We start from the raw sequence: 53912 nt of genomic DNA, 5'->3' as shown, positions 1-53912 counted from the left end.
CCGGCCTCCGCGGGTGGTGCGGCTTCGGTGGCGGAACTGCTCACCGGCGACCACACTGCCCGGGTGTACATGGACGGCAGGACCAAGGTCCGCATCCAGATACTGGACCGGCTGGCCGAGCGCGACCTCGTCCGCAGGGACAACGACCTCTGGTTCTACTCCTCGCGGGATAACTCGACGGTCCATGCAACCCTGCCGTCGTTCGCAAGCGACCTGCCGCTTCCCGTGCCCGCCGCGCCGGACGACGCGGCCGCGCCGGCCCCCGTGGACATCGCCGGGCGCCTGCTTGCCAAAATTGATCCCACCACCGCAGTATCCGTTGGGGACGACGTCACAGTAGCCGGCCGCCCCGCCTACAACCTGCTGCTGGAGCCCCGCACCGATGCCACCCTGGTCGGCGCCGCAGCCATCGCCGTTGACGGCGAAACCGGCATGCCGCTGTCCGTCCAGGTCACTGCCCGCGGCGGTGGCTCGCCATCCCTGTATGCCGCGTTCACCAGCCTGTCGCTCGAGGCGCCGGATGACGCGCTCTTCACGTTCGAGCCGCCGCCGGGCAGCGCCGTCGACGAACTGCAGGTGCCGCCCGCGACCCGATGGCCGCACAGCTTCCGCGAGCCGGGCATGGCGATCACCCCCGAGCACCTGTCCGCCATCCGCACGCATCCGGCCCTCCCGACGGTGACAGGGAAGGGGTGGGAAGCCGTCGTCGAGATCCCTGCCGCGGCAGCGGGCGGAACCCTGCCTGACGCCCTGCTGCGGGATCCGCTGCTGTCCCAGGCCGCCGTCGTCGTACCCGGCGGGCGGCTGCTGTCCACCACGCTCTTCAACGTCCTCATCACCGACGACGGGCGCCTCTTCGCCGGGATGGTTCCAGTGGAGGCCCTGCAGGCCGCCGCGTCGGCGGCACGGTGAATCCGGCGGCCCAGTGAATCCGGCGCTGCAGTGAACCCGGGCGGCGGGACCGGCCCGGACACGTCCGGGCTGACCATCGAAACCAGCGGCCTGACGAAACGGTTCGGCCACCAGGTGGCCGTGAATGCGGTGGACCTCGCCGTTCCGCCCGGGTCCGTGTTCGGCTTCCTCGGCCCCAACGGGTCAGGCAAAACGACCACCATCCGCATGCTGCTCGGCCTCGCGGCGGCGTCGGCCGGGACGGTCAACCTGCTGGGGATGGAAATGCCGGGCAGGTTCAGGGACGTCCTGCCCAGGGTCGGGGCACTCGTGGAAGGACCGGCTTTCTACCCTTTTCTGTCCGGGGCGGCCAACCTGCACCGCCTGGATGCCGCCGGTCCCGGCACCATACCGGCCACACGCAAAGCAAGGGTGGAACGGGCCCTTGACCGGGTTGGCCTCTCCCACGCCGCGGGCAAGAAGGTCCACGCCTATTCGCTCGGCATGAAACAGCGGCTGGGCATAGCCAACGCCCTGCTGTCGCGGCGGGACCTGCTGGTCCTCGACGAACCGACCAACGGCCTGGACCCGCAGGGCACCCGGGAAGTGCGCAACCTGGTCCGTTCGCTCGCCCGCGACGGTGCCACCGTCTTTGTCTCCAGCCACCTCCTGGCCGAGGTGGAGCAGATGTGCACCCATGCCGCCGTCATGAGCCAGGGCAGGCTCGTGGCACAGGGCCCGCTGGCTGACCTGCGGCGGGCCGGCAGCGCCCGGATCCGGCTGCTGACGCCCGATGCCCGAGCAGCACGAACCGTGCTCGCGGGGCTCGGACTGGCCGCGGAGGCCGGCGGAGCCCAGCCTGACGGCGAGGTGCTCCTCGCAGCCCTTCCGCCCGCCGCCGGCGACGCCACGGCCCGGGAACGGGAATCAGCCGGTGGGGACAGCCGCCGCCCGGAGGACATCGTGGGGCACCTGGTGGCCGGGGGTGTGCGCGTCCGCGGCTTCGCTGTCGAGCGGGAAAGCCTGGAGGACCGCTTTGTGGCATTGACGGGGGAGGGGTTCGACGTTGCCCAGTAGCGTGCCGGCGGAGTACTCCGGAGCAGCCGCGCAGCCCGCGGGCGTGCGTACTTCCGGGTCGTCCCTGATGCTGTCCGAACTGCGGGTGCTGTTCGGGCGGCGCCGCACCTGGGCGCTGCTGCTTGCCCTGGCAGCCATCCCGGTGCTCGTCGCCGTCGCGGTGCGCCTTTCCTCCTCCGTGCCACCCGGCCGCGGCCCGGCCTTCCTGGACCGCATCAGCCAGAACGGCCTGTTCGTCGCCTTCACCGCCATGCTGGTGTCCGTGCCCCTGTTCCTGCCGCTCACCGTCGGGGTGGTGGCCGGGGACACCATCGCAGGCGAGGCGAACCTCGGGACCCTGCGGTACCTGCTCGTTGCGCCTGCCGGGAGGGTGCGGCTGTTGCTGGTCAAGTACGCGGGAGCGCTCGCGTTCTGCGTGGTGGCACCACTGGTGGTGGGACTTGCCGGTGCGGCTGTGGGCGCCGCGCTGTTTCCCGTCGGCCCGGTGACGCTGCTGTCCGGGGACGTCATCCAGCCGCCGGAGGCTGCCGTCCGCATCCTGCTCATTGCCGCGTACCTGGCCGTTTCGCTGGCCGGGCTTTCCGCCGTCGGACTGTTCCTGTCCACCCTGACGGTGGTTCCCGTGGGCGCGATGGCCGCCACCGTGGTGGTGTCCGTGGTGTCCCAGGTCCTGGACCAGTTGCCGCAGCTGGAATGGCTGCATCCATGGCTGTTCAGCCACTACTGGCTCGGTTTCGCGGACATGCTGCGACAGCCCGTCCTGTGGGACTCGTTCACGTCCAACGCCCTGCTCCAGGCCGGCTACGTCGCGGTGTTCGGGGCCCTGGCCTACGGGCGGTTCGTCACCAAGGACGTCCTCAGCTGAGCCTCCCCGTCCAGGCATCCGCGGCCAAGTGTGCGGCGCCAGGCGTGCTCGTCAGGCGTGCTGGTGGGCCTCGTGCTCGGAGTGGCTCGCCGGCTCCAGCTGGAACGTGCAATGGTCCGTGTCGAAGTGCGAGCCCAGGCAGGTTATGAGCTTGTCCAGCAGCTGGTCGGCGCCGCGGGCGTTGAGCACTCCGTCTTCCACCACCACGTGGGCGGAGAAGACCGGGACGCCGGAGGTGATGGTCCAGATATGGATGTCATGGACGTCCGTGACCCCGTCCACGGACAGGATGTGTTCGCGGATCATCTGCACTTCCACGCCCTTGGGGCTGGCTTCCAGCAGCACGTCCACGACGTCGCGCAGCAGGCTCCACGCCCGGGGCAGGATCAGGAGGGCGATCAGCACGGAGGCGATAGTGTCCGCGGCGTTGAACCCGGTCAGCATGATTACCACCGCAGCGGCGATGACCGCGAAGGAACCCAGGAGGTCGCCGAGGACCTCGAGGTAGGCGCCGCGAACGTTGAGGCTGTCGCGGTGGGCGCCGTGCAGGATCATCAGGGACACCACGTTCGCCACGGCGCCGAGGATCGCGGCGAAGAGCATGATGTCCGTCTGCACCTCCGGTGCGGCACCGATCCTGCGGATGGCTTCGGTGAAGATCACCACGGAGATGACCACGAGGATCAGCGCATTGGCCAGGGCGGCGAGCACCTCAGCCCGCTGGTATCCGTAGGTCCGCTGGTCGCTGGCGGGCCGCGCAGCGATCCAGGCCGCCAGCAGCGCGATGGTTACGCCCGCGGCGTCCGAAAGCATGTGTCCGGCGTCTGCCAGCAGGGACAGTGAACCGGACAAGATGGCACCCACCACCTGGACCAGCACCACGGAAAGGGTGATTCCCAGGACAGCCAGCAACCGTTTCCGGTGCCGGCCGGTCGCGGTGATGCCGTGCGTGTGGCTGTGGTCGTGTCCCATGCCTACAAGGCTAGCCCCAGCCCAGCTCGTGCAACCGGTCGTCCGAAATGCCGAAGTGGTGCGCGACCTCGTGCACCACCGTCACGGCCACCTCGTGGATGACGTCCTCCCGGGAGGAACAGATTTCCAGGATCGGTTCCCGGAAGATGGTGATCCGGTCCGGCAGCGATCCCGCGTCCCACCACGAGCCGCGTTCGGTGAGCGGGATGCCTTCGTAAACGCCCAGCAGGACGGTGTCCGGGTCCTCCCCGGGACCGGGCACGTAGTCGTCCTCGATGAAGACAGCCACGTTGTCCATCGCGCGGGCCAGCTTTTCCGGAATGCTGTCCAGTGCATCGGTCACGGCGGCTTCAAATTCGTCGGCCGACATCCGGAAGCCGGGCGGTTCATGCGGACCTTCGGGAATGATCGGCAGGCCGGGGGGCAGGCTGCTGGGCATACCTCGACTTTAGCGCCGGACGCGGGCCACGCGCCCGCCGGCCCCGCCCCCGACGACACCGGCCCCGTCCCTGCCCGCCACCCGGCCCCGGCGGCGGGTCAGTGCCACCCCGACCAGGCAGACCAGGCCACCCAGCAGGCCCAAGGCGGTGGGTATCTCACCCAGGAGGAGCCAGGAAATCAGCACCGTCGTGCCGGGAACAAGGTAAGTGGTGGCGGCCAGCTTGCCCGCGTCCACGAGCGACAGCGCGTAGGCCCAGGTGGTGAAGGCGATGGCCGTGGGGAAGACGCCCAGATAAACCAGCCCGGCGGTGGCCTGCGGCGGAGCCGCCTGCAGTTCGGAGACCAGTTGCCCCGCAAATGGGAGGCAGCAGGCAGCACCCACCAGAATCCCGAACCATGTGGCCTGCGCCGCAGGGAGCTTCCGCAGGACGGGTTTTTGGATGATCACGCTGACCGCGGCGAGCACCGCGGCAAGGAGGCAAAGCGCCACACCGGCGACGTCCGCCGTCGTGCTTCCACCCGTTGGAGGCTGCGCGCCGGACGGCCGCCCGGCACCAAAGGCGATCAGCGCCACCCCGGCGAACGCCACCGTGCTGCCGATCAGCAGCCAGCGCGGAAAACCCTCCTTCAGGACGATGCCCGCCAGGACCGCCACCAGGATGGGGTTGACGTTGATGAGCAGGGCGCTGGTGCCGGCGTCCAGGATGTGCTCGGCGGCGTTCAGGGCCACGTTGTATCCGCCGAACCACATTACGCCGTACGCCAGGATGGGCCACCACTCACGCCCCCGGGGCAGGAGCCGGCTCTTTAGCAGTTGCGGCAGGACCAGCAGGGAAAGCACGACGGCGGCAATCACCAGCCTGCCAAGCGTCAGGGAGCCGGGGGAGAAGCGCGGGCCGATCGCCCGGATGCCCACGAAGGCCGACGCCCACAGGACCACCGTGACAACCATCGCCGCCACCCCCAGCACCCTGGCAGGCGCGGCTGGCGGAACAGGCGTTGAGCCCGTGGTGTTTGCGGTGCTTGGTGAGGACATGGAGCCAATGTATCCGGCTGCGGCCCCACGTGGCTGGCGGAAATCGGTCAGGTCTGGCCAACTTCCTGCCAAAGTTTGGCAGCCCTTGAGCCCCGCCGGCGGCAGGCCCGGCTAGGATGCCGGTTATGGTCTCAAGCCCCGCTCCACCCCGTGATACCGCACGCCTGGTCAGGATCGTCATCTGGATTGTGCTGGCGGTGACCGTCATCGGCGGGGCGGCCTGGTTTGCCCTCTTCACGGCCGGCCAGAAGGAGGCCGTGCCCCCGGTCGCAGGGTCTGAACAGTTGGTCCGGGCGGACAGCCACAGGCTGACGTCACCTTCCGTGGAGAAGGCACAGCTGGTGGAATTCCTGGACTTCGAGTGCCCCTCCTGCGGCTCCATCCATCCCGTGGTGGAGGAGCTGAAAGCGGAATTCGGGGACAGGATCACGTTCGTGCACAGGCATTTTCCGTTGTCCATGCACCCGAACTCGGGGCAGGCAGCGCTGGCTGCAGAAGCGGCCGGGCAGCAAGGCCAGTACCAGGAGATGGCAAACAGGCTGTTCGAGACCCAGTCCCAGTGGGCGGGCAGCCAGCAGTCGCAGGCGCCGTTGTTCCGCTCCTACGCCGGGGACATGGGCCTGGACCTGGCCCTCTTCGACGCCGCCGTGGCCGACCCGCAGACCGAGGAACGGGTCCTGGCGGACATCGCCGACGGCAAAGCCCTGGGCGTCAGCGGCACGCCAACATTCTTCCTGGACGGGGAGAAGCTGACCTTGACCACCAAGGCCGATTTCCGGCAGAAGCTGGCGGACGCCGCGGACTGACGCCCCGCCGCGTTTACCGTGCCGGCCGGCGGTGGAGACGATTATTTCGCCGCTGCCCACTCCAGGAGCCGGTCCACGGGCCAGGTGGTGATGATGCGGTGCGCGGGCACGTCGTTGCGCGCCGCCCGCTCGGCGCCGTACTGGAGGAAGTCCAGCTGGCCCGGTGCATGCGCGTCGCTGTCGATCGAGAACAGGCACCCGGCTTCCAGGGCCAGCTGGATCAAAGGATCCGGCGGGTCCTGCCGCTCCGGCCGGGAGTTGATCTCGACAGCCACGTTGTGCTCGGCGCAGGCGGCAAAAACCTCCTTGGCGTCGAATTCCGACGGCGGACGCGTCCCGCGGGAGCCTTCCACCAGCCTGCCCGTGCAGTGGCCAAGGACGTTGGTGTGCCGGGCCTGGATGCCGCCAAGCATGCGCCGGGTCATGGTCTTCCGGTCAGCACGCAGTTTTGAGTGGACGCTGGAGACCACGATGTCGAGACGGTCCAGCAATTCGGGTTCCTGGTCCAGCTCGCCGGACTCCAGGATGTCCACCTCGATGCCTGTCAGCAGCCGCACCTTGCCGCCCGGCCGTCCGTTTCCGGCCGTGCCGTCGGCGTTGATGCCGGCCACCACGTCCAGCTGTTGGGTAAGACGCTCCGCAGATAGTCCGTTGGCGATCGTGAGGTTGGGGGAGTGGTCCGTAAGCGCCAGGTACTCCCGCCCGAGCACCCCGGCGGCCGCCACCATCAGCTCGATGGGGGAACCGCCGTCGGACCAGTCACTGTGGCTGTGCAGGTCGCCACGGAGCGCATTGCGCAATTCCCCGCCGCCCGGGGCGAGCGGCTGGGCGCCCTTGTCCCGGAGGTCCGCCAGATAGCCGGGGACGTCGCCTGCCACCGCCTGCTGGATGACCTGGAAGGTCCGGTCGCCGATGCCCTTCATGGATTTCAACCGCCCGGTCCTGGTCCGCTCGGCCACTTCGTCCGGCGGCAGGGCGCTGATGGCCGCGGCCGCCTTGCGGAACGCCTGGACCTTGAAGGTGGCGGCGCGTCCGCGCTCCAGCCAGAAGGCAATCTCATTGAGCGCAGCAACGGCATCCATCAGTCCATCTTCACCTGATCTTCCTGTTCAGGCACGGGGTTTTTAGCCGATTTTGGATAATCCATGACTAGGCCCTATAGTTGTGGAGTCCGGTTCGGAGAACGCAAAGGACAAAGACGGAAAGCCTCGCTTTACGCCTTTTATTTTGCTCCGAACGGGTTCTGGCCCCCATCGTCTAGCGGCCTAGGACACCGCCCTTTCACGGCGGCGGCACGGGTTCGAATCCCGTTGGGGGTACGCAAGGAAGCTGGTCAAACAGACTAAAAAAGTCTGGTAGGCTGGAGGCCTTGAAAAAAGCAGTAGCGATACTGTGAAGCAAGAAAAGCAAGGCCCTGTAGCGCAGTTGGTTAGCGCGCCGCCCTGTCACGGCGGAGGTCGCGGGTTCAAGTCCCGTCAGGGTCGCTCTGATTGTTGGAAGAAATTCCGGCTCTCAAGGTGACTAGTCACCTAGGCTCTGTAGCTCAGTTGGTAGAGCGTTCGACTGAAAATCGAAAGGTCACCGGATCGACGCCGGTCGGAGCCACCACTGGGAAGCATCAGTTCTTCGGAACTGGTGCTTTTCTGCTTTAACCACCGCCCTCTTCCTGGTTTGGCCCGTTAGCGGCCCCTGCTGCCAGGCCCTCCCGGGCCTGCCGGCCAGCCCTTGGGGCGCTCCTGCCGGATCGCGTCGAGCTTCCCGATTAAACCTCCATCTTGCTGATCCACGTCCCACCGCATCGCCGCGCAAATTGGACATCCCCGTGCAAGTTGGACTCCGACAAGTGCCGGCAGGAACCGGCTCGGGGCTTGCCCGCGGGCCTTCCGCTGGCCAATACGGCTGGGCCGCGATGAATCGTTCCCGTTGTCAGCGGGCGTGGTGAACACAACATAACCCGCTTTATTGCGAAAAAATTTGTCTGACATCTGAAACATTTGACTCGGCCAAACCCTTGTGGCACGCGCGCGCAATGCAGATGCGTAAGCGCTTGCACATCTGAGTTGGACTCGGCTTTTACGGCCCGAAACACGGTTTGAAAAGCCGGCAAGTGCCTGCCTAGCGTGGAGACCGGCCCGGATATCCCCGGTATCCGAAAGGGCCCGCATCGGGACACCACCCATGTCCCGCCCCTCGACACGAAGGCGTCCTCGATGACGCCTGCCGCGTTGCCGGGGCCGCCGGAGTGCGTAGGGAACAGGGCATCCGCCCGTCTTCCACGAACAGTTTCAACTCCGCGAGAAGAGCAAAAATGCACAAGCACCCTCAATCCCCCCGGAGCCTGCGCTGGCGGTCCGCCGCCGCAGCGCTGGCGGCCTCCGTTGCCGCTTCGGCCTTCCTGGCAGTGCCTTCGGCCCAGGCCAACGAACCTGCCGACCCGCCGGCCGCCGAGCAGCTGCCCGCGCCGACCCCCGGCTTCCCGCTCCCCACGGAACACTCCCAGCAGGCCTTCGACCCGGCGTCGGACTTCACTTCCAAGTGGACCCGCGCCGACGCCAGCCAGATCATGGCGCAGAGCGACCCCAGCGTGGCTCCGGGCCAGAACTCCATGAGCCCCGACGTCACCATGCCGGAAATCCCCGAAGACTTCCCCACCATGAACGAGGACGTCTGGGTTTGGGACACCTGGTCCCTGACGGATGAGAACGCCAACCAGATCAGCTACAAGGGCTACGACGTGATCTTCTCGCTCGTCGCCGACCGCCACGCCGGGTACAACTTCGACCAGCGCCACTGGAACGCGCGCATCGGCTTCTTCTTCCGCAAGACCAACGCGGACCCCGCCAAGGACAAGTGGAACTACGGCGGACACCTCTTCGTGGACGGCTCCTCCATCGGCAACACCGAATGGTCCGGCTCCACCCGCCTGATGGAGGGCAACCACGTCAACGTCTTCTACACGGCCACCACGTTCCACGACGTGGCCGAGCGCAACGCCGGCGGTGGAGGAATCGCCCCTGACGCCGCGATCGCCAAGGCACTCGGCAACATCCACGCCGACAACGAGCGCGTCTGGTTCGACGGCTTCGAGCACACCAAGCTGCTGGAGCCGGACGGAAAGATGTACCAGACCAAGGAGCAGAACCCGGGCTTCGCCTTCCGCGACCCGTTCACCTTTGCCGACCCCGCCCACCCCGGCAAGACGTTCATGGTCTTCGAAGGCAACACCGCCGGCAACCGCGGCGAATACCAGTGCACCGAAGAGGACCTCGGCTACCGGGAGGGCGACGCCAACGCTGAGTCCCTCGACGAGGTGAACAGCAGCGGCGCCTTCTACCAGACCGGCAACGTTGGTCTGGCCGTCGCGGACAACAAGGACCTGACCAAGTGGTCCTTCCTGCCGCCGATCCTTTCCGCGAACTGCGTCAACGACCAGACTGAGCGGCCGCAGATCTTCATCCAGAACGAAGACGGCAAGAACAAGTACTACCTGTACACGATCAGCCACCAGTTCACCTACGCTGCAGGCATGCGCGGCCCCGACGGCGTTTACGGCTTCGTTGGCGACGGCGTCCGCTCCGACTACCAGCCGGTGAACAACTCCGGCCTGGCGCTTGGCTCACCCACGGACCTGAACCTGCCGGCCAACAACCCGAGCGGCACCATCTCCAACCAGCAGAACGGACGCCAGTTCCAGGCCTACTCGCACTACGTGCAGCCCAACGGCCTGGTGCAGTCCTTCATCGACAACGTCAACGGCGTCCGCGGTGGCTCCCTGTCCCCGACAGTGAAGATCAACTTCAAGAACGGTGTGACCCAGGTTGACCGCAGCTTCGGCCAGAACGGCCTCGGCCCGTTCGGCTACCTGCCCACCAACGTCAAGGTTGGCGGCGAAGGCCTGTACAAGTAAGGCCTATATAAGTAAGGCCGCCTACAACCCGTAGGGCCTGTACAACAAGCCGCGGCACCCGCCCGGGCGGGGATGTCCTTGGGGGCGTCCCCGCCCGGGTCCTTTTAATGCGCGCCTTAATGAGCGGCCGTGGACCGCCTGCTGCCGGCTTGACCACACATCGGCGCAGGCTGGGGATAGGGTTGGAACAACAGAAGGGGGAGTGCCTGATGGAATACCAGAACCCGCAACCCGGCCAGGACGTCCACGGGGGGACAGTACCGGTTCCTGTCCCCGTGTCCGGCCTGGGCCGCACCGTGATCTCCGAAACCGCTGTGGCCAAAGTGGCAGGCATTGCCGCCCGCGCGGTCCCCGGCGTCTACTCCCTGGGCTCGGGTCCTTCCCGTGCGCTGGGGGCAATCCGTGACGCCGTGGGGAGCAGTACCGACCATGCGGCCGGCGTCCACGCCGAGGTGGGCGAAACCCAGGTTGCTGTTGATATCAACCTCGTGGCGAGCTACGGTACGCCGCTGCATGCCCTGGCCAACCAGGTGCGGGCCGCCGTCTACCGCGCGGTCGAGGAACTGGTGGGGCTGCAGGTGATCGAAGTCAACGTGGAGATTACCGACGTCTATGTCCCGCCACCCGTGAAACCCGGTACCGCTGCCGTGACAGAGCGGGAGGCACTCCTGTGAACCTGACCGTGGCAGGCGCCGCGATGGGCGCCTTCGTTGCCTTTATGTCGCTGCAATTCGGCCTGTGGGGATTCCTGGTCGCACTGCTTTTTATGGCCGTCGGTGCACTCTTGGGCCGCGCCGCTGAGGGGAAACTGGACCTCCGTGGCGTCTTCGACGCCATCATCGGCCGGCGTTCGTCCTCATGAGCACGCCCGCCCCGGCCGTGCGGGGCCAGGCGCTCAGCGGCCACAACCGCATCAGCACGCAGGCCCTGACCAGCCTCGCCAAGGCCGCGGCCGCCGCGGCCCTGGGCGTCGACGCGCAGGACGTGCGGGCGGACTGGACGGACGACGACGGCCTGCTTGCACTGTCGCTCGTCTCGCCAATCAGCATCCCGCCACTGAAGGATGTTGTCCTGGACCCAGGGCGGGTGCAGACCGTGGGCGGTTCCATCTGGGACCGGACGGTGCAGGCCAAGGCCCGCATCCTCGAAACTGTGACAGATCTCAGCGGCGCGCAGTTGAGCCGGGTGGATATCAGGATCAGCGGGGCACGCATCAGTGAAGGAGGCCGCGTCAGGTGAGCAGCAGGGTTGACGCCCAGACCGGAAGGCCGGGGGCAGCGGAAGACCGCCGCGTGCGCGGCAAGCCCGACATGCGCCGTGTGGTGTACCGCGAAACGCATTCAACCCGCGCCGCGGTTGCCATCGCGGCGGCTGTCCTGGTGATGGTCCTCGCGGGCTACGGACTGCTGGAAGCAGCCGTACATGCGATCGGCCAGCCTGCGTGGCTCATAGAACCCCAGGTCGCTGCGCAGCGCATAGTCGCGTTGCCGGCGGGGATTTCCCCGCTGCTGCTCGGTGCCATCGGCGCGGTCCTTGCAATGGTGGGCCTTGTCTTCCTCCTCAACGGCCTGCTGCCGGGCCGCCGGGCCCGCCACCTACTTGCTGGTGCAGGGCGTGCGGCCGGAAGTCCCGCCGTCGTGGTTGACGATGAAGTGATCGCGTCCTCCCTCGCCCGCCGCGCCCGGCTCGCCGCGAACGTAACGCCCGAGCAGGTCATGGTGGTTGTTTCGCAGCGGCAGGTCCTGGTGAATGTCCGGCCCACGTCCGGGGTGCCGGTGGATGAGGGGACTGTCCTCGCCGCCATCCAGGACGAGCTGGACCGGATGGCTCTCGAACCGTCACCTGCCGCCCGCATCAACGTAACGCACTCGGGGGTGATCGGAGCATGAACAGCACGCCAAGCGTCCTCAACCGGATCCTGCTCAGTGTCCTGGGCCTGGCACTCCTGGCAGTCGGAGTCCTGCTGGTGCTGCTCGCCCTCGTCCCCCCGGTGGCCGGATGGTGGCAGTCCTGGTCTCCCGGGTTGTGGAACGGAATTAACGAGGCCTTCAACGCCACGCGCTTCCCCGGCCGGCGCGAAAGCTGGTTATGGATTGTGGTGGCCCTGGTCCTGTTGCTGGTGGTCGGGCTTATGGTTGCGTGGGCGGCGCAGCAGGGCAAGGGGCGATCCAACGTGCTGGCGTCAGCGTACGACCCCGGCGGTGTTCCCGGGGACGTCCGCATCGGCGGGGGAGTGGCCGAGCAGGCGTTGAAGCAGGCGCTTGCCGGCCGGCCCGATCTGGCCGGCTCCACCGTCACCACCTACGACGTCAAGGGATCGCCGGCCCTGAAGGTCCGGCTCTTGCCGCGGCAGGGGGTCGCCCCGCACCTGCTGGCCGGGGAAGTCACCGGGTTGCTTGCCGCCCTTGAAGCCGTGGTGGGCAAGGACATCCCGGTCCTCATCCACATCGGGGCGGGAGCGCGGACACGCTTCGGCCGCGCCGAACGCGTCCGCTAGCAGGTTCCGCCGCTTGTCTCCGCTGCAGGTACCTATGCCCTCTGAAGGTACACCGTGCAATCCACGGGCACCTCATGGAGCCCCGGCCACTCTTCCGCCGGAACAGGCTCACTGATCAGCGCCACCGTGTAGCCCTCCGGAACCGGCGCCGAGGCGAATCCCATGTTTGCAAGCACCAGGACGTTCCCGTTGCGGAAAGCCAGCAGCCCGCTCTCCGGTGAATGCTCATCCGCCCATTCGAGTCCACCACCGCCCAAACGTTCTTTGGCGCGGAAGGCGAGGGCGGCCCGGTACAGCTCGAGCGTGGAGCCCTCCACGCCCTCCTGCCGGTCTGCGGCGAGGGGTCCGAAGCTCTCGGGCTGGGGGAGCCACGGAGCGGCTGCGTCGCTATGGCGCGGCGAGAACCCGTATCCCGGCAGGTCTTCCGCCCATGGCAGCGGCACGCGGCAGCCGTCCCGGCCGATTTCGGCGCCTTTGGTCCGGAAGAAGGTTGGGTCCTGCCGTGCTTCAGCGGGCAGCGTGGTGTGTTCCGGCAGGCCGAGTTCCTCGCCCTGGTACAGGTAGGCCGAGCCGGGCAGCGCCAGCGCGACCAGCGTGGCGGCCCGGGCCCTCGCGAGTCCCAGGGCGGCGTCCGGCTGTTCGTCGTCCGCGGATATACCTTTCGGAAAGGTCGTGGGGTCAGAGAGGCCGAACCGGGTGGGGTGGCGGACCGTGTCGTGGTTGCTGAGCACCCAGGTGCACGGTGCTCCCACTGAAGCCGCGGCCGCCAGGGAAGCATCGATGGCGCTGGCCTGCCGCTCCGCGTCCCATCCGGCGAGGAGGTAATCGAAGTTGAAAGCCTGTTGCATCTCGTCCGGGCGGACATAGCGGGCCAGGCGCTCTGCAGGTTCCACCCACGCTTCGGCCACCATCATCCGGTCACTGCCGTACCCTTCCAGGACCCGGTGCCAGTCGCGGTAGATCTCGTGGACGCCCTCCTGGTCGAAGAACGGCGAGGGCGGGTAAACCGGGGACACTGCCCGGTGCGGCTCCTCGGCGTCGGTGTGGGCGCCCGGGGCGTCACCGGGCAGGGATGCGTGGCCGTGGGTGGCGGAAGTGCCCTCAACCATTGCGGCTGCCCCGTCCCAGTCGGGCAGGCCCTTCTCCTTGACCATGCCGTGGGCCACGTCCACGCGGAAACCGTCCACCCCGCGGTCCAGCCAGAACCTGATAACCGAGCGCATTTCCTCCTGCACCTCGGCGTTCTCCCAGTTGAGGTCCGGCTGCTTGGTGTCGAAAAGGTGGAGGTACCACTCGCCCGGCGACCCGTCGGCTTCGGTCACACGGGTCCAGGCCGGACCGCCGAAGATCGACTTCCAGTTGTTGGGCGCCCGGTTGCCGTCGCCGGACCCGGGGACCTCGTCCCTGCCGGCCCTGAACATGTAACGGTCCCGTTCCGTTGACCCCGGCGCCGCGGCCAGCGCCTCCCGGAACCATGCGTGTTCATCCGAGGTATGGTTCGGCACCAGGTCGACGATGACCTTCAGGCCGCGGCCGTGGGCGTCCCGCAGCATGGCGTCGAAGTCATCCAGGGAGCCGAACAGCGGGTCTACCTGGCGGTAATCCGCGACGTCGTAGCCGCCGTCGGCCTGCGGAGACTTGTAAAAGGGGGACAGCCAGATCGCATCCACGCCCAGCTTCTGAAGGTAGGGCAACTGCTCCAGGACACCTGCAAGATCACCCATCCCGTCGCCGTTTCCGTCCGCGAAGGAGCGGGGGTAGATCTGATAGACGACGGCGTCGGCCCACCATTCCGGCTGCGCGGGGCCGGAAGCGGGAACGGCTGGGTTGGACATTAGGTTCCCCTCAGATAACTTTTTGATGTAAACGCTTGCATCACGTGCAGCAACCTTACTAGTGTGACTGTCACCACATCAACCTCACCTAGCAAGCGCACTGTCGACTTACTTGTCTCTCAGCGAGGAGCTTCAAGCTAATGAAAACCCCTAGATTCCTTCTTTCGGCTGCCACGGCCGGCGTCCTTGCCCTGTCCCTGTCCGCATGCGCGGGCGGTGGCGGCGGCGGGACCACGGGCGGAGGCGGCGGCGACGCCGAAGCAAACCTCGACAGCCGGGGTCCCATCACCTACGTACAGGGCAAGGACAACTCAAACGTTGTGCGTCCGCTGATCGAGAAGTGGAATGCCGCCCATCCGGACGAGAAGGTCACGTTCAAGGAGCAGACCGACCAGGCTGACCAGCAGCACGACGACCTCGTGCAGAACTTCCAGGCCAAGAACGCCGACTATGACGTGGCAAGCGTCGATGTCGTGTGGACCGCTGAATTCGCGGCCAAGGGCTGGCTGCAGCCGCTCAAGGACAAGATGGCAGTCGAAACGGACGGCATGCTTGAGCCCACCGTTGAAGCCGGTTCCTACAAGGGCACCCTCTATGCAGCCCCGGTCTCCTCGGATGGCGCCATCCTTTACTACCGCAAGGACCTGGTGCCTGAAGCTCCGAAGACCTGGGCCGAGATGATGGACATGTGCTCCATCGCAAAGGAAAACAACATCGGCTGCTACTCCGGCCAGTTCAAGCAGTACGAAGGCCTCACCGTCAACGCCTCCGAAGCCATCAACTCCGCCGGTGGTTCTGTCCTGAATGACGAGGGCAAGCCCAACCTGAACACGTCCGAAGCCGAGGAAGGCCTGAACAACCTGGTCGAGGCCTTCAAGAACGGGAACATCCCCGCCGAAGCCATCACCTACCAGGAAGAGGAAAGCCGCCGTGCCTTCCAGGAAGGCAAGCTGCTCTTCCTCCGCAACTGGCCCTACGTCTACAACCTGGCCACCACTGAAGGCTCCTCCCAGGTAAAGGACAAGCTGGGCATGGCAGCCATTCCGGGCAAGGACGGTCCCGGTGCCTCCTCCCTCGGCGGCCACAGCGCAGCCATCAGTGTCTACTCGGACCACAAGGCAACCGCCCTGGACTTCGTGAAGTTCCTGATTGAAGAGGAACAGCAGAAGTTCTTCGCGACCCAGGGTTCACTGGCTCCCGTGTTTGGTTCCCTGTACGAGGACCAGGAACTGGTTGCCAAGCTGCCGTACCTGCCGGTTTTGAAGACCTCCATCGAGAACGCCGTTCCCCGTCCGGTCACCCCGTTCTACCCCGCTGTCACGCAGGCAATCCAGGAGAACGCCTACGCGGCTCTGAAGGGTGAGAAGCCGGCCAAGGATGCGCTGTCCGACATGCAGAAGTCCATCGAGTCTGCCGGCGCAGGATCGTAACAAAGCCATGGCTACCGAATTGGGCCCGACGCCGGTCAAGCCGGCGTCGGGCACCCCCGATGTCCATCACGGTCCCAAGGGCGTAGGCGAAGACAACCGGATCCTCAGCCAGGGCAAATGGGCCACTTGGCTGTTGGCACCCACCATCATCGCCCTGGGTATCGTGATCGTCTACCCGATCATCAGCGCGATCGTGATGTCCTTCCAGAAGGACGCCGGCCTTGATCCCGCCACCGGGCTTTTCACTGCGGGTGGCCCCGCAGGCATCCAGAACTACGTGAACTGGCTGGGCCAGCAGTGCGCGGCTCCGGGCGGCGGGACCGTTGCCTGCCCGCCGGGCACCCTTGGCGGCCAGTTCTGGACAGCCACAGGCACCACGTTCCTCTTCACGGTCATTACCGTCGCTTTCGAAACCGTGCTGGGCTTCTGGATGGCCATGATCATGGCACGGACATTCAAGGGCCGCGGCCTCGTCCGCGCCGCCGTGCTGGTGCCGTGGGCCATTCCCACCGCCGTCACCGCCCAGCTCTGGCTGTTCATGTTCGACTTCAACGGCATTATCAACAAGCTGTTCAATGCGTCGATTCTCTGGACCGGCAGCGAGTGGCCGGCCAAGTGGGCAGTGATTATCGCCGACACGTGGAAGACCACGCCCTTCATGGCGCTACTGATCCTCGCCGGCCTGCAGATGATCCCGGCCGAGGTCTATGAGGCGTCGAAGGTGGACGGTGCCAGTGCATGGCAGCGGTTCCGCCTGATCACGCTTCCCCTGGTCAAGCCGGCCCTCATGGTGGCCATCCTGTTCCGCACCCTGGATGCACTGCGTATGTTCGACCTCCCGTACATCCTCACGGGCGGCGCCAACAACACCACCACTCTGTCGATCCTGGTTATCAACCAGATTCGGCAAGGCTTCAACTCGGCAGCTGCCTTGTCCACCATCACCTTCCTGATCATCTTCCTGGTGGCGTTCATCTTCGTCCGCTTCCTGGGGGCGAACGTGGTGGAACAAAGCGGAGCAACCGGTAAGGGGAAGAAATGACAACCGCAGCAGCTTCAACGGACCTCCGCGCCCGTCAGGACGCTGGCCGTAAAGCCTCCCAGAGCCGGGAAAAGTGGGCGAGCGTCCGCACCTACATCAGCGCCGCCGTCATCCTGGTCTGGTGCCTGGCACCCGCTTACTGGATGGTGGTGACAGCATTCCGCGAGGTGGGCTTCACGTACGACACCACGCCTTGGCCGACGCACGTGACGCTGGACAACTTCATCACGGCCTTCGACACCTCGTTCGGCAACCGGTTCGGCCAAGCCCTGTTGAACAGCATCATCATTGGTGTCACCGTCACCGTGGTCTCGCTGATCATTGGCGTTTTCGCTGCCTATGCCCTTGCCAGGCTCAACTTCCGGTTCAAGTACCTGGTGCTGGGCTTCATCCTGGGAGCCTCCATGTTCCCGGGCGTTGCCCTCATCACCCCGCTGTTCCAGCTGTTCACCAACATCGGCTGGATGGGCACCTACCAGGCACTGATTATTCCGAACATCTCCTTCGTCCTGCCGCTCACCGTCTACACCCTGACGTCGTTCTTCCGTGAAATGCCATGGGAGCTCGAGGAATCCGCCCGGGTTGACGGCTGCACGCAGGGCCAGGCGTTCCGGAAAGTGATCATGCCGCTGGCGGCCCCGGCCATCTTCACCACCGCGATCCTGGCATTCATCTCCTCGTGGAACGAGTTCCTGATCGCCAGCCAGCTCTCGAATGAGGCGACCAAACCGGTGACGGTGGCGATCGCCAGTTTCGCCGGCGCACAGCCCAACCAGATCCCGTACACCGCGATCATGGCGGCCGGCACGATTGTTACCATTCCCCTGGTCATCCTGGTGCTGGTGTTCCAGCGCAAGATTGTTGCCGGCCTGACGGCAGGTGCAGTCAAGTGACAGGCGATGCTTCCCGCCCCCGGTCCACGGGGGCGGGAAGCGACCGCCGGCGGGTCCGGTCCGGCGAGGATTTTGACATCATCATCGGCTTCCTCGCCTTCTGGGCCGTGGTCCTGCTGGCGGTCACCGTATGGATGGAAGTTACGGCACAGCCCGCGCTCGGCTGGGCCCTGGGCCTGCTGGCCACCCTCCTGGCCATTTACGGCATGGTCCGGCTCCGCAGGAAGCTGCCGGACCGCAGGTAGGTAGGCAGGAAGGCAGGTCACCCGTGGTCGCATTTAACGCCAACCGGCTGCAGGATGCGAAAATACGAAGCGCTCGGGGGGTAACGCAAGGCAAACTGCCTTACGCTGCAAGGAGTTATTGAGGGGACACCGTGGCACGCACAACAGAAAGATCCCAACGGGGCGGCCACAACGGAGTCAGCATTGAAGATGTCGCGGCGGCCGCCGGGGTATCGACTGCCACAGTGTCCCGGGCAGTCCGGGGATTGCCCCGGGTATCGCCCGCCACCCGGGAAAAGATCCTGGAGGTGGCCGGAAACCTTGGCTACGTCGCCTCCTCCTCCGCCTCCGGCCTGGCAACCGGACGCACCAAAACCATCGGGGTGCTCGCCCCGTTCGTCAGCCGCTGGTTCTTCTCCAAGGCCATCGAGGGGGCCGACCGGGAACTCCATGCCCGGCAATACAACCTCTCCCTCTTCAACCTTGGCGGGCATGGCAGCAACCGGGAACGCCTCTTCAGCAAGACCATGGTCTACAAGCAAATCGATGCCCTCCTGGTCCTGTGTATGGCGCTGACCCACGAAGAACTGGACCACCTGCAGAAGATCGATATCCCCCTGGTGGTGGTCGGCGGCCACGTCGAGGAATGCGCGTATATCGGCATTGACGACTACGCCGCAGCATCAACGGCTGTCCGCCACCTGATCGAGCTTGGCCACCGGGACATCGCCCTGCTCCATGGCGACGACGAGACCGACCTTAACTTCGACGTTCCCCGCGTACGCATCCTGGCGTTCAAGGACGTTATGACTGCCGCCGGCCTCCCCACCCGCGCGGAGTGGGATGAGTGGGGCGACTTCACCGTACGTAGCGGGCAGGAAGCGTTCCGCCGCCTATGGGCCCATCCCGGCCCCAAGCCCACGGCCATATTTTGCGCCTCGGACGAAATGGCGATGGGAGTCATCTTCGAAGCCACCCGCCTCGGCGTGCGGGTACCCGAAGACCTGTCCGTGGTGGGAATCGACAACCACGACTTCGCCGATGCCATGGGCCTGACGACGGTGGGGCAGAAGCCTGACGAGCAGGCGGAACTGGCCACCAAGATGCTCCTGGATGAACTGGACGGCGCCGTGGGATCCGTGCAGTCCGCCGTCGCGCCGCACGAACTCATCATCCGGCGGACCACCGCGCCGCCACAGAACTAAAGAGCCGCGACGCAAAAACAGGTATCCGGTTGTGCTCAGGAGGCCCTGGCCAGCTGCCGGATCGGGATCCACCGGGACGCCAGCCGCCGGTATGCTGCTGCGGCACCGGTCATGTCGCCTTCGGCCAGGCATTCAATTCCCAACCGGATGTCCATCGGTGACTCGTCGGGATACACCTTGTCCGCCACCGCCCCGTAGTCCAGTTCAACCATGGACTCCACGTGGAACTGTTCGAGCCACTCCGTCAGCTGGGCGAGGTCGTCCAGCATGTCCAGGTCCGGGGCCGCCAGGGCGAGGTTCGCCACAGCATACCGGGCGCGTTCCAGCGCCTCCGTGATGGGGGCCCACACCCGGACGGTGAGGATGCGCCCGGCGGCCTCCACCACGTCCTTGTGGTCCGACTCCATGAACAGCGAAAACCAGCTGAAGGGAATCCCCCAGGTGGACGCCCGGGTGTGGACGCGGATGGAACCGTCCCGGGCCTTGACCTGGTCGATCCGCTCCTGGTGCCTGTCCCGCTGCTCCTCCGGAATCAGCAGTTCCGCCAGCGGACCATGGATGCCCTCCATCAGGGCGTTGGCGGCCAGCCCCGCGCGCAGGACCAGCTGGCTGGGGCAGTAGAGGAGCACCTCCTCGGCGTCAGCGCCGCCGTCGGCCATTCCGCCCTGGGCGGCAGACGCGGTGGTGACGCGGACCAGGTCGGTGCGCCCGGTGGGGAACGGATCGCCGCCTGAGCGCGTGATACGGCCCAATGAGGCCAGCAGTTCGGCGTTTTCGACGGCGGCACGGGACGCCGCGCGTGCGCCCGCCGCCTGGATCGCCGCCCTTTGCTCCTCGGGGAACGCCTCCAGCGGTTCGTACACGCGGAGGGTCGAGGAAAATGGCAGGCCTGCCTGGCCCCGGTAGAGGTTTCCCGTCATCACGGCCTCCTTCGCTGGGTCCAGGTCGCTGCCATCAGTCTGCCAGTTCCACCAGCACAGGGGCGTGGTCCGACGCGCCCTTGCCCTTGCGTTCCTCACGGTCGATCGAGGCCCCAGTCACGCGGCTGGCAAGGGCGGGGGAGGCGAGGACAAAGTCGATCCGCATGCCTTCGCGCTTGGGGAAGCGGAGCTGGGTGTAGTCCCAGTACGTGTAGACGCCCGGGCCGGGGGTGTAGGGGCGGACGACGTCGGTGAAGCCGGCGGATTCGAAGGCGTGGAAGGCAGCGCGTTCGGGCGGGCTGACGTGCGTGGACCGGTTGTTCACGAAGAGGTCGATGTCCCAGACGTCGTCGTCGAAGGGGGCGATGTTCCAGTCACCCATCAGCGCCACCTGGGCCTGCGGATTCTCTGCAACAAGTCCCTGCGCGTGCGTCTTCAGGCTCTCCAGCCACTTGAGCTTGTACGGCATGTGCTCGTCGTCGAGCGAGCGGCCGTTGGGGACGTAGAGGCTCCAGATCCGGATGCCGGCACAGGTGGCAGCCATGGCACGGGCCTCCTGCACGGGGTCCTTGCCGGCCTTCCCGAACGAGGGCTGGTCCAGGAACGTCCGCTCGACGTCCTCGAGTCCCACCCGGGACGCAATGGCCACGCCGTTCCATTGGTTTACGCCGAAGTGGGCTACCTCGTAGCCCATCCGCTCGAAGAGTTCCCAGGGGAAGTTGTCGTCCTTGCACTTCGTTTCCTGGATGGCCAGGACATCGCAGTCGCTGCGCTGAAGCCAGGCTTCAACACGGTCGGCGCGGGCGCGGAGCGAATTCACATTCCAGGTAGCAATCTTCACAGTTCCTAACTTACCGTGGCGGCCGCGCCGGGGGTAAAGCGCAGGTTAAGCACGGCTGGACCTCGGTTCAGGACTGCGGGGGAGGGGTGCCGGCCTGATGGAACTTAGTAGGAAGTCCGAGTATATTCGCAACCAGAGATGACCTGGGCCACATTCCGGACCCCCGCGAAGGAGCATTAGCCATGGTGCGCGAGCTGTCCCACTACATCGGCGGCCGGCGCGTCGGGGGAACGTCAGGACGCTCCGGCGACGTCTTTGATCCGTGCACCGGGGAAGTCCAGGCCCGGGTTCCGTTTGCAGGCAGGGACGAGGTGCAGGCCGCAGTCGCCACCGCTGCCAAGGCTCAGGCTGAATGGGCGGCCACGAATCCGCAGCGGCGCGGCAGGATCCTGCTGAAATTCGTGGACCTGGTGAACCGCGACATGGACGGGCTGGCCAGGACGCTGTCCTCCGAGCACGGCAAGACCCTCGCAGATTCCCGGGGAGATATCCAGCGCGGCCTTGAAGTGGTGGAGTTTGCGGCCGGTGCGCCCCACCTGCTCAAGGGGGAGTTCTCGACCGACGCAGGCGCAGGAATCGATATCCACTCCCTGCGGCAGCCGCTGGGCGTGGTGGCAGGCATAACGCCCTTCAACTTTCCGGCCATGATTCCGCTGTGGAAGTCCGGCCCAGCCCTTGCGGCAGGCAACGCCTTCATCCTCAAGCCGTCCGAACGGGACCCGTCAGTGCCGCTCCGGCTGGCCGCGTTGTACAGCGAAGCGGGGGTTCCGGACGGCGTGTTTAACGTTGTCAACGGGGACAAGGAAGCCGTGGACGCCCTGCTTGAGGACCCCCGGATCAAGGCAGTGGGGTTCGTCGGCTCCACACCCATCGCCCGGTACATCTATGCCATCGCCGCCGCCCACGGCAAGCGGGCCCAATGTTTTGGCGGTGCGAAAAACCACATGGTGGTCATGCCCGATGCAGACCTGGACCAGGCAGCTGACGCCCTCATCGGGTCGGGCTACGGCTCCGCCGGCGAACGGTGCATGGCCGTCTCCGTGGCCGTGCCGGTAGGGGGTGAAACCGCAGACAGGCTGGTCGCGAAGCTCCAGGACCGGGTCAAGAAGCTCACGGTGGGCCACAGCCTGGACCCGGACTCGGACTTCGGGCCCGTGGTATCGGCGGCTGCCAAGGAACGGGTCGAGGGCTACATCCGGGCAGGGGCGGACGACGGCGCCACCCTCCTCGCGGACGGCCGCGGACTGGCCGTGGAGGGTTACGAAGGCGGCTTCTGGGTCGGCCCCACCCTCTTCGACCACGTCACCCCCGCCATGTCCATCTACCGGGACGAAATCTTCGGGCCGGTCCTCAGCGTGGTCCGCGCAGCTGACTACGAGGAAGCGCTCCGGCTGTGCACGGACAACCCGTATGGCAACGGCGTCGCCATCTTCACTCGTGACGGGGATGCCGCCCGCGACTTCGCCACCAGGGTGGACGTTGGCATGGTGGGCATCAACGTCCCCATCCCGGTGCCCCTGGCCTACTACACGTTTGGCGGCTGGAAGGCCTCCGGGTTTGGCGACCTGAACCAGCACGGCGCGGACGCCTTCCGTTTCTACACCAGGACCAAGACCGTCACCACGCGCTGGCCCTCGGGAATCCGCCAGGGATCCAGCTTCATCATGCCGGAAGGAAGCTGATGACACGAAGCACGCTGAACGGGGCCGAGGTGCTGTTCGAGCGCCGCGGCCCCCTGGCCGTGATCACCCTCAACCGGCCCAGGGCGGTTAACGCACTCACCGCCGGGATGGTGGAAACGATCCTGGGGCAGCTCACGGCCTGGGCAGACGACGACCGCGTCGGAGCCGTCCTGGTTCAGGGCGCCGGTGACCGCGGCTTGTGTGCCGGCGGGGACATCGTGGCCATCTATGCCGACATCCCGCGTGGCGGGCACGCCACCGCCCGGTTCTGGCAGGCGGAGTACCGGATGAACTCCCTGATCGCCCGCTACCCCAAACCGTACGTTGCACTGATGGACGGCCTTGTACTCGGCGGCGGGGTGGGAATCTCTGCACACGGGTCCGTCCGCGTGGTCACCGAACGGACCAGGACAGGCATGCCGGAGACCACCATTGGCTTCGCTCCCGACGTCGGAGGGACCTTCCTGCTGGCCCGGGCACCAGGGGAGGCGGGCACCCACGCGGCCCTCACCGGCGCCCACCTGGACGGGTCGGACGCGCTCTACCTCGGCCTGGCCGACCACTACGTTCCCTCCGCGCGGCTGCCCGAACTCGCGGCGGCGCTGGGCACCGAAAGCCCGGAAGCCGCCGTCGCACGTTATGCGGTGGAGCCCCCGCCCTCCACGCTGGCCGGGCAGCGGGAATGGATCGACTCCTGCTATGCGTCCGGGGACGCCGAGGACATTGTCCGCCGGCTCCGTGCCTGGCAGGGCGCCGGGGCCAAGGACGCCGAGGATGCCGCCGGCACGATCGAAGCGAAGTCCCCCACCTCCATAAAAGTGACGCTGGAATCGCTGCGGAGGGCCAGGCGCATGACGCTCGAGGAGGCCCTGGCCCAGGAGTACCGGGCCGGGCTGCGGTTCCTGGCAGGGGCCGACTTCCGGGAGGGCATCCGTGCCCAGGTGGTGGACAAAGACCGCACACCCCGCTGGAAGCCCGCAACCCTCGCGGACGTGCGTGCGGAGGACGTCGCCCGGTTCTTCGAACCGCTGGAAGGCCGGGAACTGGACCTGAACCCGGGCGGGCGGCTGCAGCCCAAGGAGGCGGACCATGTCTAGGACATACACCGTGGGGTTCCTCGGCCTGGGGCATATGGGCGGCCCCATGGCTGCGAACCTTGTCAAGGCAGGCCATGCCGTGTCGGGATTCGACGTAGTGCCCGCGGCGCTGGAAGCGGCCCGCGCAAAGGGTGTTCCGGCGGCGGCCGCAGCCACTGATGCGGCCGCCGGAGCAGAGGTGGTGCTGACCATGTTCCAAAGCGGCCGGCAGGTGCTCGACGCCTACCGTGGCACCGGCGGGCAGCCAGGGCTGTTGAGCGCCGCACCTCCGGGCACCCTTTTCCTGGACTGCTCCACCATCAACGTCGACGAGGCACGCGAAGCCGCGGAACTGGCACTCGCCGCAGGGCACCGGTCGCTGGATGCGCCCGTGTCCGGCGGGGTTGTCGGAGCCGAAGCCGGAACCCTGACGTTCATGGTCGGCGGCACGGCCGAGGATTTCGAAGCAGCACGGCCGCTGCTTGAAGCGATGGGCAAACACGTGGTCCATTGCGGCGACCATGGAGCCGGCCAGGCCGCGAAAGTCTGCAACAACCTGATCCTCGGTGTCTCCATGATCGCCGTCAGCGAGGCCTTCGTGCTGGGCGAGAAACTGGGACTAAGCCACCAGGCCCTCTTCGACGTGGCCTCAGCGGCGTCGGGGCAGTGCTGGGCCCTCACCACCAACTGTCCGGTGCCGGGCCCGGTCCCCACCAGCCCGGCCAACCGGGACTACCAGCCGGGGTTCGCCGGCGCCCTGATGGCGAAGGACCTCAACCTCGCCGTCAATGCCCTGCGAAGCACCGGAGTGGCGGGCCGCATGGGCCAGCTGGCAGCGGAAATTTACGATACGTTTGCCGCGGAGGGCGGGGCCGGCCGCGACTTCTCCGGGATCATCACCGACATCCGGCAGAGGTCCGAAAACCAGGCCGCACCCGCTGCTACCGAGCGGCCCGCCACGGCCGGCAAGCACGGAACAGCGCACGACGACGGGAGTCCTGAATGACGGAGTACGCCAACATCCTGGTGGAGCAGCATGGCAGGGTGGGGCTGGTGACGCTCAACCGGCCGCAGGCACTGAACGCCTTGAACAAAGCCACCATGGAGGAGTTGGTCTCCGCTGTGGCAGCCATGGACGCGGACCCCGGAACAGGCGCAGTGGTCATCACCGGGTCGGGGAAGGCCTTCGCTGCCGGCGCCGACATCAAGGAAATGTCCGAGCAGGGCTACATGGACATGTACGCGGCCGACTGGTTCCGCGGCTGGGAGGACTTCACCCGGCTGCGCATCCCCACGGTCGCTGCCGTCTCCGGCTTTGCGCTCGGCGGCGGTTGTGAGTTGGCGATGATGTGCGACCTCATCATCGCGGGGGACAACGCAAAGTTCGGCCAGCCGGAGATCAACCTGGGTGTCCTGCCCGGGATGGGCGGATCCCAGCGCCTCACCCGGGCGGTGGGAAAGGCAAAGGCGATGGACCTGATCCTCACCGGCCGGTTCATCGGGGCAGAAGAAGCCGACCGCTGCGGGCTGGTATCCCGGGTTGTCCCGGCCGAGGACGTCGTGGCCGAAGCGCTCAAAGCCGCCGGGGTGATCGCCTCCAAGTCCAAGCCGGTGACCATGGCGGCCAAGGAAGCCGTGAACGCCGCCTTCGAAACAGGCCTCGCCCAGGGGGTCCTGTTCGAGCGGCGCCTGTTCCATTCGCTGTTTGCCACCGAGGACCAGAAGGAAGGCATGGCGGCGTTCACTGAGAAGCGGGACCCCGCGTTCAAACACCGGTGACGGCGGGCGCCGTCCGGTACGCCGCCAGGTCCTGCTCCAGTTCCTCGGCACAGCAGGCTTTGGTGCACCGACCACGGCCCCGTGCCAAGGACGCCCAAGGCGCGGTTCCCGCACCTCCCAGCCGTGGCAGAACGGGCAGTGCAGCACGTCATGCCCCACCGTTCGCGCAGCCCGGGGATGTCCGGCAGCTCGTCCAGCAGCCCCGTTGTGATCAGTAACCGCCGCCCGCGCAGCCGCCTGCCGTCGTCGAGCTTCACCTCGAAGTCCTCCCGCACACGCCCGTGGCCGTCTTCACCTCCCCTTCCACGATGACGGCGCCGCTGGAGGAGCCTAAGCCCAAGGTGCACGAAGGCTATGAGTGGCTGTATGTGCTCAACGGCAGCCTGCGAGCCGATGCACGTCAGGGCAAAGCCCGCACCCCGGAAGTAGGGGGGGCGCGCCCGGCTGTCAGGTTCCGTTCAGGACCGTAAGGTAGACAGGACCGCGGGACGTTAATGTGTGCTGTGGAAAATTTGGGGAGAAAACGTATGTGGGTGACAGCCGTGGCGGAAGCCGGCCCTGCTGACGGACTCGGCGGCCTGGTGGGATACGCTGCCCGGGCGATCGATACCTTGGGGGAGTGGGGTGTCGGGGCCTTCACCCTCGCCGAAACCGTGGTGCCGCCCATTCCCAGCGAAGTGATCCTGCCGCTGGCCGGCTACCTCGCCAAACAAGGTTCGCTCAACCTCCTCCTTGTCTTCGTCACCAGCACGCTGGGTGCCTACGCCGGGGCACTGTTCCTCTACTGGCTGGGAGCCAGGCTGGGGCTGGAACGGTCCATCCGCGGTTTGGCCAAACTTCCTTTGGTGGACCGTGAGGACTTTGAGCACGCTGCGGGTTGGTTCCGCCGGCATGGCAGGTCCTCCATCTTCTTCGGCAGGCTGCTTCCAGGCGTGCGGAGCCTTATTTCCCTTCCCGCCGGCGCCTCCGCCATGCCGCTGGGGACTTTCACGCTGTACACGCTCGCGGGAAGCGGATTGTGGAACGGCGCCCTCGTGGGGCTTGGGTACGCCTTGGGCACCCAGTACCGGATCATCGAGCAGTACTCCCGGTTCCTCAACTACGCCGTGTATGCCGCAATCGCCGTGACGGTAGTCCTGCTGGTGGTCCGGCGCGTAAAAGGGCAAAAGCCAACCGCTGACCCCAACTGAGTGGCAGTAACTGCCGCTTTGACCCCTCAAAACGGCAGCTACTGCCACCTGGTTGGGTGGGTGTCGCTGAAGTCGCCCGCGTTCCGGCGGAAGTCCCCGAGGATGCGGATGAGCAGGTCAATATCCTCCGGAGTGAACCCCGGGTCGCTGAATACGTCGCTGTTGAGTGCCGCCGTCGATTCGCGGGCCACGCTGCGTCCCTGGGCCGTCAGGCCGATGAGGGTGGTGCGGCCGTCCGTCGGGTGCGGTGACCGGGCAACCAGGCCCGCCCGCTCCAGCCGGTCCACGGCATTCGTGACAGAGGTGGGGTGGACCTGCAACAGGGCGCTTGCCTTCTTCATGGGCAGCGATCCCTTCCTGGCGAAGCTCAACAATGCCAGGAGCTCGTACCGGGCAAAGGTGAGGCCGAAAGGTTTGAGGGTACCCTCGATCCGGGCGAGGAGGATCTGCTGGGTGCGCATCACCGCCGTGATGGCCGCCATGGGTGCAGCCACGTCAGTCCATCCGTGCTCTTCCCAGTTGCGGCGGGCCTCGGCGATGGGGTCACGGCTTAACGGAGTGCCCATACCAGCCCCTTTCGCGGAATTGCTGTGAATATACTAGGACATCCAACAGTTTGGCGAGGGATGGATGTGATGCCCGCTCAGTCCCACGGCGCAACGGCCGCGTTGCCTTTTCCGGATGCGGACCTGCTGCACATCGTTGAGCTGCTGCCCCGGGCAGAGCGGGAACGGCACGCCCGGATGCGCGAATTCCTCCAAGGCACCGTCCGTCCGGAGTCCATCGGCTACTGGAACCGGGAGGAGTTTCCGGGCGGTCTCCTGGCGGAGCTGGGCAGGCACGGCGTGGGAGCGCTTCAGGTGGATGGCAGCTCGGCATTGGCCAAAGGGCTGATTTACATGGAACTGGCGCGGGCGGACGTGTCCCTTTCGGCCGTGGCCGGAATCCATAATGAACTGATCCTGGGCATGATCAGCCAGCTCGGGTCCGCGGAGCAGCAACGACGCTGGCTGCCGGAACTCCTGGACTTCACCGAGCTGGGAGCATTCGCCCTCACCGAGCCGGACCACGGTTCCGACATCTCCCGCGGACTGGAAACCCGCGCCAGGCGGGAGGGTAATGAGTGGGTCGTCAACGGTGCGAAGCGGTGGATCGGGGCGGGAACCATCGCCGCCTTTGCCCTCGTCTGGGCCCGGGACGAAGCGGACGGCGGCATCAAGGGATTCCTCGTGGAGACCGACCGGCCCGGTTTCACCGCCACCAAAATCTCCCACAAGATCGGTCTGCGCATCATGCAGAACGCCGACCTCACACTGGATAATGTCCGCATCCCGGCCGCAAACCTGCTCCCGGGGGCGCAGGACTTTGCCTCGGCGCAGCAATTGCTGCGCGATTCCCGCGCGTGGGTCGGCTGGCAGGCGGCAGGCATCCAGTTCTCGGCCTTCGACCTGACGCGCGACTACGCGCTGGCGCGGCACCAGTTCGGCCGGCCGCTTGCCGGGTTCCAGCTGGTCCAGCAGCAGCTCGCCGAGATCCTCGGCAACGCGTCGGCATCGCTGGCGCTGATGGTGCAAGTGGCGCAGCTGCAGGAGAGCGGAAAGCTGGACATGGCGCAGGCGGCGATGGCGAAAGCAACCACCACCCGGCTGGCCCGCGCGTCCGTGGCGATGGGCCGGTCCCTCCTGGGCGGCAACGGCATCAGCAGCGATTACGGGATGGCCAAGCTGTTCGGCGACGCCGAAATCCTCTACACCTACGAGGGCAGCTACGAGATCAACTCACTCCTGGTGGGCCGGGCCGTCACCGGGGTTTCAGCATTCACCTGATCGCTCCCTGGCAGGGACAGACGGCGGGGAAAGGCAGCGGGCCGACGTTGTTCCGCACGCATCACCTCGCTAGCATCAAAGAGGTCAGCCTGCTTAGTGTCCTGTTTGGCCAGTAGCTGTTCTGCCTCCCCTGGCGGGAGGCGTGAAGGGAAGCCCGATGCGCGTTGGAACATCAGTCATTGTGATTACCGGGGCGTCGAGCGGGATAGGCCGCGCCACTGCGCTGCGCTGCGCGGACAAGGGCGCGCAGCTGGTCCTGGCGGCGCGCGGAGCCAAGGCGCTGAACGCGGTTGCCCGGGAATGCAGGAAACGTGGGGCCACTGCCCTGGCGGTGGTCACAGACATGGCAGATCCGGCCATGGTGGACAACCTCGCGGCGCGGACCGTCACCGAATTCGGCCGGCTCGACGTATGGGTCAACAACGCCGCGGTCGGAGCGTTCGGGCGTCTGACCGAGGTCCCCCATGAGGATTTCCAACGGGTCCTTGACGTCAACATTTCCGGCTACGTCAACGGTGCCCGCGCCGCCCTGGTGCGCATGACCGCCCAAGGGGCCGGCGTCCTGGTCAACGTGGCCTCGGTGGTGGGTGAAACGCCGCTGCCATACTCGGCGGCGTACTCGATGTCGAAGGCCGCGGTCCGGTCCCTCAGCACCAGCCTGCGCTCGGAGCTCGCGCTCGACGGGATGTCCGCGGTGCACGTCTGCACTGTCCTTCCCGCCACCATAGACACACCGTTTTACCAGCACGCTGCCAACTACACCGGCCGGCGGGCCAGGGCGATGCCCCCTGTCTATACCGCCGGCCAGGTGGCAAAGGCCGTGGTCAAAGTCATTGAACATCCCCGCCGGGAACTCGTGGTGGGCAGGCCCGCGGCCCGCCTGCTGGTCCTGCAGCACAAGCTCACTCCGGGTGCGGTGGAAGGACTCATAGCGCGCCAGGTAGACAGGAAACAGTTGCCGCGGCGGAAATCCGCGCCGGCCACCTCCGGCAACCTCCACCGTCCCTCCGAAAGCATCAGGAAAGGCACGGTGGCGGGCGGGTGGCACGGCCGGGCCCGCACTGCCAGACGCAGGATCGTGGCGGTGGCGGCAGTCGCCGCCGCAGTGGTGGCCGCGGGCAGGCGGCTTGCGAGGTAAACGCGCCTACAGGTTCTGCTCCGCGTACGTCCGCAGGGCATCCCGGACGAACCCGGCACCGTCCGCGCCGCCGTAGTTGGCAGCGAACCGGGGATCCGCGACGTACATTTCAGCCAGTCCCGTGACATAGCCCTTCAGGTCGCCGCCCGGTTCCGAAGCCGGGGTGCCGGGAATGGACTCCAGCCATTCCACGTGCCGCCGCGCCAGGTCCTGGGCAGCAGCGCCGGCCGGAGACCCGCCGGATGCGGCCGCAGCGAGCCAGTCCTTCCCGAGCTGTTCGGAGCGGGCTTTCCACGCCTGCCTCCCGCCATCGCCCAAGCCCCGCCACCAGGCATCACCTTTCGCGTAGGCGTCCTTGCCCCAACGCTGCTCCACCTCATCCTTGTACTGCGTGTGGTCGAAGCCATCGAACATCTTCTCTGCCATCAGTTCGCCTCCTCCTTCTACTGTTGCGATTGTTTGCGCGACGGAGCGGATCTGCCGGGAAAGGCGTTCCTGCTCCTGCCGAAGCCACTTGAGGTGGCGGGACAGGGCGCGCACCACGTCCGTCTGCTGCTGGAAGAGTTCGGCGATGGCGGGCAGCCCGAGCCCCAGTTCACGCAGCAGCAGGATCCGCTGCAGCTGAAGGAGTGCGCCGCCGTCGTAATACCGGTAGCCGTTGCTGCCCACCCGGGTGGGCTTCAGCAGGCCGATGTCGTCGTAATGCCGCAGGGTGCGGCTGGTGGTGCCGGCCATCCTGGCGACGTCCTGGATGGACCAGTCCTTGCCCGGCCCGGTTTCTTCCATGCTCCGAGCGTAGAGGTTGACGCAGCGTCAAGGTCAAGGGGCCGGCTAAAGGCGATCTCAGTGGTCGGGGCGGTTCCGGTGCCTTCGGTTCCGCGCCTGGGCGGCGAGCCGGGTGAACGCCAGGACGAAGATGGCTTCGATCAGGACCATCAGTCCGGCAAGGAGCCACAGCCCCTGGGAAATGAAGACGACAAGGCCGGTCAGCGCAAGGACGGTACCCAGTGCCAGGGAATACGCGGCGAATCCGACCGCAACCCTGGCACTGCGGACGCCCGTGCGGAAGCCAAACCCCAGGGGTTCTCCGCCCGGATGGCCCGGTACCCGGTCCGGAACGCCAGGTCCCAAGGCGTCGAATTCTTCCCAGGGGTCCTTGTCCTGGGTTTCTCCGGTCATGCATCAATTATCCCAAAGCCGGGTGCGGGGCGGGCCCCGGGAGCAAAACAGCGGCCCCTCCGGCATATGCCGAAGAAGCCGCTGCAGTGGGTTTCCCCGGTGGTGCCGGGGCTGCCGAAGCCTTAGAGCGGGCGGATGTTCTCTGCCTGCGGGCCCTTGGGGCCCTGGGTCACATCGAATTCGACCTTCTGGTTCTCGTCCAGGGAGCGGTAACCACTGGCGTTGATTGCCGAGTAGTGGGCGAAAACGTCAGCGGACCCGTCATCGGGGGCAATGAAGCCAAAACCCTTTTCGGCGTTGAACCATTTAACTGTGCCTGTTGCCATGGCTGCATTCCTTCATGTGACTCTGATTCTCCCCCCGGCGCGTCAGGCCGGAGTGCGCGGAGAACGTCCCCCGCAGTCCCCAAAGTACGGGGCCGACGCGCTGCTTGCAAGGGTCTTGCGCAGTATGGCGTCCTCAGCGCATGCCTTCCCGGCGGATCGCCGTCGCGATTGCCGCGGCCCGCGTCTCCACGCCGAGCTTTGCGTAGATGTGGGCAAGGTGTGTTTTGACGGTGGCTTCGGAGATGAACAGGCGCTGCCCCAGTTCCCGGTTGCTGAGGCCCTCGGTGAGCAGGCTGAGCAGTTCGGCCTCGCGGGGGGTGAGGATCTCGTCCGGGTTGCGCAGCTGCTGGAACAGCCGGGATGCCACCGGCGGGCTCATCACGCTTTTGCCTTGGACGGCGCCGCGGATGGCGGCGAAGATTTCGTCCGGAGCAGCGTCCTTGAGGAGGTAGCCCATGGCACCGGCGTCGACGGCCCGGACAATGTCCGCATCGGAATCGTAGGTGGTGAACACCAGGATTGCCTGCTTCCTGTTGCGTTCCCGGATTTTCCGGATCGCCTCGATCCCGTCCATTCCTTCGCCCATGGCCAGGTCCATGACCACCACCGCGGGGGAGTGCTCCTGCACCTTGTCCAGGGCTTCCTTCCCGGAAGCGGCTTCCGCCACCACGGTGATGTCCGGTTGCGTGCCCAGCAGCGCACGCAGCCCGCTGCGGACCACCAGGTGGTCATCCACCAGCAGGACGCTGATCATGCTCATGCGGTACCTTCCGTGTCGGTTGGGGCAACTGGCGGTGCCGGCAGCTGTGCCGCCACAATGGTGCCCTCCCCGGGGGCGCTTTCCACGGAAAAGCTTCCGCCCAGCTGCTCCACCCGCTGCCGCATGGCACGCAGCCCGTATCCACCGGTGTCCGACGGCGGTGCTGCCGCTGCCGGATCAAACCCGGCGCCGTCGTCGTAAACATCCAGGGTGACGGCATCCGGGAGGTAACCGACCGTCACGGTGGCGGTGGTGGCGCCGGCGTGCAACCTGACGTTGGACGCGGCGCTCTGAACCACGCGCAGCAGCGCGTGGCGCACCTCGGCGGGCACGGGCCGGGGTTCACCGGTCACCAGGAGCCGGGCCTGGGGAACATACTGCCGGGCCGCAACGTGCAGCGCTTCCGGCAGCGGGGACGCATCAAGCCCCGGGGAGGCGAGTTCATGAACCAGTCTGCGGGTTTCGGACAGGTTGGTCCGCAGCAGTGAGGTCGCCTGCCGGAGCTCTGCCTGCGTGTCAGGGGCCGGCCAGGCCCGCCCGGCTGCCTCGAGGAGGAGCAGGCTGCTGGCCAGGCCCTGGGTGACGGTGTCGTGGATCTCCCGGGACACACGCTCCCGCTCGGCGATGGTGCCGGCCCGGCGCTCGCTGGCGGCAAGCTGGTCCTGGGCCAGCGAAACCTCGGCGTTCAGGCGCCGCTGCTCCTCGGCGTCGTCCTGGATGCGGTCGTACACCAGGGTCAGCAGCAGGCCCACCGCCACTGGCCCCAGCAGCATCGCCAGGTCCGTGCCGCCGCTCATCCGGAAGAGGCCCGCGGCCGTGGCGGCCGCCGTCGTCCCCGCCGCAACGTACGCCGCCACCCCGGTGAGGGCACTGCGGCACAGGAAAAAGAGCGCGAACGAGCACCAGGCAAAGCTCGGTGCCGCCACCACCAGCACCGCCCACACAGCCACCAGGGCGGACATCCACGGCAGCCCCGGTCTGCCCCGCCTGGCCAGGACCGCGACGACGGCGTACAGCAGGCTTGCCGCGGCGGCCAGGCCCAGCACCAGCAGGTTGTCCGCCGGGCTGTGCCGCATCACGTACCGGACCAGGGATGCCACCAGGAGCACCGCGAACCCCAGATGCACCGCGGTGTCGATGCCGCCCAGGCCGGCGCCCGACCCAGGCACGGGCCGGGGCCGCTGCCTGTTGTCGTCAGGAGGCGTGGCGGTGGGAACGCGGGTAGGCATGGGACGGCCTGTTCTTCGTGAGGGGAACGCTGTCTCCATGCTATTGCCCCCGCCGTTGCTGGTCCCTCAGCCTTTTGGCTGATGCGGCTGGCCTTTGGGCTGAGCGGCAAGCAGCCGAAGGCCCGATGGCAGGCGCGGCGGCTCCCGGAAGGATGGATGCGTACCGTCCGACAAGCCTGATCCAAGGAGCACCCGTGAAGAAGTCCCATAAAGCGTTTGCCGCAGCAGCAGCCGGCGCGCTTGTCCTGACCGCAGGGGCCACGGCCGCAGCGAACGCCGGGACCGGTTCGGCCCCAACCGCCGTGCCCGCCGTCGACGTCCAGCCCGCGGCCGGGACCGTTGTCCAGCAGAACCGGATTTCCGTTGGCGCCTCCTCTACCGCCGTGAACGCCGCCCTCGCCAAGTGCCAGTCGGACAAGCTGCCCTTCGTCACCGTTGCGCTCGTGGACCGGTTCGGCACCGTCCAGGCCCTGCTCCGCGGCGACAACGCCGCCGAGCACACCATTGAAGCCGCTAAGCAGAAGGCGTACACGGCCGCGGCATTCGGCGCGCCCACGAGCGAGCTGGCCAAGCGCATCAACGGCAACGGCCCGTCCATCGCCGACCTCCCCGGCACCCTGTTCCTTGGGGGTGGCGTACCGCTGAAGGTGAACGGCGTCTCTGTGGCGGGCATCGGCGTCGGCGGTGCACCGGACGGCGCCCTGGACGAAGCCTGCGCCACCGCCGGCGCGGAAGCCATCGCCGGCGCGGCCGCCGGGAAGTAGGCTGCCGGCATGATGCGCACGGTCCGTCGCGCCTGCCTGCTCCCGGCCGTTGGAGTCCTGGCTTTGGTCCTGGCGGCCTGCCAAGGCCCCGGCGCGGCACCAGCCGGCGGACCGGCGTCGGGCGTTCCTTCACCGGAAAGCAGTGCACCCACCTCGGAACAGGTCCAGACGGCGGAACCCGCCACGCCGGCACCGCCGTCACTGGCCGCGGAGGAGCAAGCACAGCTCGACCAGCAGCTCATTGCCGCCGCGAAGGCGAACAACGCGCCGCTGGTGGCCGAACTGATAGGCCGCGGCGGCAGCGTGAATGCGAAGGACCCGATCCAGGACTCGGCGTTCCTGTACGCCGGGGCGGAGGGCTTCAACGAGGTGCTCCGGCTGACGCTCGCCGCCGGGGCGGAGGTCACCAGCATCAACCGCTACGGCGGGACGGCGCTGATCCCGGCGAGCGAACACGGCCACGTGGAGACGGTGAAGATCCTGGTCGCGGCAGGCGTCCCGGTCAACCACGTTAACAACCTGGGCTGGACCGCCATGCAGGAGGCCATCCTGCTCAATGACGGCGGCCCGCGCCAACAGGAGGTTGTACGGCTGCTCCTCGAGGCCGGCGCCGACCCGGACATCCGCGACCCGCAGGGCCGGACCGCGCTGCAGAACGCCGAGCGGCTGGGGTTCAGCGGGATCGCGGCAATCATCCGTGCCCGCGGCTAGCCAGTCCATTCACGCAGCCCGTCCCGGGACACATTGGCGCGGACACACCGTCGTATTGGGTTCAGAAGGACGTTTGGCGCCTTCAAAGTGCCCCACGACGGCACGTCCCGCCTGGGAAGTCAGACGGCCTCGAGGATGCTGACGTAGTTGGCGATGCCCACACCGCCCATGTTCTGGACGGCGGCGCGGCGCGGATTGGCCAGCTGTATGTCACCCGCGGTGCCGGTGAGCTGCATGGCCGCGAGGACGTGCTGCGAGACGCCGGTTGCGCCCACGGGGTGGCCCTTGGACTTGAGCCCGCCGGACACGTTCACCGGCAGTTTCCCGTCCTTGAACACCCAGCCTTCCTCGAGGGCACGGGCGCCCTGGCCGGGTTCGGTCAGTCCCATGGCCTCATATATCAGCAGTTCGGCGATGGTGAAGCAGTCATGGACCTCGGCGAGGTCCAGGTCTTCGATTCCGACGCCGGCCATCGCCAGGGCGCGCTGCCAGGACACCCGGGTGGCTTCGAAGGCGGTGGGGTCGCGGCGGGCCGCCGGGAAGAAGTCGTTGGCCTGGCCGAACCCCGCCAGCCTGACGGCAGGGTTGGTGCCGCCGGTGGGCGCAGTGGACAGCACGACGGCGGCAGCACCGTCCGAGACGGGGGAGCAGTCGGTGCGGCGCAGGGGATCGGCGACCATCGGGTTTTTGTCCGAGACGGTCCGGCAGAACTCCTCGCCGAGGTCCTTGCGGAGCTGGGCGTAGGGGTTGTCCACGCCGTTGCGGTGGTTCTTGGCCGCGATGGTGCCCAGGACATCGCCCAGGGTGCCGTTGGTGTCGTAGCGTTTCGCGTAGTGCTTGGCCACCTCGGCGAAGAGTCCGGTGAAGCCCGTGGTGGAGGGTTTGCCTGCCATGTCGTAATCGGCGCCCAGCAGTCCGGCGCCCACCACGTCCGCGCCGGCGTGGGTCATCTTCTCGGCGCCGATCACCAGGACGGTTTTGGCCGTTCCGGCGAGCAGCGACTTGGTGCCCTGCTGGAACGCGGCAGAGCCGGAAGCACAGGCGTTCTCCACCCGGGTGGACGGGACGTTTGCCAGGTCCGGGGAAACCTGCAGCGCCAGGGAGGATGGGAACGCCAGCGGCATCATGCCGGAGTTGAACTGGCCCACGTAGATCTCGTCGATGTGCCCCGGCTCGATGCCCGCGGCGTTTATGGCGTCCGTGGCCACCTGCACGATCAGGGACTCCAGGGTCTCCTCGGAAAGCTTCCCGAACCGGCTGTGTCCCCACCCGGTGATCAGGACGTCCTTGCCGAACCGGTCCTTCAGGCTCATGCCGCCACTTCCTCGTTGTCCAGGGCCACGATGAACCCTGCGTCGGTCTTCTCCCGGATCTCCTCAACGGTGACCCCCGGCGCCAGGCGGGTCAGCGTGAGCCGCCGGCCGCCGGCTGCTCCGTGTTCATCCTTCACCAGGTCAAACACGGCGAGGTCGCTGATGATCCGGTCCACGCAGCCCAGCCCTGTCAGCGGGAGGGTGCATTCGCGGACAATCTTGGCTGAGCCGTCCTTGGCGTTGTGCTCGGTGAGGACCACGACGCGCGGGGTTCCGGCCACCAGGTCCATGGCGCCGCCCATGCCCTTGACCATCTTGCCCGGGATGGTCCAGTTGGCGAGGTCGCCATTGCCGGACACCTGCATGGCCCCCAGGATGGCCACCTTCACATGCCCGCCGCGGATCATGCCGAAGGAGGTGGCGGAGTCGAAGATGCTGCCGCCGGGAAGGACGGTGACGGTCTGTTTCCCGGCGTTGATGAGGTCCGCGTCCTCTTCACCCTCGTAGGGGAACGGGCCCATCCCGAGGAGGCCGTTCTCGCTCTGCAGCACCACCCGGACGCCGTCGGGGAGGTTGTTGGCCACCAGGGTGGGGATGCCGATGCCCAGGTTCACGTAGTCGCCGTCGTTCAGTTCTTCGGCCGCGATGGCGGCCATTTCATCCCTGGTCCAGGGCATGGGGTTCTCCTTTGGAAGTGTTGGGGTGCGTGGAAGGGGCCAAGCCTGCTCAGGCGGAAACGAGGTCAGGGCGCGGCCGGACGGTGCGCTGTTCGATGTCTTTGACGCGCGCCGTGGCCTGCACCAGCCGCTGGACGAAGACGCCGGGGGTGACGATGTGGTTTGGGTCCAGTTCGCCCGGCTCCACGATGACCTCCGCCTCGGCGATGGTCAGCCTGCCGGCGGTGGCCACGACAGGGTTGAAGTTCCGTGCGGTGAAACGGTAGGTCAGGTTGGCGTCCAGGTCTGCTGTGTGGGCATGCACCAGGGCGACGTCGGCGATGATGGCCCGTTCCCGGACGTACGTTTCGCCGTCGAACTCCTCAAGCGGTTTGCCTTCGGCGACCAGGGTGCCGACGCCCGTTTTGGTGTAGAAGGCGGGGATTCCCGCGCCGCCGGCGCGGAGCCGCTCGGCCAGGGTGCCCTGTGGCGTGAACTCTACTTCCAGTTTTCCAGCCAGGTACTGCTCGGCGAACAGTCTGTTCTCGCCCACATAGGAAGCAATCACTTTGCTGACCTGGCCGGCCTCGATGAGGATGCCCAGGCCCTTGCCGTCCACGCCCATGTTGTTCGACACCACGGTCAGGTCCTTCACGCCCGAATCACGGACCGCTTCGATGAGGTCGGCCGGGATGCCGCTGAGGCCGAATCCGCCGACCGCGAGCGTCATGCCATCCTGCAGCACGCCGTCGAGAGCTTCCGGAGCGGATGGGTTGAGTTTGTTCATGGGGTCTCCTCATCGAGAAATTGCTGCGTCCATTTTGTGGACGGTTCGGGTCTGGTTATGGAGACTAGGGGCGGCCTGCACTGCACGTCAAGGGGCTCTTCAACAGGTTTTTATACTGTGGACGCTATGCTGGAAGCCATCCATAATATGGACAATTGGGAGGAAAAATGACCGGTCAGCCCATCCAGGGGGCCCAGGTAGTGAGCCGCATCGCGGGGCTGTTGCGACTCGTCGGCCGCGGCGCGGAAGGCATGCCGCTGGCTGGCTTGGTCCGCGAATCAGGACTTACCAGGCCCACCGTCCACCGGCTCCTGACGTCGCTCGCCGCCGAGGGGCTGCTGGACCACGACGCCGTGACCGGCAACTGGGTGCTCGGCCCTGAGGCCCTGCTCATGGGGTCGGTAGCCTCCGCCAGGTTCCCGCTGGAGGACATCGCCCGGCCCAGCCTGCGCCGGCTCGCCCAGGCCACCGGGGAGAGTGCGTTCTTCTCCGTCCGCCGCGGCGCCGAAACCGTCTGCCTGCTGCGGGAGGAGGGCAGCTTCCCGGTCCGTTCCTTCGTGCTGCACGAAGGCGTCAGGTTTCCGCTGGGCGTCGCATCTGCCGGGACAGCGATCATGGCGTTCCTGCCGGAGGGTGAGCGGGAAGCCATCCTCAAGGACTGGGCTTCCCATGCAGGCGCTTACGCTGCCAACCACAGTGCAGGCGTGGTCCGGGACAACCTCGCCCGGACCAGGCAGGCAGGCTATTCGGTGAACCCGGGACTGGTACTGGAAGGCTCCTGGGGTATGGGCGCCGCTGTGTTCGACCGTTCCGGCAGACCTGCCTGGGCGCTGTCCCTGACCGGTATCGAGCCGCGTTTCAAAGCGGAGCGGCAGCCCGAACTGGGCGCCCTCCTCATGGCTGAGGCGCACCGGATCACGCAGCAGCTGGGCAACGGCGAGGCAGCACGGCCTAAGTAGCCGGCCTATGCCAGGAAACAACGACGGCGTGCCGCACCTCGTGGGATGCGGCACGCCGTCGTAGTTCCAGGGGCTGCCGTGGCGGGGCCGGTTGGCCGGCTAGAGTCCGGCGCGGGGCTCTTCCGGGCCCTCGTGCTTCCACCAGGTGTCGAAGATGCTGACGGGCACGGTCCGCTTGTGCCGGGTGCGCAGGTACTTCTGTTCGATCAGTTCCGCCACATGGTCCGGAACCTCGCGGCCCTCAAGGTAGTCGTCGATCTGGTCGTAGGTGAGGCCCAGTTCGTCCTCGTCCGTGCGGCCGGGACGGTCATCGAGCAGGTCGGCGGTGGGCACCTTCTCCCAGACCCGGGCCGGGGCGCCGAGTTCGGCCAGCAGGGCCCGGTTCTGGCGCTTGTTCAGGCCGAACAGTGGAAGGATATCCGCGCCGCCGTCGCCGTATTTGGTGAAGAAGCCCGTGACGGATTCCGCGCCGTGGTCCGTGCCGATGACAAGGTAGTTGTGCTCGCCGGCAAGGGCGTACTGGGCGATCATGCGGGTGCGGGCCTTGGTGTTGCCCTTGTGGAAGTCCGAAATCCCGTTACCCACGGTCTTCTCGAACTCTTCCTCGAACCCGTCCACGGCGGCAGAGATGTTGAAGGTCCATTCGGTCTTGGCCTGGATGAAGTCCAGTGCCGCCTGGGCGTCCTCCTCGTCGTGCTGCACCCCGTACGGCAGGCGGACGGCCACGAAGTTGGCCTCGACCCCCTCGGCCTCGAGCTCGTCCACGGCCAGCTGGGCAAGCTTGCCGGCCAGGGAAGAATCGAGGCCGCCCGAGATGCCCAGGACGAAGCCTTTGGTTCCCGTCGCCTTAAGGTAGTCCTTGAGGAAGGTCACGCGCTTGCGCACCTCTCCCGCGGGATCGATCCGGGGCTGCACGCCCATTTCTTTGATGATGGTGGCCTGGAGTTCGCGCATGTGGACCAGCCTAGCCCGGGCAGGGGCTGCTGTGCAGCAGGTCACGGCGGGCGTAGCTTAGGACCATGGAGCGGACAGGGTGTGCTGTTGTCGGCGGCGGGCCCGCCGGGATGCTGTTGGGCCTGTTGCTGGCCCGGGCCGGGGTGCAGGTGGCAGTCCTCGAAAAGCACGGCGACTTCCTCCGCGATTTCCGCGGCGACACCGTCCACGCGTCCACGGTGCGGCTGATTGACGAACTCGGCCTGGGGGAGCGGTTCCGCAGGTTGCCGCAGAGCCGGCTGACCCGCGTGGCTTTTCCCGTTCCCGGGGCCGGCACCGTCACGCTGGGTGACTTCACGGCCCTGAAGCCCCCGTACAACTACATCGCCATGATGCCGCAGTGGGACTTCCTGAACTTCCTTGCGTCCGAGGCCGCCGCCGAGCCCGCCTTCACGCTCCTGATGGAGCATGGGGCCACGGGCTTGGAGTACGACGGCGGCCGCGTCACCGGGGTGCGCTACCGGACCGGCCGGGGTGCCGCCGCCGGACCTGAGAGGGTGCTGCGTGCGGATCTGGTGGTTGCCGCCGATGGCCGGCATTCGGTGCTGCGGGCCGCGGCGGGGCTTCGGCCCCGGGAGTATCCGGTGCCCTTCGACACCTGGTGGTTCAAGCTGCCGCGCCGGGTTTCCGAAGAGGGGGACGTCGCCGGAGTGGTGCCTGCCTTTGGGGACCGCGACGCCATGATCGCCCTTAACCGAACGGACTACTACCAGTTGGGATACGTCAGCGCCAAAGGGGACAACGCCAGGATCAGGGAGGAGGGCCTGGAGCGTTTCCGTGCGCGGGTGGCCCGGCTCCGCCCGGACCTCGCCGACCGGGTGGACTCGATTCGCTCCCTGGATGACCTGCACTGGCTGGATGTCCGCCTGGACCGGCTCCGGCGCTGGTACGTGGAAGGGTTCCTTTGCATCGGGGATGCTGCGCATGCGATGTCGCCGGTGGGCGGGGTGGGCATCAACCTGGCCATCCAGGATGCGGCGGCCGCAGCAGCACGCCTGGCGCCGGGCCTGCTGCGGGGCTATGTGCCCACCAGGGACCTGGCTGCGGTGCAACGGCGCCGCCTCGTACCCACCGTCATTGTGCAGACCGTCCAGCGCATCATGCACCGGGCAGTGTTCGTGCCCCTGTTTGCCGGGAGAAGGCCGGCCGCCCAGCCGATTGTGCTGTTTATCCTGCGGCACGCCCCGGTTCTGAGGCGGGTCCTGCCCAGGATCATCGCCTTCGGGCCGCTGCCTGAGCATGCCCCCGAATTTGCCCGCCGGTGACCCACTAAACTGGAACGCATGACTTCCCCCAGTGAGACTGCAGTGGACCCTGCAGCCGCCCGCGCCCGCCTGCTCGAACTGATCAAGGAACTTGCCGTCGTCCGCGGCAAGGTGATCCTCTCCAGCGGTGCCGAGGCGGACTACTACATCGACCTTCGCCGGATCACGCTGCACCACGAGGCATCGAAGCTGGTGGGCCAGGTGATGCTGGCCCTGGCGGACGAGGCCGGCATCGATTTCGAATGCGCCGGCGGCCTCACCATGGGCGCTGATCCCGTGGGCACGGCCGTTATGCACGCCGCCGCCGACGCCGGCCGGACCGTGGACGCTTTTGTTGTCCGCAAGGCGCAGAAGTCCTACGGCATGGGCCGCCAGGTGGAAGGCCCCTCGGTGGAAGGCCGCAAGGTGCTGGTCCTGGAGGACACCTCCACCACCGGCGGCTCCGCCCTCACCGCCGTGGAAGGCGTCCGCAAGGCCGGGGGCAACGTGGTCGCCGTGGCTGTCATTGTCGACCGCGACACAGGGGCCAAGGAGAAGATCGAAGCGGAAACCGGCGTTCCCTACCTGTTCGCTTTCGGAAAGGACGAGCTCGGACTCTCCTGATCCGGTTTTGGTGAGGCCTGCAGGGAAGGGGCCGAGTGGCCCGTCCCCTGCGGGCCTTGATGTTACCGGTGGGTTGTGGCGCACTCCCGCGCGGGGTTACGCTTGCCGAGGTTGAGCCCGCGGCCATAGTCCCTCTTTTGGAGTACCTATGGAACGTTCATTGAATGCCCTCGTTCACCTCGATATCCCTGACGACACCGTCCGGATAGACGTGGCGGGAACCCTGGACCAGGAGTCCCGCCCGGACCTTGTCCACATCATCCGCAGGATCCGGCGGATGGGCATCCGCTCCCACATCCGGGTTGACCTTTCCCGCGCCGCACTCGTTGAGTCTTCGGCGCTTGCGGGACTGCGCCGCGACCTCACGGCCATGGACCTCCACGCATCGCCGGGGGTTAAGAGCCCTGGCGTATCCCTGCACATGGATGTGACGTCCGGCATCCCATCCGCCGCGGCGCCGGGGACCCAGCCCCTGGTCCTTGTGGACGATGACGAACCGTTCCTTCCGGACGGATACGACAGCCTCGCAGCCCTGCCTCCGGGACGGATCGAGGAGCTTTTCGGCCGGCCCCTTGCCGAATACACGGACAAAGAGCTGCTGGCCGCCAGCGATTCCCTGTTCGCCCTGCTGGACACACCCAAGGCCCTGGCCGGGCCGGAACTGCTGGGCCGCTATAACGATATCGGCCAGGAAATCATCAGGCGCCAACGGGACCCGCAGGAGCCGTATCCTGCTGCCGAGGGCCGCACCGCGAGCTGACCCGGCGTCACTGAATGGTTACATTCCGCTGCTTGCGGCACTGTCTTCCGTTGTGCCTACGGTAGGGGTGTGCCGTATGAGGGGGAGGTAAATCCGCAGGACCGGCGCGGGAGCTCCGCTGCCCGGTTGCTGTCGGAAGCTGCTGCCCTCAAGAGGTTTTCCCGGCGCAGTTTCCTCACGGGGGCCGGCTCCGCGGGGCTGCTGGCGGCGGACATGCTCCTCACCCGGGAAGTCCAGTCGCAACGGCAGATCAACAGGATCCTGCCGGTAACCGACCAGTTCGCCGACGCCTACTACCCGGACGCGTGCTGGTTCCTCTTTCCCGGCTACAAGACCAGTTGGGAAGAGGCGCAGTGGATCCTCAACTCCCTGCGCGGTTCATTGAACAAACGCGCCCGTCTGGCCGCCGTCGGTTATTCGAACCAGGGGCTTGACATCGACGATGTCGTGATCGCCCTGATCGAGTACGTCCGCGCCGAGAAGCTCACCAAACTGTTCTTTTATGGGCACAGTTTCGGCGGGATGGTGGCAACCCAGGTGGCGGCGCGGCTCCTGGAGATCCACGGGGTTGAGGTGCAGTTCATCGTCCTGGACTCCAGCCCGTACAGCAAGCATGATGTGCTGGACCAGAGCTGGTTCGACGGCGTGGTGTTCCTTTATGAGCGCGGCTTCCGGTTCCCGTCCACGCTGCGCGGCGGCTATGAACTGGGGGAGCGGGTGATCCACAAGGACGAGCGGAGCTGGCGGCAGATCCTGGACCAGACCATGGAGCAACTGTCCCCGATCGCGCCGTCCAGCGTGCTTATCCAGACGGAATCCGCGTATATCTACTACTTCGACGGGACACGGTTCGCGGGCAAGCTGGGCGGCGCCAGGATGGCCTACATCGGCAACCCGAGGGACCGGACCGTCCGCTACCAGACTGCGGTAGAGGCGTGGGCGGTGGCCTTCAAGGACAACATGGTGTCCACCGACCTGCAGACGACCGGTGCCGCCCCAGCCCACGCCAGCCCGGGATGGAACCCCAACGTGTACAACCCCATCCTGGGCGAACTGCTGGACGGATACTTCCCGCTGCCCCGCGGCGGGTCGAAGGTGAGCGTGTTCTAGATCTGGTTCTTCAGGTCCGCCACGGAGTTCAGCACCTGGTTGGGCCGGAACGGGTAGGCCCCGATGTCCTCGCGGCCGGTGATGCCGGTGAGGACCAGGACCGTGTGCAGCCCGGCCTCCATGCCCGCGATGATGTCTGTGTCCATCCGGTCCCCGATCATGGCGGTGGTCTCGGAATGGGCATCGATCTGGTTCATCGCGGAGCGGAACATCATCGGGTTGGGCTTGCCCACGACGTATGGCTCGCGGTCCGTGGCCTTGGTGATCAGCGCGGCGATGGCGCCTGTGGCCGGCAGCGGGCCATCCTTGGACGGGCCGGTGGCGTCCGGGTTGGTGGCGATGAACCGTGCCCCTGCCAGGATGAGCCGGATGGCCGTGGTGATGGCCTCGAAGGAATACGTGCGGGTTTCGCCAAGCACCACGAAGTCCGGGTCTTGGTCGGTGAGGATGAAGCCGGCCTCGTGCAGCGCCGTCGTAAGCCCTGCTTCACCGATGGTGTAGGCGCGGTTGCCAGACCCGGACCCCTGCACCTGGTCCTTCAGGAACTGGGCCGTGGCCAGGGCGGACGTCCAGATGTTCTCCTCCGGTACCTCCAGTCCGGACGCGCGCAGCCGTGCGGCCAGGTCCCGCGGTGTGAAGATGGAGTTGTTTGTGAGGACCAGGAAGCGCTTGGACGTGTCCACCCAGCGCTGGATGAGCTCCGCGGCTCCGGGCACGGCCTGGTTCTCGTGGACCAGTACGCCGTCCATGTCCGTCAGCCAGCACTCAATGTCCTGTCCGCTGCGGTAAACCGCCGGGTTGCCTGCTACCTGGTCTGCTGTTGCCACACTTACCTCCGCCGGTGATGAATGCTCCAGTGGTCCAGTCTAGTGTTGAGGGGTGAACCAAACGCCCGGCCTGCCAGACCCGCCAGCCCTTCCTTCCGGGGAGCCGGACGCAACGGAAGCCGGGGCACCCAGGGCGGAGGTCGGCGTCGGGCCCTGGGAAGGCGACCTGCCGGAAGGGGACCACTGGGACCCGGACCTCCTGGCGGACGGGGACCGGCGCAACGTGCTGGACAAGTACCGCTACTGGAAGCATGAGGCGATCGTGGCGGAACTTGATTCCCGCCGGCACAACTTCCATGTGGCTATCGAGAACTGGCAGCACGACCTCAACATTGGCACCGTGGTGCGGACCGCCAACGCGTTCCTCGCCAAAGAGGTGCACATCATCGGACGACGCCGGTGGAACAGGCGCGGCGCCATGGTCACCGACCGCTACCAGCACGTCCGCCACCACCCCACCGTAGAAGACTTCGTGGCCTGGGCGCAGGGGGAGGGACTGGCGATCATCGGGATCGACATTTTCCCGGATTCGGTCCCGCTGGAAACGTACGACCTGCCCAGGAATTGCGTGCTGGTCTTCGGCCAGGAGGGGCCCGGGCTGACGCCGGAGGTGCACCAGGCCGCCGAGGCAACGCTGTCCATCGAGCAGTTCGGCTCCACCCGGTCCATCAACGCCGCCTCCGCCGCGGCCATCGCCATGCACGCCTGGGTCCGGCGGCACGTGTTCAACCAGCACGTATAGGCGCCCGCGCCCAAGTCACGGGAGTGTTACCTGCCCCTGACCCGAAACGCCGGCGGTGTGGCGGATATCGCTAGGATGGAGCTAGCCGTAAAGCGGTCTTCGGGTTACCAGCCCTCAGACGAAACTCAGCATAGGAGTCAGCATGCCCATTGCAACCCCAGAGATCTACTCCGAGATGATCGACCGTGCGAAGGCGGGCGGCTTCGCATACCCGGCCGTGAACGTCACGTCCTCGCAGACGCTGAACGCAGCGCTCCGCGGCTTCGCCGAGGCTGAGTCCGACGGCATCGTCCAGGTCTCCACCGGCGGTGCCGCCTACTGGTCCGGCGCCTCCACCAAGGACATGGTCGCCGGTTCCCTGGGCTTCGCAGCCTTCGCCCGCGAGGTGGCCAAGAACTACGGCGTCAACATCGCCCTGCACACGGACCACTGCCCCAAGGACAAGCTGGACGGCTTCGTCCTGCCGCTGCTCGCCGCCTCCGAAGCTGAAGTCAAGGCCGGCCGCAACCCGCTGTTCAACTCCCACATGTGGGACGGCTCCGCCGAAACCCTGCAGGAGAACCTGCGCATCGCCCGCGAGCTGCTCGAGCGCACCGCAGCTGCCAAGATCATCCTCGAGGTCGAAATCGGCACCGTGGGCGGCGAAGAGGACGGCGTCGAGAACGAAATCAACGAAAAGCTCTACACCACGGTTGAAGATGCCTTGGCCACCGTTGAAGCCCTGGGCGCCGGCGAGAACGGCCGCTACATCACGGCACTGACCTTTGGCAACGTGCACGGCGTCTACAAGCCCGGTGGCGTAAAGCTCCGCCCGGAGATCCTGAAGGACATCCAGGCCCAGGTTGGCGCGAAGATCGGCAAGGAAAACCCGTTCGACCTGGTGTTCCACGGCGGCTCCGGCTCCTCGGACCAGGAAATCGCCGACGCCGTGTCCTATGGCACCATCAAGATGAACATCGACACCGACACCCAGTACGCCTACACGCGTCCGGTGGCCGACCACATGTTCAAGAACTACGACGGCGTCCTGAAGGTCGACGGCGAAGTGGGCAACAAGAAGACCTACGACCCCCGCGTCTGGGGCGCTTCCGCCGAAGCCGGCCTCGCAGCCCGCGTGGTTGAGGCCACCAAGCAGCTCGGTTCGGCCGGAAAGACCTTCTAAATGTCGGATGAGTTCCGCAAGAACCTGATGGGGCCGGAGCCTACGCTCCTGCCGGCCGAACCCGAGATCTACCAGCACCTGGCCCTCGGCCAGGAGCCGGTAGACCTCGTGGCCAAGCACCCCACCTCGTCGCTGCTCTGGGCCATCCTGGCGGAGGACGCATGGGCCGAGGGGCGCACCATCGATTCCTACGCCTACGCCCGGGTGGGCTACCACCGTGGACTGGACTCCCTGCGCCGCAACGGCTGGCGCGGGGCCGGGCCGATTCCCTGGGAGCATGAGCCCAACCGCGGGTTCCTGCGGGCGCTCTACGCGCTGGGGCGCGCCTCGGCCGCCATCGGCGAGGCTGAGGAACCGGAGCGTATCGCAAAGTTCCTCAACGACTCTGACCCGACGGCCAAGGCAGCCATCGAGGCTTAACAGCGTTTGTAATTACGACGGCGGGCGGCCACCTTTCATTTGGAAAGGTGGCCGCCCGCCGTCGTATTATCTCGGTGGTTGAGCCTGTCGAAACTTGGATTTCGACAGGCTCAATCCCCGGAGGTACAGGCGTGGACTATGCCCTCTGCAGGCCCGTGCGTGCCATGGCGTCCGCATAGGCCACCCGCATTTCCTGCAGGTATTCCTCCTGGCGGGCCGGCGATCCAGCGAAGGCACGGCCGCTGAGGGAGCGGACCTTGTAGGTCTTGAGCCCGCGCCGCCAGAGGAGCGGCACTTCGGTCTTGAGCAGCAGGTTTGCCAGCCGGTTCGCTTCCGTGCCGTGGGCGACGATCACCGAAGCGCGGGGGACCAGCGCCAGGAACTTGAGCAGCGGCTTGAGGCCCGCCTGGATCTGGTCAGGGGTGAATTTTCCATTGGGCTCGCCGGGAGTGTGCCAGGGGTGCACATTCCAGGGCATCACGTATTCCGGACGCAGGCCGAGCTTCCACTGGATGCCGAGCATCCTGGTGGCGGCGTCCTGGTCTCCCGCGGTGATGAAGCCGGACTGGTCCGCTTCACCGATGTTCGAGAACAGGCTGATGATGCGGCACTCCTCAACGTCGTGCATGGGGTCCACGTAGGGCACGGCCGTCCCGGGCCGGGTTTCCTGCAGGGAATCGCAGAGTTCGTTGACGGCGGCGACGTTGGGCTCGTAGCGGCGGCTCAGGAGCTGCTCATGGAAGGATTCGGGGGCCAGGGCTGTCATGTAGTGCTGGTTCTCCTGCGGGGATTGGCGGTGCTTCCGCCGGCGGAGTTGGACGCGCGGGGGCGCGGCGCATCAGCGGCGGTATTTTGGGGTGGGCCGGTTCCTGGCCGGCCGTGTCCAGTTTACCAAGACCCTGGATGCGAAACGCCGGGCGAAGGCGGCGGCCCTCAATGGGTGCAAATTGCCGCACGTGTTCGCGCATTTTCCCGTCGTTTATCACATCAAATTCCCGGCCACCCATAACAATTAGTACACCGGCTTGACTTTCGTTTGGATCCCCTATTGGGTTAGTCGTATCGGTTTTTTGGGGGAAGTACCGATAAATCCTCCATCACCCGTGTCCCGGTTCATTACCGTTCGGGGAAAAATTCCAATTTGGGGGAAATCATGGTTGCATCAACCAGTGCTAAGCCGCGCTCAGAAAAAGCTACTAAAGTCCGTGCGCTCCTGGCCGGCGGACTTGTATTGGGGATTGGCGCAGCTTTCACGCTCGCCGCCTGGACAGACAACGAATGGGTCTTCGGCCAAAGCGAAAATGGCGGCGGACCGGGGACCAAGGTCTATCACATGCAGCAGAACACATGGACAGGACCAGCGGGTGACGCGGTCTGGGGCGATAAGGATGCTGCCCCGGGTGGTGCGCTGACCTTCAGCGTTAATGCCGACAACCTGGTTCCCGGCACTACGGTCTACGCCCCCATGCAGTTGCGGGCTTCTGACAAGTCGCAATCGTTGGTCGCCACACTCACTGGGGCAGCCCGACTTGATGAAGCTGACTCCGTCACAAACTCGTCAGCGCTGTATGGGGCCCTTCGCTACCAGTTGAAGCAAGGTGTGGATAAGGACTTGTGCAACGCGGCCAACTTCGGCCCGAATGGAACCGACTTGGTTCGTGTCGGTTCGACTTTGAGCACTCGTTCAGATACTCCCATAAACCTTCCAGCCGGTGCGACAGACGCGGCACCCGGCACCCCCGTGAGCCTCTGCTTTGCCCTGACCCTGCCTTCGAGCGCCGGCGTTGAACTACAGGGGCTGAAGACAACACCGGTGTGGACCTTCAGCAGCACCGTGGGCCAGCCGTAGCCACTATCTGTGCAGCGGGTACCGGTCCTGCGTAAAACCCTGTTCCGGGCGGCGGATGTGCCGTCCGGAACAGGGGCTCCGCGGGCTGTTCGGATTATTGCCAAGGGGTTTCGGGAAGTTTCGCTTACTCTGGTCGCCGTGCTGGGGCTGGCGTGCATCCTCTCCCTGATCCTGGGCTTCTTTTTCAAGGCGTCTTTCATTGTGTTCCGGACGGGGTCCATGGAGCCGCTTCATCCGGTAGGGGCGTTGTCGCTGACCGTCCAGGTTCCGGCCGAAGATCTTGTACCCGGCGACGTCGTCTCCGTCCGGCGGGAAGCTGGCACTGCCCTGGTGACGCACCGGGTGGTAGCGGTCGATGCACCGACGGACGAGGGGGCCACGGCCTCCTTGCGGCTCCGCGGCGACGCGAACATTTCCGATGACCCGCTGCCCTACGAGGTGGCCACCGCGCAGAAAGTCCTGGTGACGGTACCCGGACTCGGAGCATGGGTCATGGCGTCACGCGGACCGGAATTCCTGGGCGCAGCCACACTGGCGGTCACCGCAATGGTGACGTGGGCGTACTGGCCCAGGCGCGGCACTGCCGGCCAAGCCCGTGCCGAAGAAGACGGCGCCGCAGCCGACACCGAAAAGTAAGGTCGTAGATGACATGGCGGGACCCAGATCCAGGCGTACCGCGGGCGCAGCAGGTGTGGCCGCGGTATTGCTGGCAGGCGCCACCCCAGTTGCCGCCGTTGCAGACGAGCATATGTTTCCCGTCCCGGAGACTGGAACGGCTGGCCTGCTGTCCCTCTCCTCCTCCATATTTCCGCTGGTGATTCCGCCGCTGCAGGCGGGGGAAGCATTCAGCTGGCAGATCGGGGTGTCCGTGGACCAGCCCAACGGCGAGTCCACCCTGCAGCTAACCGCAGACGGGGAGATCGCAGGAACAGAGACGTATGTCGTTGCTGTGGACGAGTGCGACTTGCCGTGGCAGGGGAGCAGCGGGCTCGGCGGGGCCTTGAGTTGCCCGGAGGGGTCCACTTCCCGGATAGTCGCGGTGACGCTGGTCGAGCACCGCCCGGATGACGTAATTCCGCTCAGGGATGTGCAGGAGGACGCAGGGTCCTACCTGCGCTTCGTCCTGTCCCGCCCGCCGTCCTCGCCGGATCCGGAGGACGCAACGCTCGCGTTGGGCATTGGGATCACCGCGGGCGGGGCCGACGGAGGGGGCACGCCGGGGCAGCGCCCGGCGGTTCCGCTGGCAGACACCGGAGCCGCGGTGCGGCAGGGATTGTTCGCGGGCGGCGGTCTCCTGCTGCTGGGAGCGGCGGTTGTGGCTGCCATGCGCGGGGGACGGACCAAGCCAGGGGGGACGCCGTGAAGGCAGGCATGGCAACAAGGGTGCGGGACGCCGTCGGGAAGCCCCGCCTCTTCCTGACGGTCACGGCTATCGCTGCCGCTTCACTGCTGGCAACAACCACTGTCACAACTGCCGCGTGGACAGACAGCGAATGGGCGGGCGGTACCGTTGGTGTCGGCTCGCCGGGCGACTGCGCCACGAACACCCTCTTCAGCAGCCGGGCCGCGGCGCAGCAGCTTTCGGGAAGCGTCCTGGGAGTGGACCTGTCGACCCTCGCCGGGGTTGAAGGGTTGAGCGTCACCAACACCGACGGCACGGCAACCCCGGTCCCCGTGACGGCCACCGGGGCGGCGGGCGTGCCCGACGCGTTCCTGAGCAAGCTGCCTGTGACGGTCCTCGGCGACACCCCGGTAACCGCGGCGCTGGGACTCGGTGCACCCGTAGGCAGCCTGGGCACGTACACGCAGTGGGCCCAGGCCCAGGAGAGCGGGCAGGCCCGTGCTGCTGCAGGCCTGGTGACCGACCAGTCCGGGGCCGTGGATGTTACGGGGACGGCGACCGGCGCCGGCACCGCACCGGATTCCGCCACGATTTCGCTGGGGAGCATTCTTCCCGCATCGCTGGCCGGGATAACGCTCGACGTCGGAGCGGTAGCCTCGTCCTCCTCGGTGGAGGGGTGCGGGGTTGTCAACGGCTGGCCAACACTGGCTGCCGCACCAATGGTCACTCGGGAATATGGCGTTGCCAGCCTTGACCTGGGCGCATCAGTGCCGTCGCTTGTCAGCATTTCAGAGCCCACCACGACTGCTACGGGAAGCCTGCTCGGAATGCTGCCGGGCTTGGAGGACGACCTTGTCCGGACGCTGGACAGCGAAGTTGCGAAAGTCCTCGGCAGCCTGGGCCTTGTCGCCACGACAACTGCCGTCGAACTTGGCACGCCGGATGTGTCAGCGGTCCACCGCCTGCTGGAGGAGCCACAAAGCAGGGGTGCCGTCACACTCGATGTGAACGCGGGGCGCCTGTGGGTGGATTTGGCGAAGCTTCCTGGCGCGGCGCCACTGAACACCCTCACGCCCAACAGCCCCGTTGTTCTGACGACTGCAGGCATAACCCAGCTGCAGGACGACGTCCGCGTCCTTCTGGGCGGGATCACCACACAACTGCGTGCCGCGATCGACGCGGTGACAGTTTCCGCGACAGTCAGGGCGGATGTTGGGCTGCTCGGAAGCACCGAAATTTCAATCGGTGGAACGCTGGGGGAGATTAGAGCGGGAACACTGACACCGACCTTCACCACCATAGGGCTCGATCTCACGCCGCTGCTGCTGGGCGATCTCACCGCAGCCGTTCTGCGAGCGGTCACCACCTCCGTGGTGGAACCGACGAGCGCCATCGTTAGCAACCTGCCGCCAACCTTGGCTCCGTTGACAGCAACAGCAGGTACCGACGTCGGCACTCTGCTCACGACAGTCAGCGCTCTCGTGTCCATCCACGTCAACGTCCAACCCGACCAGCCGTGGGCCGGGGACAGGCCAAAGGATGTGGCTGCCGGGATGGGGGAGTACCAAGTGTCTGCGGTCCGGGTGGGCATCGTTAGCCAGCCGGAGCTGCTGAGCCTTTCGCTGGGCACCTCCACTGCCGGCCGGGTGAATTACAGCATTTCCTGACCCTACGGAAAATGCCGCTAATACCCGCGCCAATTTGCGGGTACTAGGGCAATATTTACAAACGTAATAAGTGACTGGTCCTTAACGTTATGCACATTGACAGAAATCGTTTTCCTTGGTTGGCTCTTGTCACCGTCCGCAATGGGGGACATCGCGGACGGACGCACCTAATGCACTCGAAAGAGGTAAACGCACTGTGAAGAAATCCCTGGCTGCTTTCAGAAATCTCGCCGTTTCCGGCGCCTTGGCGCTTGCCGTCGTCGCAGGACCCGCCCCGCTGGCAAACGCTGTGGGCGAGGGCCCAAACTATGACGGCAACGGCCAGATCACCACATCCAAGCTGGCCACCTACGACCAGATGGTTTCGTTCCTGAAGGACCAGGACGCCCGCCAGCCGGCAATGGAGCTGGAAGTGATCGGGCAGACCGTCAAAGGCCGTGACATCCACCTGGTGAAGTACGTCTCGGACCCGGCCAAGCCGACCATCCTCTACCTGACCCAGCAGCACGGCAACGAGCAGCTGACCACCGAAGGTGCGCTGCAGTTCATTAAGCACCTGGGCACCGGCAAATCTGCTGACATCCTTGACGGCGTGAACATCCTGGTGGTGCCCATGCTCAACGCGGACGGCGCCATGGGTGACGTGAACTTCTCCCTGGAGGACTACCTCGCCAAGGGTGACCGCAACATGACCCGCTACAACGCAGAGGGCGTGGACCTGAACCGAGACCACGTGGCTAAGGTCCAGCCCGAGACCCAGGCGCTGCACAACAACGTGATGCGCAAATACAACATCGACTACATGATCGACCTGCACCACCAGGGCACCCGCAGCCAGCGGGACGGCGAACTGGTATCCGGCTCCATCCTGTACCCCACCACCCCCAACGCGGACGCCGACGTCGTTGAAAAGTCCAAGCAGCTCGGCGCCGTCGTCTTCGACAACGTCGACTCCACCGGCTGGGGCCACCTGGGCAAGTACGTGGGCGGCAGCGCCGAAACCATCAGCCGCAACGGAATCGCGGTGGAATACGGCATTGCCACGCTGCTGTTCGAGATGCGGGGCATGTCGGACCACTACCTGGACGGGTATGCCCTGGGCCTGCGCAGCAACGGCTACCTGATCCAGCAGACCGTAACCACCCTGACCTCCACGGCCGCAGCCATTGCCGACGGCTCGATCGCCGACGCCGACACCTCCTTCTGGGACAGCCTCGCCGAGCAGACCTCCCGGCCGGCAGGGGAAGCCGACGACGAATAGGCACCACCGCAGCCATCCGCCGCGGTCCTTTACCTTGCGTAAAGGACCGCGGCGTCCTTTCAAGTGGACGAACATCACTATCGGCTAAACTTGGGTGGTAAGAGCCCCGGGGCCACTGCACTGTTGTTCCGTCCGCGGAACGCCGGAAGCGGGTCCACTCGGGGCATTCTCATGAACGGTGCCGCACCGGAACGGCCACGCCGTGGCCACTGGAGCAGCCCGAACGAATGGGGGAGGATCCCATGCCAGCAATTGTGATCGTAGGAGCCCAGTGGGGCGACGAAGGTAAAGGCAAGGCCACCGACCTTCTGGGCGGCCGCGTCGACTACGTCGTCAAGCCGAACGGCGGCAACAACGCCGGGCACACCGTCGTCGTAGGCGGTGAAAAGTACGAACTCAAGCTGCTGCCGGCAGGCATTCTCAGCCCCAACGCGGTGCCGATCATCGGCAACGGCTGCGTAGTGAACCTCGAGGCGCTCTTCCAGGAAATCGACGGCCTGCAGGCACGCGGCGCGGACACCTCCAAGCTCCGTGTTTCCGCCAACGCCCACCTGGTGGCCCCGTACCACCAGGTCCTCGACAAGGTCACCGAGCGCTTCCTTGGCAAGCGCGCCATCGGCACCACCGGCCGCGGCATCGGCCCCGCCTACATGGACAAGGTGGCCCGCCTGGGCATCCGCGTCCAGGACGTCTTCGACGAATCCATCCTCCGGCAGAAGGTGGAAGGCTCGCTGCGCCAGAAGAACGAACTCCTGGTCAAGGTCTACAACCGCCGCAGCGTTGTGGTGGACGAAATCGTGGAGTACTTCCTGTCCTTCGCCGAGCGGCTCCGCCCGCTGGTCATCGACAGCACCCTGGTCCTCAACGCTGCCCTGGACGAGGGCAAGGTTGTGCTGATGGAAGGCGGCCAGGCAACGTTCCTGGACGTGGACCACGGCACCTACCCGTTCGTGACCTCCTCCAACCCGACCGCAGGCGGCGCGTCGGTTGGATCCGGGATCGGTCCTACCCGCATCTCCCGCTCCATCGGCATCATCAAGGCGTACACCACGCGTGTGGGCGCCGGCCCGTTCCCCACTGAGCTTTTTGACGAGATGGGCATGTACCTGCAGAAGACCGGCGGCGAGTTCGGCGTCAACACGGGCCGTCCCCGCCGTTGCGGCTGGTACGACGCCGTCCTGGCGCGCCATGCCTCCCGTGTCAACGGCTTCACGGACTACTTCGTCACCAAACTGGACGTCCTCACCGGCATCGAGCAGATCCCGGTCTGCGTTGCCTACGACGTCGACGGCGTGCGCCACGACGAAATGCCGATGACCCAAACCGAGTTCCACCACGCCAAGCCCATCTTCGAGTACTTCGACGGCTGGACCGAGGACATCACCGGTGCGCGGACCCTGGCGGACCTGCCGGAAAACGCGCGCAACTACGTCCTGGCCCTGGAGAAGCTGTCCGGCACACGCTTCTCGGCCATCGGCGTCGGCCCCGACCGTGACCAGACCATCGTGGTGAACGACCTCATCAACGACTAACAGCAGCATTCCAAAGAGTACGCCGGGGGGGGGGGGGGGGGGGGGGGGGGGGGGGGGGGGGGGGGGGGGGGGGGGGGGGGGGGGGGGGGGGGGGGGGGGGGGGGGGGGGGGGGGGGGGGGGG

The 53912-nt window shown here is 66.5% G+C and carries 57 protein-coding genes and 3 tRNA genes (1 of these 60 running past the window's edge); 41 read left to right on the top strand and 19 right to left on the bottom strand.

Features of this window, described 5'->3' with window-relative positions; translation table 11 throughout:
- From ACYQ1Z_RS09130 to ACYQ1Z_RS09120, 3 genes are all read left to right on the top strand, one after another.
- A protein-coding gene (locus tag ACYQ1Z_RS09130) for a LolA family protein (RefSeq protein ID WP_459792196.1) crosses the window boundary here: on the top strand, positions 1–912 show its 3' portion. The gene continues 321 nt to the left of window position 1, outside the view; the window shows 912 of its 1233 coding nt (coding positions 322–1233); its start codon lies beyond the left edge, outside the window; its stop codon occupies positions 910–912.
- Between the two features lie 30 nt (positions 913–942).
- Positions 943–1968 (top strand): ABC transporter ATP-binding protein, encoded by a 1026-nt coding sequence (locus ACYQ1Z_RS09125; protein WP_459792195.1) that lies wholly within the window; start codon positions 943–945, stop codon positions 1966–1968.
- Positions 1969–2035: 67 nt separating this feature from the next.
- On the top strand, positions 2036–2833 hold the full coding sequence (locus ACYQ1Z_RS09120; protein WP_459792261.1) for an ABC transporter permease: 798 nt from the start codon (positions 2036–2038) through the stop codon (positions 2831–2833).
- Positions 2834–2884: 51 nt separating this feature from the next.
- On the opposite strand, the gene ACYQ1Z_RS09115 is transcribed toward ACYQ1Z_RS09120, so the two are convergent.
- The 3 genes from ACYQ1Z_RS09115 to ACYQ1Z_RS09105 are packed head-to-tail and all read right to left on the bottom strand — an operon-like array spanning position 2885 to position 5282.
- Positions 2885–3805 carry a cation diffusion facilitator family transporter gene (locus ACYQ1Z_RS09115; RefSeq protein WP_459792194.1) on the bottom strand — a complete coding sequence of 307 codons (921 nt, stop codon included), beginning with the start codon at positions 3803–3805 and terminating at the stop codon, positions 2885–2887.
- Between the two features lie 10 nt (positions 3806–3815).
- Complete coding sequence (locus tag ACYQ1Z_RS09110; RefSeq protein WP_459792193.1) at positions 3816–4244, bottom strand: metallopeptidase family protein; 429 nt, start codon at positions 4242–4244, stop codon at positions 3816–3818.
- A 9-nt stretch (positions 4245–4253) separates the two neighbouring features.
- Positions 4254–5282, bottom strand: coding sequence for a DMT family transporter (locus ACYQ1Z_RS09105; protein ID WP_459792192.1), 1029 nt, complete (start codon positions 5280–5282; stop codon positions 4254–4256).
- A 125-nt stretch (positions 5283–5407) separates the two neighbouring features.
- On the opposite strand from ACYQ1Z_RS09105, the gene ACYQ1Z_RS09100 reads away from it, so the two are divergent.
- Positions 5408–6088: a DsbA family protein gene (locus ACYQ1Z_RS09100; protein ID WP_459792191.1), complete on the top strand. Its 681-nt coding sequence runs from the start codon at positions 5408–5410 to the stop codon at positions 6086–6088.
- 41 nt (positions 6089–6129) lie between these two features.
- Here ACYQ1Z_RS09100 and ACYQ1Z_RS09095 read toward each other — a convergent pair whose 3' ends face one another.
- A complete protein-coding gene (locus ACYQ1Z_RS09095) occupies positions 6130–7170 on the bottom strand; it encodes a PHP domain-containing protein (RefSeq protein ID WP_459792190.1) in 1041 nt (346 codons plus the stop codon).
- A gap of 164 nt (positions 7171–7334) precedes the next feature.
- On the opposite strand from ACYQ1Z_RS09095, the gene ACYQ1Z_RS09090 reads away from it, so the two are divergent.
- The 9 genes from ACYQ1Z_RS09090 (at position 7335) to ACYQ1Z_RS09050 (ending at position 12492) form a co-directional block, all read left to right on the top strand.
- A tRNA-Glu gene (locus ACYQ1Z_RS09090) sits at positions 7335–7407 on the top strand.
- Positions 7408–7498: 91 nt separating this feature from the next.
- Positions 7499–7572 (top strand) — tRNA-Asp (locus ACYQ1Z_RS09085).
- Positions 7573–7620: 48 nt separating this feature from the next.
- A tRNA-Phe gene (locus tag ACYQ1Z_RS09080) sits at positions 7621–7696 on the top strand.
- A gap of 700 nt (positions 7697–8396) precedes the next feature.
- Complete coding sequence (locus ACYQ1Z_RS09075; RefSeq protein ID WP_459792189.1) at positions 8397–9995, top strand: glycoside hydrolase family 68 protein; 1599 nt, start codon at positions 8397–8399, stop codon at positions 9993–9995.
- A gap of 209 nt (positions 9996–10204) precedes the next feature.
- On the top strand, positions 10205–10669 hold the full coding sequence (locus ACYQ1Z_RS09070) for an Asp23/Gls24 family envelope stress response protein (protein WP_459792188.1): 465 nt from the start codon (positions 10205–10207) through the stop codon (positions 10667–10669).
- Entirely contained in the window at positions 10666–10857 is a 192-nt protein-coding gene (locus tag ACYQ1Z_RS09065) for a hypothetical protein (protein ID WP_459792187.1), read from the top strand. The genes ACYQ1Z_RS09070 and ACYQ1Z_RS09065 overlap by 4 nt, the downstream gene beginning before the upstream one ends.
- Positions 10854–11234 (top strand): hypothetical protein, encoded by a 381-nt coding sequence (locus tag ACYQ1Z_RS09060; protein ID WP_459792186.1) that lies wholly within the window; start codon positions 10854–10856, stop codon positions 11232–11234. The genes ACYQ1Z_RS09065 and ACYQ1Z_RS09060 overlap by 4 nt, the downstream gene beginning before the upstream one ends.
- A complete protein-coding gene (locus ACYQ1Z_RS09055; protein ID WP_459792185.1) occupies positions 11231–11884 on the top strand; it encodes a hypothetical protein in 654 nt (217 codons plus the stop codon). Before ACYQ1Z_RS09060 ends, ACYQ1Z_RS09055 begins: the two co-directional genes overlap by 4 nt.
- A complete protein-coding gene (locus ACYQ1Z_RS09050; RefSeq protein ID WP_459792184.1) occupies positions 11881–12492 on the top strand; it encodes a hypothetical protein in 612 nt (203 codons plus the stop codon). The genes ACYQ1Z_RS09055 and ACYQ1Z_RS09050 overlap by 4 nt, the downstream gene beginning before the upstream one ends.
- Before the next feature lie 32 nt (positions 12493–12524).
- Here ACYQ1Z_RS09050 and ACYQ1Z_RS09045 read toward each other — a convergent pair whose 3' ends face one another.
- Entirely contained in the window at positions 12525–14327 is a 1803-nt protein-coding gene (locus tag ACYQ1Z_RS09045) for a glycoside hydrolase family 13 protein (protein WP_459792183.1), read from the bottom strand.
- A 140-nt stretch (positions 14328–14467) separates the two neighbouring features.
- On the opposite strand from ACYQ1Z_RS09045, the gene ACYQ1Z_RS09040 reads away from it, so the two are divergent.
- The 5 genes from ACYQ1Z_RS09040 (at position 14468) to ACYQ1Z_RS09020 (ending at position 19121) form a co-directional block, all read left to right on the top strand.
- Positions 14468–15757, top strand: a complete 1290-nt coding sequence (locus tag ACYQ1Z_RS09040) for an ABC transporter substrate-binding protein (RefSeq protein ID WP_459792182.1) — start codon at positions 14468–14470, stop codon at positions 15755–15757.
- 7 nt (positions 15758–15764) lie between these two features.
- Entirely contained in the window at positions 15765–16799 is a 1035-nt protein-coding gene (locus tag ACYQ1Z_RS09035) for a carbohydrate ABC transporter permease (RefSeq protein ID WP_459792181.1), read from the top strand.
- Positions 16796–17692 carry a carbohydrate ABC transporter permease gene (locus ACYQ1Z_RS09030; RefSeq protein ID WP_459792180.1) on the top strand — a complete coding sequence of 299 codons (897 nt, stop codon included), beginning with the start codon at positions 16796–16798 and terminating at the stop codon, positions 17690–17692. The genes ACYQ1Z_RS09035 and ACYQ1Z_RS09030 overlap by 4 nt, the downstream gene beginning before the upstream one ends.
- Positions 17689–17937 carry a hypothetical protein gene (locus ACYQ1Z_RS09025; RefSeq protein ID WP_459792179.1) on the top strand — a complete coding sequence of 83 codons (249 nt, stop codon included), beginning with the start codon at positions 17689–17691 and terminating at the stop codon, positions 17935–17937. Before ACYQ1Z_RS09030 ends, ACYQ1Z_RS09025 begins: the two co-directional genes overlap by 4 nt.
- Before the next feature lie 131 nt (positions 17938–18068).
- Positions 18069–19121, top strand: a complete 1053-nt coding sequence (locus ACYQ1Z_RS09020) for a LacI family DNA-binding transcriptional regulator (RefSeq protein ID WP_459792178.1) — start codon at positions 18069–18071, stop codon at positions 19119–19121.
- Positions 19122–19156: 35 nt separating this feature from the next.
- Here the strand turns inward: ACYQ1Z_RS09020 and ACYQ1Z_RS09015 are convergent, their stop codons facing one another.
- Both ACYQ1Z_RS09015 and ACYQ1Z_RS09010 read right to left on the bottom strand, forming a co-directional pair.
- Complete coding sequence (locus tag ACYQ1Z_RS09015) at positions 19157–20041, bottom strand: hypothetical protein (RefSeq protein WP_459792177.1); 885 nt, start codon at positions 20039–20041, stop codon at positions 19157–19159.
- Positions 20042–20075: 34 nt separating this feature from the next.
- Positions 20076–20882, bottom strand: a complete 807-nt coding sequence (locus tag ACYQ1Z_RS09010; protein WP_459792176.1) for an exodeoxyribonuclease III — start codon at positions 20880–20882, stop codon at positions 20076–20078.
- 182 nt (positions 20883–21064) lie between these two features.
- On the opposite strand from ACYQ1Z_RS09010, the gene ACYQ1Z_RS09005 reads away from it, so the two are divergent.
- The 5 genes from ACYQ1Z_RS09005 to ACYQ1Z_RS08985 all read left to right on the top strand — a co-directional run bounded on the left by ACYQ1Z_RS09005 (position 21065) and on the right by ACYQ1Z_RS08985 (position 26609).
- Positions 21065–22564 carry a CoA-acylating methylmalonate-semialdehyde dehydrogenase gene (locus ACYQ1Z_RS09005; RefSeq protein ID WP_459792175.1) on the top strand — a complete coding sequence of 500 codons (1500 nt, stop codon included), beginning with the start codon at positions 21065–21067 and terminating at the stop codon, positions 22562–22564.
- Positions 22564–23661, top strand: coding sequence for an enoyl-CoA hydratase/isomerase family protein (locus ACYQ1Z_RS09000; RefSeq protein WP_459792174.1), 1098 nt, complete (start codon positions 22564–22566; stop codon positions 23659–23661). Before ACYQ1Z_RS09005 ends, ACYQ1Z_RS09000 begins: the two co-directional genes overlap by 1 nt.
- Positions 23654–24646 (top strand): 3-hydroxyisobutyrate dehydrogenase, encoded by a 993-nt coding sequence (gene mmsB / locus ACYQ1Z_RS08995; protein ID WP_459792173.1) that lies wholly within the window; start codon positions 23654–23656, stop codon positions 24644–24646. The genes ACYQ1Z_RS09000 and mmsB overlap by 8 nt, the downstream gene beginning before the upstream one ends.
- Positions 24643–25419, top strand: coding sequence for an enoyl-CoA hydratase (locus ACYQ1Z_RS08990; RefSeq protein ID WP_459792172.1), 777 nt, complete (start codon positions 24643–24645; stop codon positions 25417–25419). Before mmsB ends, ACYQ1Z_RS08990 begins: the two co-directional genes overlap by 4 nt.
- Before the next feature lie 527 nt (positions 25420–25946).
- A complete protein-coding gene (locus tag ACYQ1Z_RS08985) occupies positions 25947–26609 on the top strand; it encodes a DedA family protein (RefSeq protein WP_459792171.1) in 663 nt (220 codons plus the stop codon).
- Between the two features lie 38 nt (positions 26610–26647).
- On the opposite strand, the gene ACYQ1Z_RS08980 is transcribed toward ACYQ1Z_RS08985, so the two are convergent.
- Complete coding sequence (locus ACYQ1Z_RS08980) at positions 26648–27175, bottom strand: MarR family winged helix-turn-helix transcriptional regulator (protein ID WP_459792170.1); 528 nt, start codon at positions 27173–27175, stop codon at positions 26648–26650.
- Positions 27176–27244: 69 nt separating this feature from the next.
- On the opposite strand from ACYQ1Z_RS08980, the gene ACYQ1Z_RS08975 reads away from it, so the two are divergent.
- Both ACYQ1Z_RS08975 and ACYQ1Z_RS08970 read left to right on the top strand, forming a co-directional pair.
- Complete coding sequence (locus tag ACYQ1Z_RS08975; protein WP_459792169.1) at positions 27245–28435, top strand: acyl-CoA dehydrogenase family protein; 1191 nt, start codon at positions 27245–27247, stop codon at positions 28433–28435.
- Positions 28436–28592: 157 nt separating this feature from the next.
- The gene (locus tag ACYQ1Z_RS08970; RefSeq protein ID WP_459792168.1) at positions 28593–29573 is read left to right on the top strand and encodes an SDR family oxidoreductase; all 981 of its coding nucleotides are present in this window, start codon (positions 28593–28595) and stop codon (positions 29571–29573) included.
- A 6-nt stretch (positions 29574–29579) separates the two neighbouring features.
- Here the strand turns inward: ACYQ1Z_RS08970 and ACYQ1Z_RS08965 are convergent, their stop codons facing one another.
- The 5 genes from ACYQ1Z_RS08965 to ACYQ1Z_RS08945 form a co-directional block, all read right to left on the bottom strand.
- Positions 29580–30359: a MerR family transcriptional regulator gene (locus ACYQ1Z_RS08965; protein ID WP_459792167.1), complete on the bottom strand. Its 780-nt coding sequence runs from the start codon at positions 30357–30359 to the stop codon at positions 29580–29582.
- A 57-nt stretch (positions 30360–30416) separates the two neighbouring features.
- Positions 30417–30752, bottom strand: coding sequence for a hypothetical protein (locus ACYQ1Z_RS08960; protein WP_459792166.1), 336 nt, complete (start codon positions 30750–30752; stop codon positions 30417–30419).
- Positions 30753–30874: 122 nt separating this feature from the next.
- Positions 30875–31078, bottom strand: coding sequence for a cold-shock protein (locus ACYQ1Z_RS08955; protein WP_459792165.1), 204 nt, complete (start codon positions 31076–31078; stop codon positions 30875–30877).
- A gap of 133 nt (positions 31079–31211) precedes the next feature.
- Entirely contained in the window at positions 31212–31838 is a 627-nt protein-coding gene (locus ACYQ1Z_RS08950) for a response regulator (RefSeq protein WP_459792164.1), read from the bottom strand.
- Positions 31835–33067, bottom strand: a complete 1233-nt coding sequence (locus tag ACYQ1Z_RS08945) for a sensor histidine kinase (RefSeq protein ID WP_459792163.1) — start codon at positions 33065–33067, stop codon at positions 31835–31837. The genes ACYQ1Z_RS08950 and ACYQ1Z_RS08945 overlap by 4 nt, the downstream gene beginning before the upstream one ends.
- A 194-nt stretch (positions 33068–33261) precedes the next feature.
- Here ACYQ1Z_RS08945 and ACYQ1Z_RS08940 point away from each other — a divergent pair, with 194 nt between their 5' ends.
- Together ACYQ1Z_RS08940 and ACYQ1Z_RS08935 are read left to right on the top strand one after the other, a co-directional pair.
- The gene (locus ACYQ1Z_RS08940; protein WP_459792162.1) at positions 33262–33831 is read left to right on the top strand and encodes a GlcG/HbpS family heme-binding protein; all 570 of its coding nucleotides are present in this window, start codon (positions 33262–33264) and stop codon (positions 33829–33831) included.
- Positions 33832–33843: 12 nt separating this feature from the next.
- The gene (locus tag ACYQ1Z_RS08935) at positions 33844–34542 is read left to right on the top strand and encodes an ankyrin repeat domain-containing protein (RefSeq protein WP_459792260.1); all 699 of its coding nucleotides are present in this window, start codon (positions 33844–33846) and stop codon (positions 34540–34542) included.
- Between the two features lie 119 nt (positions 34543–34661).
- Here the strand turns inward: ACYQ1Z_RS08935 and ACYQ1Z_RS08930 are convergent, their stop codons facing one another.
- From ACYQ1Z_RS08930 to ACYQ1Z_RS08920, 3 genes are read right to left on the bottom strand one after another with little or no spacing between them, the layout of a single operon-like run.
- Positions 34662–35855, bottom strand: a complete 1194-nt coding sequence (locus ACYQ1Z_RS08930) for an acetyl-CoA acetyltransferase (protein WP_459792161.1) — start codon at positions 35853–35855, stop codon at positions 34662–34664.
- Entirely contained in the window at positions 35852–36532 is a 681-nt protein-coding gene (locus ACYQ1Z_RS08925; protein WP_459792160.1) for a CoA transferase subunit B, read from the bottom strand. The genes ACYQ1Z_RS08930 and ACYQ1Z_RS08925 overlap by 4 nt, the downstream gene beginning before the upstream one ends.
- Positions 36533–36581: 49 nt before the next feature.
- A complete protein-coding gene (locus ACYQ1Z_RS08920) occupies positions 36582–37298 on the bottom strand; it encodes a CoA transferase subunit A (RefSeq protein ID WP_459792159.1) in 717 nt (238 codons plus the stop codon).
- Positions 37299–37465: 167 nt separating this feature from the next.
- Between ACYQ1Z_RS08920 and ACYQ1Z_RS08915 the strand changes: the two genes are divergently transcribed.
- Positions 37466–38257: an IclR family transcriptional regulator gene (locus ACYQ1Z_RS08915; protein WP_459792158.1), complete on the top strand. Its 792-nt coding sequence runs from the start codon at positions 37466–37468 to the stop codon at positions 38255–38257.
- Positions 38258–38356: 99 nt separating this feature from the next.
- Here ACYQ1Z_RS08915 and nadE read toward each other — a convergent pair whose 3' ends face one another.
- Complete coding sequence (gene nadE / locus ACYQ1Z_RS08910) at positions 38357–39211, bottom strand: ammonia-dependent NAD(+) synthetase (RefSeq protein WP_459792157.1); 855 nt, start codon at positions 39209–39211, stop codon at positions 38357–38359.
- A 65-nt stretch (positions 39212–39276) separates the two neighbouring features.
- Here nadE and ACYQ1Z_RS08905 point away from each other — a divergent pair, with 65 nt between their 5' ends.
- The 4 genes from ACYQ1Z_RS08905 to ACYQ1Z_RS08890 all read left to right on the top strand — a co-directional run bounded on the left by ACYQ1Z_RS08905 (position 39277) and on the right by ACYQ1Z_RS08890 (position 42988).
- Positions 39277–40515, top strand: a complete 1239-nt coding sequence (locus ACYQ1Z_RS08905; protein ID WP_459792156.1) for an FAD-dependent oxidoreductase — start codon at positions 39277–39279, stop codon at positions 40513–40515.
- 18 nt (positions 40516–40533) lie between these two features.
- A complete protein-coding gene (gene pyrE, locus ACYQ1Z_RS08900) occupies positions 40534–41118 on the top strand; it encodes an orotate phosphoribosyltransferase (protein ID WP_459792155.1) in 585 nt (194 codons plus the stop codon).
- Positions 41119–41266: 148 nt separating this feature from the next.
- The gene (locus ACYQ1Z_RS08895) at positions 41267–41878 is read left to right on the top strand and encodes a hypothetical protein (protein WP_459792154.1); all 612 of its coding nucleotides are present in this window, start codon (positions 41267–41269) and stop codon (positions 41876–41878) included.
- A 69-nt stretch (positions 41879–41947) separates the two neighbouring features.
- Positions 41948–42988 carry an alpha/beta fold hydrolase gene (locus ACYQ1Z_RS08890; protein WP_459792153.1) on the top strand — a complete coding sequence of 347 codons (1041 nt, stop codon included), beginning with the start codon at positions 41948–41950 and terminating at the stop codon, positions 42986–42988.
- Here ACYQ1Z_RS08890 and ACYQ1Z_RS08885 read toward each other — a convergent pair.
- Positions 42985–43815: an HAD-IIA family hydrolase gene (locus tag ACYQ1Z_RS08885; RefSeq protein ID WP_459792152.1), complete on the bottom strand. Its 831-nt coding sequence runs from the start codon at positions 43813–43815 to the stop codon at positions 42985–42987. The two genes, ACYQ1Z_RS08890 and ACYQ1Z_RS08885, sit on opposite strands and share 4 nt — an antisense overlap.
- Positions 43816–43867: 52 nt before the next feature.
- Between ACYQ1Z_RS08885 and ACYQ1Z_RS08880 the strand changes: the two genes are divergently transcribed.
- From ACYQ1Z_RS08880 to ACYQ1Z_RS08870, 3 genes are all read left to right on the top strand, one after another.
- Entirely contained in the window at positions 43868–44557 is a 690-nt protein-coding gene (locus tag ACYQ1Z_RS08880; protein WP_459792151.1) for a TrmH family RNA methyltransferase, read from the top strand.
- 142 nt (positions 44558–44699) lie between these two features.
- A complete protein-coding gene (gene fbaA / locus ACYQ1Z_RS08875; RefSeq protein ID WP_459792150.1) occupies positions 44700–45719 on the top strand; it encodes a class II fructose-bisphosphate aldolase in 1020 nt (339 codons plus the stop codon).
- The gene (locus ACYQ1Z_RS08870; protein WP_459792149.1) at positions 45720–46139 is read left to right on the top strand and encodes a DUF3151 domain-containing protein; all 420 of its coding nucleotides are present in this window, start codon (positions 45720–45722) and stop codon (positions 46137–46139) included.
- Between the two features lie 136 nt (positions 46140–46275).
- Here ACYQ1Z_RS08870 and ACYQ1Z_RS08865 read toward each other — a convergent pair whose 3' ends face one another.
- Entirely contained in the window at positions 46276–46905 is a 630-nt protein-coding gene (locus ACYQ1Z_RS08865; RefSeq protein ID WP_459792148.1) for a uracil-DNA glycosylase family protein, read from the bottom strand.
- Between the two features lie 375 nt (positions 46906–47280).
- Between ACYQ1Z_RS08865 and ACYQ1Z_RS08860 the strand changes: the two genes are divergently transcribed.
- From ACYQ1Z_RS08860 to ACYQ1Z_RS08835, 6 genes are all read left to right on the top strand, one after another.
- The gene (locus ACYQ1Z_RS08860) at positions 47281–47988 is read left to right on the top strand and encodes a SipW-dependent-type signal peptide-containing protein (protein WP_459792147.1); all 708 of its coding nucleotides are present in this window, start codon (positions 47281–47283) and stop codon (positions 47986–47988) included.
- A gap of 138 nt (positions 47989–48126) precedes the next feature.
- A complete protein-coding gene (locus tag ACYQ1Z_RS08855) occupies positions 48127–48624 on the top strand; it encodes a S24/S26 family peptidase (RefSeq protein WP_459792146.1) in 498 nt (165 codons plus the stop codon).
- A 13-nt stretch (positions 48625–48637) separates the two neighbouring features.
- The gene (locus ACYQ1Z_RS08850) at positions 48638–49351 is read left to right on the top strand and encodes a hypothetical protein (protein ID WP_459792145.1); all 714 of its coding nucleotides are present in this window, start codon (positions 48638–48640) and stop codon (positions 49349–49351) included.
- 8 nt (positions 49352–49359) lie between these two features.
- Positions 49360–50997: a choice-of-anchor G family protein gene (locus tag ACYQ1Z_RS08845; RefSeq protein WP_459792144.1), complete on the top strand. Its 1638-nt coding sequence runs from the start codon at positions 49360–49362 to the stop codon at positions 50995–50997.
- Positions 50998–51193: 196 nt separating this feature from the next.
- Positions 51194–52258 carry a M14 family zinc carboxypeptidase gene (locus ACYQ1Z_RS08840; protein ID WP_459792143.1) on the top strand — a complete coding sequence of 355 codons (1065 nt, stop codon included), beginning with the start codon at positions 51194–51196 and terminating at the stop codon, positions 52256–52258.
- 242 nt (positions 52259–52500) lie between these two features.
- Entirely contained in the window at positions 52501–53790 is a 1290-nt protein-coding gene (locus ACYQ1Z_RS08835) for an adenylosuccinate synthase (RefSeq protein WP_459792142.1), read from the top strand.
- Positions 53791–53912 lie beyond the last annotated feature (122 nt).

The organism is Arthrobacter sp. AD-310, assembly GCF_054656615.1.
Note: the sequence above shows the minus strand (reverse complement) of the source record. Positions and strands in the feature narration are given on the sequence as shown.

Coding starts and splice junctions, on each gene's coding strand:
- ACYQ1Z_RS09095 (WP_459792190.1), bottom strand. CDS start 7,170: ATGGATGCCGTTGCTGCGCTCAATGAGATTGCCTTCTGGCTGGAGCGC.
- fbaA (WP_459792150.1), top strand. CDS start 44,700: ATGCCCATTGCAACCCCAGAGATCTACTCCGAGATGATCGACCGTGCG.
- ACYQ1Z_RS08965 (WP_459792167.1), bottom strand. CDS start 30,359: ATGGAAGAAACCGGGCCGGGCAAGGACTGGTCCATCCAGGACGTCGCC.
- ACYQ1Z_RS08945 (WP_459792163.1), bottom strand. CDS start 33,067: ATGCCTACCCGCGTTCCCACCGCCACGCCTCCTGACGACAACAGGCAG.
- ACYQ1Z_RS09110 (WP_459792193.1), bottom strand. CDS start 4,244: ATGCCCAGCAGCCTGCCCCCCGGCCTGCCGATCATTCCCGAAGGTCCG.
- ACYQ1Z_RS08915 (WP_459792158.1), top strand. CDS start 37,466: ATGACCGGTCAGCCCATCCAGGGGGCCCAGGTAGTGAGCCGCATCGCG.
- ACYQ1Z_RS09105 (WP_459792192.1), bottom strand. CDS start 5,282: ATGTCCTCACCAAGCACCGCAAACACCACGGGCTCAACGCCTGTTCCG.
- ACYQ1Z_RS08985 (WP_459792171.1), top strand. CDS start 25,947: ATGTGGGTGACAGCCGTGGCGGAAGCCGGCCCTGCTGACGGACTCGGC.
- ACYQ1Z_RS09015 (WP_459792177.1), bottom strand. CDS start 20,041: ATGACGGGAAACCTCTACCGGGGCCAGGCAGGCCTGCCATTTTCCTCG.
- ACYQ1Z_RS08935 (WP_459792260.1), top strand. CDS start 33,844: ATGCGCACGGTCCGTCGCGCCTGCCTGCTCCCGGCCGTTGGAGTCCTG.
- ACYQ1Z_RS09050 (WP_459792184.1), top strand. CDS start 11,881: ATGAACAGCACGCCAAGCGTCCTCAACCGGATCCTGCTCAGTGTCCTG.
- pyrE (WP_459792155.1), top strand. CDS start 40,534: ATGACTTCCCCCAGTGAGACTGCAGTGGACCCTGCAGCCGCCCGCGCC.
- ACYQ1Z_RS08845 (WP_459792144.1), top strand. CDS start 49,360: ATGGCAACAAGGGTGCGGGACGCCGTCGGGAAGCCCCGCCTCTTCCTG.
- ACYQ1Z_RS08895 (WP_459792154.1), top strand. CDS start 41,267: ATGGAACGTTCATTGAATGCCCTCGTTCACCTCGATATCCCTGACGAC.
- ACYQ1Z_RS08980 (WP_459792170.1), bottom strand. CDS start 27,175: ATGGGCACTCCGTTAAGCCGTGACCCCATCGCCGAGGCCCGCCGCAAC.
- ACYQ1Z_RS08920 (WP_459792159.1), bottom strand. CDS start 37,298: ATGAACAAACTCAACCCATCCGCTCCGGAAGCTCTCGACGGCGTGCTG.
- ACYQ1Z_RS09030 (WP_459792180.1), top strand. CDS start 16,796: ATGACAACCGCAGCAGCTTCAACGGACCTCCGCGCCCGTCAGGACGCT.
- ACYQ1Z_RS09040 (WP_459792182.1), top strand. CDS start 14,468: ATGAAAACCCCTAGATTCCTTCTTTCGGCTGCCACGGCCGGCGTCCTT.
- ACYQ1Z_RS09045 (WP_459792183.1), bottom strand. CDS start 14,327: ATGTCCAACCCAGCCGTTCCCGCTTCCGGCCCCGCGCAGCCGGAATGG.
- ACYQ1Z_RS08905 (WP_459792156.1), top strand. CDS start 39,277: ATGGAGCGGACAGGGTGTGCTGTTGTCGGCGGCGGGCCCGCCGGGATG.
- ACYQ1Z_RS08975 (WP_459792169.1), top strand. CDS start 27,245: ATGCCCGCTCAGTCCCACGGCGCAACGGCCGCGTTGCCTTTTCCGGAT.
- ACYQ1Z_RS08850 (WP_459792145.1), top strand. CDS start 48,638: ATGGCGGGACCCAGATCCAGGCGTACCGCGGGCGCAGCAGGTGTGGCC.
- ACYQ1Z_RS09035 (WP_459792181.1), top strand. CDS start 15,765: ATGGCTACCGAATTGGGCCCGACGCCGGTCAAGCCGGCGTCGGGCACC.
- ACYQ1Z_RS08960 (WP_459792166.1), bottom strand. CDS start 30,752: ATGACCGGAGAAACCCAGGACAAGGACCCCTGGGAAGAATTCGACGCC.
- ACYQ1Z_RS09005 (WP_459792175.1), top strand. CDS start 21,065: ATGGTGCGCGAGCTGTCCCACTACATCGGCGGCCGGCGCGTCGGGGGA.
- ACYQ1Z_RS08955 (WP_459792165.1), bottom strand. CDS start 31,078: ATGGCAACAGGCACAGTTAAATGGTTCAACGCCGAAAAGGGTTTTGGC.
- nadE (WP_459792157.1), bottom strand. CDS start 39,211: ATGCGCGAACTCCAGGCCACCATCATCAAAGAAATGGGCGTGCAGCCC.
- mmsB (WP_459792173.1), top strand. CDS start 23,654: ATGTCTAGGACATACACCGTGGGGTTCCTCGGCCTGGGGCATATGGGC.
- ACYQ1Z_RS09060 (WP_459792186.1), top strand. CDS start 10,854: ATGAGCACGCCCGCCCCGGCCGTGCGGGGCCAGGCGCTCAGCGGCCAC.
- ACYQ1Z_RS09100 (WP_459792191.1), top strand. CDS start 5,408: ATGGTCTCAAGCCCCGCTCCACCCCGTGATACCGCACGCCTGGTCAGG.
- ACYQ1Z_RS09115 (WP_459792194.1), bottom strand. CDS start 3,805: ATGGGACACGACCACAGCCACACGCACGGCATCACCGCGACCGGCCGG.
- ACYQ1Z_RS09075 (WP_459792189.1), top strand. CDS start 8,397: ATGCACAAGCACCCTCAATCCCCCCGGAGCCTGCGCTGGCGGTCCGCC.
- ACYQ1Z_RS09070 (WP_459792188.1), top strand. CDS start 10,205: ATGGAATACCAGAACCCGCAACCCGGCCAGGACGTCCACGGGGGGACA.
- ACYQ1Z_RS08970 (WP_459792168.1), top strand. CDS start 28,593: ATGCGCGTTGGAACATCAGTCATTGTGATTACCGGGGCGTCGAGCGGG.
- ACYQ1Z_RS08925 (WP_459792160.1), bottom strand. CDS start 36,532: ATGCCCTGGACCAGGGATGAAATGGCCGCCATCGCGGCCGAAGAACTG.
- ACYQ1Z_RS09120 (WP_459792261.1), top strand. CDS start 2,036: ATGCTGTCCGAACTGCGGGTGCTGTTCGGGCGGCGCCGCACCTGGGCG.
- ACYQ1Z_RS08835 (WP_459792142.1), top strand. CDS start 52,501: ATGCCAGCAATTGTGATCGTAGGAGCCCAGTGGGGCGACGAAGGTAAA.
- ACYQ1Z_RS08865 (WP_459792148.1), bottom strand. CDS start 46,905: ATGACAGCCCTGGCCCCCGAATCCTTCCATGAGCAGCTCCTGAGCCGC.
- ACYQ1Z_RS08870 (WP_459792149.1), top strand. CDS start 45,720: ATGTCGGATGAGTTCCGCAAGAACCTGATGGGGCCGGAGCCTACGCTC.
- ACYQ1Z_RS08990 (WP_459792172.1), top strand. CDS start 24,643: ATGACGGAGTACGCCAACATCCTGGTGGAGCAGCATGGCAGGGTGGGG.
- ACYQ1Z_RS08950 (WP_459792164.1), bottom strand. CDS start 31,838: ATGAGCATGATCAGCGTCCTGCTGGTGGATGACCACCTGGTGGTCCGC.
- ACYQ1Z_RS09000 (WP_459792174.1), top strand. CDS start 22,564: ATGACACGAAGCACGCTGAACGGGGCCGAGGTGCTGTTCGAGCGCCGC.
- ACYQ1Z_RS08930 (WP_459792161.1), bottom strand. CDS start 35,855: ATGAGCCTGAAGGACCGGTTCGGCAAGGACGTCCTGATCACCGGGTGG.